This is a genomic window from Pseudonocardia ammonioxydans, from assembly GCF_900115005.1.
Classification (GTDB): domain Bacteria; phylum Actinomycetota; class Actinomycetes; order Mycobacteriales; family Pseudonocardiaceae; genus Pseudonocardia; species Pseudonocardia ammonioxydans.
Genome location: NZ_FOUY01000006.1, coordinates 57672 through 115342 on the forward strand (window position 1 = coordinate 57672; position 57671 = coordinate 115342).

Annotated in this window: 46 protein-coding genes and 1 tRNA gene (2 of these 47 cut by a window edge); 19 read left to right on the forward strand and 28 right to left on the reverse strand. The window is 74.3% G+C overall.

Annotated elements, in window-relative coordinates; all coding sequences use genetic code 11:
- From BM093_RS08025 to rpsA, 4 genes are all read right to left on the reverse strand, one after another.
- Window positions 1–351, reverse strand: the 5' portion of a protein-coding gene (locus BM093_RS08025) for an RNA polymerase sigma factor (protein ID WP_143105296.1). It extends 435 nt beyond the left edge of the window; 351 of the gene's 786 nt are visible here — the first part of the coding sequence; its start codon is at window positions 349–351; the stop codon falls past the left edge of the window.
- A gap of 214 nt (window positions 352–565) precedes the next feature.
- The gene (gene coaE / locus BM093_RS08030) at window positions 566–1708 is read right to left on the reverse strand and encodes a dephospho-CoA kinase (protein ID WP_093339653.1); all 1143 of its coding nucleotides are present in this window, start codon (window positions 1706–1708) and stop codon (window positions 566–568) included.
- Between the two features lie 87 nt (window positions 1709–1795).
- Window positions 1796–2548, reverse strand: coding sequence for a hypothetical protein (locus BM093_RS08035; protein WP_093339658.1), 753 nt, complete (start codon window positions 2546–2548; stop codon window positions 1796–1798).
- Between the two features lie 357 nt (window positions 2549–2905).
- Entirely contained in the window at window positions 2906–4396 is a 1491-nt protein-coding gene (gene rpsA, locus BM093_RS08040; RefSeq protein ID WP_093339663.1) for a 30S ribosomal protein S1, read from the reverse strand.
- Between the two features lie 315 nt (window positions 4397–4711).
- On the opposite strand from rpsA, the gene BM093_RS08045 reads away from it, so the two are divergent.
- Window positions 4712–5560 carry a class I SAM-dependent methyltransferase gene (locus BM093_RS08045; protein ID WP_093339667.1) on the forward strand — a complete coding sequence of 283 codons (849 nt, stop codon included), beginning with the start codon at window positions 4712–4714 and terminating at the stop codon, window positions 5558–5560.
- Window positions 5561–5574: 14 nt separating this feature from the next.
- On the opposite strand, the gene BM093_RS08050 is transcribed toward BM093_RS08045, so the two are convergent.
- On the reverse strand, window positions 5575–6198 hold the full coding sequence (locus BM093_RS08050; protein WP_218162702.1) for a carbonic anhydrase: 624 nt from the start codon (window positions 6196–6198) through the stop codon (window positions 5575–5577).
- 219 nt (window positions 6199–6417) lie between these two features.
- On the opposite strand from BM093_RS08050, the gene BM093_RS08055 reads away from it, so the two are divergent.
- The 5 genes from BM093_RS08055 (at window position 6418) to BM093_RS08075 (ending at window position 11306) form a co-directional block, all read left to right on the forward strand.
- On the forward strand, window positions 6418–6816 hold the full coding sequence (locus BM093_RS08055) for a PaaI family thioesterase (RefSeq protein ID WP_093340092.1): 399 nt from the start codon (window positions 6418–6420) through the stop codon (window positions 6814–6816).
- 250 nt (window positions 6817–7066) lie between these two features.
- Entirely contained in the window at window positions 7067–8362 is a 1296-nt protein-coding gene (locus BM093_RS08060; RefSeq protein WP_093339678.1) for a branched-chain amino acid ABC transporter permease, read from the forward strand.
- A gap of 10 nt (window positions 8363–8372) precedes the next feature.
- On the forward strand, window positions 8373–9368 hold the full coding sequence (locus tag BM093_RS08065; protein ID WP_093339681.1) for a branched-chain amino acid ABC transporter permease: 996 nt from the start codon (window positions 8373–8375) through the stop codon (window positions 9366–9368).
- Window positions 9358–10458, forward strand: coding sequence for an ABC transporter ATP-binding protein (locus tag BM093_RS08070; RefSeq protein ID WP_093339686.1), 1101 nt, complete (start codon window positions 9358–9360; stop codon window positions 10456–10458). Before BM093_RS08065 ends, BM093_RS08070 begins: the two co-directional genes overlap by 11 nt.
- Window positions 10455–11306, forward strand: coding sequence for an ABC transporter ATP-binding protein (locus tag BM093_RS08075; RefSeq protein ID WP_245773371.1), 852 nt, complete (start codon window positions 10455–10457; stop codon window positions 11304–11306). The genes BM093_RS08070 and BM093_RS08075 overlap by 4 nt, the downstream gene beginning before the upstream one ends.
- Window positions 11307–11382: 76 nt before the next feature.
- Here the strand turns inward: BM093_RS08075 and BM093_RS08080 are convergent, their stop codons facing one another.
- From BM093_RS08080 to BM093_RS08105, 6 genes are all read right to left on the reverse strand, one after another.
- Entirely contained in the window at window positions 11383–12711 is a 1329-nt protein-coding gene (locus tag BM093_RS08080) for an ABC transporter substrate-binding protein (RefSeq protein WP_093339690.1), read from the reverse strand.
- Window positions 12712–13924: 1213 nt separating this feature from the next.
- Entirely contained in the window at window positions 13925–14557 is a 633-nt protein-coding gene (locus BM093_RS08085) for an ANTAR domain-containing response regulator (protein WP_093339694.1), read from the reverse strand.
- Between the two features lie 496 nt (window positions 14558–15053).
- A tRNA-Leu gene (locus BM093_RS08090) sits at window positions 15054–15130 on the reverse strand.
- Window positions 15131–15204: 74 nt separating this feature from the next.
- Window positions 15205–15909: a metallophosphoesterase gene (locus tag BM093_RS08095; RefSeq protein ID WP_093339697.1), complete on the reverse strand. Its 705-nt coding sequence runs from the start codon at window positions 15907–15909 to the stop codon at window positions 15205–15207.
- On the reverse strand, window positions 15909–17138 hold the full coding sequence (locus BM093_RS08100; RefSeq protein WP_093339700.1) for a class I SAM-dependent RNA methyltransferase: 1230 nt from the start codon (window positions 17136–17138) through the stop codon (window positions 15909–15911). The genes BM093_RS08095 and BM093_RS08100 overlap by 1 nt, the downstream gene beginning before the upstream one ends.
- Entirely contained in the window at window positions 17135–19201 is a 2067-nt protein-coding gene (locus tag BM093_RS08105; protein ID WP_093339705.1) for an APC family permease, read from the reverse strand. The genes BM093_RS08100 and BM093_RS08105 overlap by 4 nt, the downstream gene beginning before the upstream one ends.
- 121 nt (window positions 19202–19322) lie before the next feature.
- Between BM093_RS08105 and BM093_RS08110 the strand changes: the two genes are divergently transcribed.
- Window positions 19323–19985: a potassium channel family protein gene (locus BM093_RS08110; RefSeq protein ID WP_093339710.1), complete on the forward strand. Its 663-nt coding sequence runs from the start codon at window positions 19323–19325 to the stop codon at window positions 19983–19985.
- Complete coding sequence (locus BM093_RS08115; protein WP_093339715.1) at window positions 19985–20644, forward strand: potassium channel family protein; 660 nt, start codon at window positions 19985–19987, stop codon at window positions 20642–20644. The genes BM093_RS08110 and BM093_RS08115 overlap by 1 nt, the downstream gene beginning before the upstream one ends.
- Before the next feature lie 32 nt (window positions 20645–20676).
- On the opposite strand, the gene BM093_RS08120 is transcribed toward BM093_RS08115, so the two are convergent.
- The 4 genes from BM093_RS08120 to dut form a co-directional block, all read right to left on the reverse strand.
- Window positions 20677–21402 (reverse strand): DUF3159 domain-containing protein, encoded by a 726-nt coding sequence (locus BM093_RS08120; protein WP_245773372.1) that lies wholly within the window; start codon window positions 21400–21402, stop codon window positions 20677–20679.
- Between the two features lie 130 nt (window positions 21403–21532).
- A complete protein-coding gene (locus tag BM093_RS08125) occupies window positions 21533–21910 on the reverse strand; it encodes an OB-fold nucleic acid binding domain-containing protein (RefSeq protein ID WP_093339720.1) in 378 nt (125 codons plus the stop codon).
- A gap of 275 nt (window positions 21911–22185) precedes the next feature.
- Window positions 22186–26844, reverse strand: a complete 4659-nt coding sequence (locus tag BM093_RS08130; RefSeq protein ID WP_143105297.1) for a DUF3710 domain-containing protein — start codon at window positions 26842–26844, stop codon at window positions 22186–22188.
- Entirely contained in the window at window positions 26844–27353 is a 510-nt protein-coding gene (gene dut, locus BM093_RS08135; protein ID WP_177238332.1) for a dUTP diphosphatase, read from the reverse strand. The genes BM093_RS08130 and dut overlap by 1 nt, the downstream gene beginning before the upstream one ends.
- 25 nt (window positions 27354–27378) lie before the next feature.
- Here dut and BM093_RS08140 point away from each other — a divergent pair, with 25 nt between their 5' ends.
- Window positions 27379–27879, forward strand: a complete 501-nt coding sequence (locus tag BM093_RS08140) for a DUF3093 domain-containing protein (protein WP_245773373.1) — start codon at window positions 27379–27381, stop codon at window positions 27877–27879.
- Window positions 27880–28002: 123 nt separating this feature from the next.
- Here BM093_RS08140 and BM093_RS08145 read toward each other — a convergent pair whose 3' ends face one another.
- Entirely contained in the window at window positions 28003–28305 is a 303-nt protein-coding gene (locus BM093_RS08145) for a DUF4193 domain-containing protein (protein WP_020626973.1), read from the reverse strand.
- 350 nt (window positions 28306–28655) lie between these two features.
- On the opposite strand from BM093_RS08145, the gene BM093_RS08150 reads away from it, so the two are divergent.
- Both BM093_RS08150 and cei read left to right on the forward strand, forming a co-directional pair.
- Complete coding sequence (locus BM093_RS08150; RefSeq protein WP_093339736.1) at window positions 28656–29768, forward strand: phosphotransferase family protein; 1113 nt, start codon at window positions 28656–28658, stop codon at window positions 29766–29768.
- The gene (cei, locus tag BM093_RS08155) at window positions 29768–30400 is read left to right on the forward strand and encodes an envelope integrity protein Cei (RefSeq protein ID WP_093339739.1); all 633 of its coding nucleotides are present in this window, start codon (window positions 29768–29770) and stop codon (window positions 30398–30400) included. The genes BM093_RS08150 and cei overlap by 1 nt, the downstream gene beginning before the upstream one ends.
- Window positions 30401–30425: 25 nt before the next feature.
- Here the strand turns inward: cei and BM093_RS08160 are convergent, their stop codons facing one another.
- On the reverse strand, window positions 30426–31289 hold the full coding sequence (locus tag BM093_RS08160; protein ID WP_245773374.1) for an inositol monophosphatase family protein: 864 nt from the start codon (window positions 31287–31289) through the stop codon (window positions 30426–30428).
- A 70-nt stretch (window positions 31290–31359) separates the two neighbouring features.
- Between BM093_RS08160 and BM093_RS37105 the strand changes: the two genes are divergently transcribed.
- Complete coding sequence (locus tag BM093_RS37105; RefSeq protein ID WP_245773375.1) at window positions 31360–32961, forward strand: RNA polymerase sigma factor; 1602 nt, start codon at window positions 31360–31362, stop codon at window positions 32959–32961.
- A gap of 107 nt (window positions 32962–33068) precedes the next feature.
- Here the strand turns inward: BM093_RS37105 and BM093_RS08170 are convergent, their stop codons facing one another.
- A complete protein-coding gene (locus BM093_RS08170; protein WP_093339743.1) occupies window positions 33069–33461 on the reverse strand; it encodes a DUF7715 family protein in 393 nt (130 codons plus the stop codon).
- Window positions 33462–33645: 184 nt separating this feature from the next.
- Here BM093_RS08170 and BM093_RS08175 point away from each other — a divergent pair, with 184 nt between their 5' ends.
- Window positions 33646–37401 (forward strand): ATP-binding cassette domain-containing protein, encoded by a 3756-nt coding sequence (locus BM093_RS08175; RefSeq protein WP_218162704.1) that lies wholly within the window; start codon window positions 33646–33648, stop codon window positions 37399–37401.
- Between the two features lie 9 nt (window positions 37402–37410).
- Here the strand turns inward: BM093_RS08175 and BM093_RS08180 are convergent, their stop codons facing one another.
- The 3 genes from BM093_RS08180 to BM093_RS08190 form a co-directional block, all read right to left on the reverse strand.
- Entirely contained in the window at window positions 37411–38337 is a 927-nt protein-coding gene (locus BM093_RS08180) for a cation diffusion facilitator family transporter (protein WP_093339750.1), read from the reverse strand.
- A 95-nt stretch (window positions 38338–38432) separates the two neighbouring features.
- Window positions 38433–40949 carry an ATP-dependent Clp protease ATP-binding subunit gene (locus BM093_RS08185; RefSeq protein ID WP_093340102.1) on the reverse strand — a complete coding sequence of 839 codons (2517 nt, stop codon included), beginning with the start codon at window positions 40947–40949 and terminating at the stop codon, window positions 38433–38435.
- A 74-nt stretch (window positions 40950–41023) separates the two neighbouring features.
- On the reverse strand, window positions 41024–41746 hold the full coding sequence (locus tag BM093_RS08190; RefSeq protein WP_093339752.1) for a hypothetical protein: 723 nt from the start codon (window positions 41744–41746) through the stop codon (window positions 41024–41026).
- Between the two features lie 601 nt (window positions 41747–42347).
- Between BM093_RS08190 and BM093_RS08195 the strand changes: the two genes are divergently transcribed.
- Window positions 42348–43790, forward strand: coding sequence for an amino acid permease (locus BM093_RS08195; protein WP_093340104.1), 1443 nt, complete (start codon window positions 42348–42350; stop codon window positions 43788–43790).
- A 22-nt stretch (window positions 43791–43812) separates the two neighbouring features.
- Here the strand turns inward: BM093_RS08195 and BM093_RS08200 are convergent, their stop codons facing one another.
- Window positions 43813–45129, reverse strand: coding sequence for an FAD-dependent monooxygenase (locus BM093_RS08200; RefSeq protein ID WP_093339757.1), 1317 nt, complete (start codon window positions 45127–45129; stop codon window positions 43813–43815).
- A gap of 127 nt (window positions 45130–45256) precedes the next feature.
- Window positions 45257–46540, reverse strand: a complete 1284-nt coding sequence (locus tag BM093_RS08205; RefSeq protein ID WP_245773376.1) for an FAD-dependent monooxygenase — start codon at window positions 46538–46540, stop codon at window positions 45257–45259.
- Window positions 46541–46728: 188 nt separating this feature from the next.
- Between BM093_RS08205 and BM093_RS08210 the strand changes: the two genes are divergently transcribed.
- On the forward strand, window positions 46729–48156 hold the full coding sequence (locus BM093_RS08210; RefSeq protein WP_093339762.1) for a lipopolysaccharide biosynthesis protein: 1428 nt from the start codon (window positions 46729–46731) through the stop codon (window positions 48154–48156).
- Between the two features lie 30 nt (window positions 48157–48186).
- On the opposite strand, the gene BM093_RS08215 is transcribed toward BM093_RS08210, so the two are convergent.
- On the reverse strand, window positions 48187–48510 hold the full coding sequence (locus tag BM093_RS08215; protein ID WP_177238333.1) for a DUF3040 domain-containing protein: 324 nt from the start codon (window positions 48508–48510) through the stop codon (window positions 48187–48189).
- Between the two features lie 129 nt (window positions 48511–48639).
- Between BM093_RS08215 and BM093_RS08220 the strand changes: the two genes are divergently transcribed.
- Window positions 48640–49092 (forward strand): MarR family winged helix-turn-helix transcriptional regulator, encoded by a 453-nt coding sequence (locus tag BM093_RS08220; protein WP_245773377.1) that lies wholly within the window; start codon window positions 48640–48642, stop codon window positions 49090–49092.
- Here BM093_RS08220 and BM093_RS08225 read toward each other — a convergent pair.
- Window positions 49064–49966: an ATP-grasp fold amidoligase family protein gene (locus BM093_RS08225; RefSeq protein ID WP_093339774.1), complete on the reverse strand. Its 903-nt coding sequence runs from the start codon at window positions 49964–49966 to the stop codon at window positions 49064–49066. The genes BM093_RS08220 and BM093_RS08225 overlap by 29 nt on opposite strands.
- A 249-nt stretch (window positions 49967–50215) precedes the next feature.
- Here BM093_RS08225 and BM093_RS08230 point away from each other — a divergent pair, with 249 nt between their 5' ends.
- Together BM093_RS08230 and BM093_RS08235 are read left to right on the forward strand one after the other, a co-directional pair.
- Window positions 50216–51217 carry a glycosyltransferase family 2 protein gene (locus tag BM093_RS08230; RefSeq protein ID WP_177238334.1) on the forward strand — a complete coding sequence of 334 codons (1002 nt, stop codon included), beginning with the start codon at window positions 50216–50218 and terminating at the stop codon, window positions 51215–51217.
- Window positions 51218–51270: 53 nt separating this feature from the next.
- Window positions 51271–52512, forward strand: coding sequence for an MFS transporter (locus tag BM093_RS08235; protein WP_093339780.1), 1242 nt, complete (start codon window positions 51271–51273; stop codon window positions 52510–52512).
- 73 nt (window positions 52513–52585) lie between these two features.
- On the opposite strand, the gene BM093_RS08240 is transcribed toward BM093_RS08235, so the two are convergent.
- A complete protein-coding gene (locus BM093_RS08240; protein ID WP_281248696.1) occupies window positions 52586–54055 on the reverse strand; it encodes an MFS transporter in 1470 nt (489 codons plus the stop codon).
- 128 nt (window positions 54056–54183) lie between these two features.
- Here BM093_RS08240 and BM093_RS08245 point away from each other — a divergent pair, with 128 nt between their 5' ends.
- Window positions 54184–55824, forward strand: coding sequence for an acetolactate synthase large subunit (locus tag BM093_RS08245; protein WP_093340110.1), 1641 nt, complete (start codon window positions 54184–54186; stop codon window positions 55822–55824).
- Between the two features lie 75 nt (window positions 55825–55899).
- On the opposite strand, the gene BM093_RS08250 is transcribed toward BM093_RS08245, so the two are convergent.
- Window positions 55900–57012 carry a hypothetical protein gene (locus tag BM093_RS08250; RefSeq protein ID WP_093339783.1) on the reverse strand — a complete coding sequence of 371 codons (1113 nt, stop codon included), beginning with the start codon at window positions 57010–57012 and terminating at the stop codon, window positions 55900–55902.
- Window positions 57009–57671, reverse strand: partial view of a hypothetical protein gene (locus BM093_RS08255; protein WP_177238335.1) — the 3' portion only. It continues 33 nt past the right edge of the window; 663 of the gene's 696 nt are visible here — the last part of the coding sequence; the start codon falls outside the window, past its right edge; it ends in the stop codon at window positions 57009–57011. The genes BM093_RS08250 and BM093_RS08255 overlap by 4 nt, the downstream gene beginning before the upstream one ends.

A 57671-nucleotide genomic window follows, 5' to 3' on the forward strand; every position in this document is an offset into this window, starting at 1 on the left:
GCGCCAGGCCCGGGAGTAGGCGTCCTGGACCGCGTCGTGCGCGTCCTGCGGGTGCAGCGTGATGGCGTAGAGCTGGGCGACCAGGCGCGGGTAGTGCGTCTCCAGGTGCGCACCGAAGTCGGCGCGCAGCTCGCCGTGCGGCAGCGTGCGGTGCTGGTGCACGAGCGCGCCACTGATCGGCGGCGGTTCCTCCGCCCAGCCGGTCCACGCGTCGGCACCGCCGGCCGGGACGTCATGCGCGCCCGGGCCGTCACCCGTGTACGAGCCGTACCCGTACTCGTCCGGATGGGGGGTCCCCGGCACGCGATCGGACCCGGCGTAGTCGCCGTCCGCTCCGTATCGCTGCGCCACCGTGCTCAACCCCGTGTCCTCTCGTCGCCGTACCCGGGTCCGGTCTCCGATCGGGCCGGCTGGCGGCGCGATCGGCGGAAACCCGCCCGTACCTCGGCGGAACGGGAGCGCCGGCGCTCTCTCCCCGCCTGATCGACCAACGAGCGAGAACCGTTACAGAAACGGTGGGATCTTCACGCGGGTGCCACGGTCCATGTCACACGGCCGCTCCGGTTCACCCGTTCGGGTCTGCTTGCCATGCGGCCGTGTGCGCAACGTAGCGGCGCGCATCCGGATCTTCGCTGTACAGGGCCGCCGCGGCCCGCTTCCGTTCGGCGTAGCCGTCCCGCGCCCGCTCGTCCGTGCGGAGCCGTTCACGGAGGCCGAGGGCGTGCTCCCAGGCCGGCGAGCCGTGGACCCGGACGACGACGACCGCGGGCCGGCCCGGGTCGGCGGACCGGTGCACCCGCAGGGTGCCGGCCCCGTCCGGCAGCGGGTCCGCGCCCGGCGGGACCGGATCGGCGGGAAAGCCCGCGGCGGCGAGCAGGGCGCCCGTCCGCTCCGCGTCGGCCTGCGACGCCACGCCCAGCTGCAGGTCGAGCACGTCCCGGGCGACGAGCCCGGGCACCGCGGTGGCCCCCACGTGCTCGACGCCGCGGGCCAGCCCGCCGGTCGCGGTCGCGACCCGGTCGGCGAGCCGGCGCGCCTGCGCCACCCAGCCCGGGTCCGGCTCCACCAGGCGGGGCGGGCCGTCCGGTGCGGGCCGGCCGAGGCGCAGGTTCTCCTCGAACGGGACGAGCCGCTCGTCCCACAGGGCGTCGACCCGGCGACGGGTACCGTCCTCGTCGCCGGAGTTGTCCAGCCACACGTCCGCGGCGGCGCGGCGCTGCTCGTCGGTGGCCTGGGCGGCGATCCGGGCCCGCGCGTCCTGCTCGGCCATCCCCCGGGCCGAGACCAGGCGGCGGACCCGTTCCTCGGCGTCCACCCCCACCACGACGACCAGCGGGAACGCGGGCGCCATCCCGCCCTCGACGAGCAGCGGCACGTCCTGCACGACGATGCTGTCCGGGCCGGCGGCGGCGACGAGCTCGTCCGAGCGTGCCCGCACCAGCGGGTGGACGATGCCGTCGAGCGTGCGCCGGGCGTCCGGGTCCCCGAAGACGATCGACGCCAGCCCCGGACGGTCGAGCTCACCGTCCGGGCCCACCACACCGGCACCGAACGCCTCGACGACCGCGGTGAGCCCCTCGCTGCCGGCCGCGACGACCTCGCGGGCGATCCGGTCGGAGTCGACCAGCACCGCCCCCCGCTCGACGAGACGGCGCGCGACGGTGGACTTGCCCGCCCCGATTCCTCCGGTCAACCCTGTCCGCAGCACATGATCACCGTAGCCGCGACCGGCCCGTCCGTGGGCTCCCGGTCGGCGGGCACCCGGTCAGCGGGCACCCGGTCGGCGGGCCGTCGGTCAGGTGGTTCCCGCCGGGGTGCCGGCCGCGCGGCCCGCCTGCGGCGCCGGTGCCCCGGCCTCCGGGGTGCCGGCCGGCGCGGCCGGCGCCGCGGTCGGCCGCGCCGCGGGCGGCTGGGTCGGGGCCAGTGCCGGGAGGATCCGCTGCGCCAGGTCCGGCAGCGTCTCGGCGGCCGGGCGGCTCTGGCCGGGCGCGGCGACCGGCAGGACGAACGTCAGCGTGTCGACGCCGTAGACCATGGCCAGCGTCGTCTCGTCCGGCCGCTCGATCAGCACGCCGGGCACGGTGCCGACGGTGATGTCGCGCGAGCCGATCGCGTTCGACCGTTCGGCGTTGGTGTTGAGCTGCCACTGCCGGTTCGCCGACGCGGTGTCGCCGTAGCGACCGATGTTGAGGTGGTAGAGCTCCGGGCCGCTGTTGCGGGCGCCGGCTCCGAACGCGTTCTGCTGCCCACCGGCGCGGTAAGTGCACGCGGTCCGCTCGGTGCGGTTCACCGACGGCGCCGGCACCCCGCGCACCGTCTGCACCGACACCGACCCGAGTGCCTGCCCGAACAGCGCCCCCGCCTGCTCGGGGTCCATCAGCTGCGCGCAGTCGGTCGGCAGGGCGATCGGGATCGGCTCCGCGCCGCCGCCGTCGTTCCCGGACTCGTCGGCCGCGAAGGTCGGCACGGCGATCCCGGCATCACCGGAGGCGACACCGCATCCGGAGAGGACACCCGCACCGAGTGCGACCCCGGCGAGCAGGGCCACCCGGCGACGGCGCGCACGGGAGGGAGAGGAGGACGTCTGGGGCGGGAACGTGCCGGATCGCGTCCGGCGGACGGAGCGGCCGACCATGTCCACCAATCTAGGCGGAGAGGAAGATCGACTCCTCCGGCGCGTCCGGAGCGTTATGGACCGGTGCCGAAACGTGATCTCGACCCGGCGCGTCCCCACCGACACGCCGTGCAACGGCGAGCGCCGTCCACCGGCCGTTCACCCGGCCGTACCGACCACTCGGCGACGAAATGCGCCGAGCCCCGGCGACCGTGACGGTCACCGGGGCTCGGTGCGACTGCGGCGTCAGGGCGACGCCGGGTCCGGTCCGCGCGGGACCGGGTGGGCTGCTCAGGCCCCGCCGGAGAGCTTCTCGCGCAGGGCGGCGAGCTGCTCGTCGCTGGCCAGCGAGCCACCCGACTCCGACGACGAGGACTGCCCGCCACCGGAGCGCTCCTCACCACCGCCGGAGGAGTAGTTGGCCGGCGCGACGTCGTCGCCACCCTCCGCCTCGGCCTCGGCGGCCTTGCGGAGCTGCGCCATGTGCTGCTCGTAGCGGGCGTGCGCCTCGGCGTACTGCTTCTCCCAGGCCGCGCGGGCCTCGTCGTAGCCTTCCTTCCAGTCGCCGGTGTCGACGTCGAAGCCCTCGGGGTAGATGTAGTTCCCCTGGTCGTCGTACTCGGCGGCCATGCCGTACCGGGTCGGGTCGAACTCGGTCTCGGGCGTCATGCCCTCGTTCGCCTGCTTCAGCGAGAGGGAGATGCGGCGCCGGTCGAGGTCGATGTCGATGACCTTGACCATGGCGTCGTCGCCGACCTGCACGACCTGCTCCGGCACCTCGACGTGGCGCTCGGCCAGCTCGGAGATGTGCACCAGGCCCTCGATGCCCTCCTCGACGCGGACGAACGCGCCGAACGGCACCAGCTTGGTGACCTTGCCCGGCACGATCTGGCCGATCGCGTGGGTCCGGGCGTAGAGCCGCCACGGGTCCTCCTGGGTCGCCTTCAGCGACAGGGAGACACGCTCGCGGTCGAGGTCCACGTCGAGCACCTCGACGGTGACCTCCTGGCCGACCTCGACGACCTCGCTCGGGTGGTCGATGTGCTTCCACGAGAGCTCGGAGACGTGCACCAGGCCGTCGACCCCGCCCAGGTCGACGAACGCACCGAAGTTGACCACCGACGAGACGACGCCCTTGCGGACCTGCCCGCGCTGCAGCTGGTTGAGGAACTCGCTGCGGACCTCGGACTGGGTCTGCTCCAGCCAGGCGCGGCGGGACAGGACCACGTTGTTGCGGTTCTTGTCCAGCTCGATGATCTTGGCCTCGATCTTGCGACCGACGTAGGGCTGCAGGTCGCGCACGCGGCGCATCTCGACCAGCGACGCCGGCAGGAAGCCCCGGAGCCCGATGTCCAGGATGAGGCCGCCCTTGACGACCTCGATGACGGTGCCCTCGACCGGCTCGTCGGCCTCCTTGAGGGCCTCGATCGTGCCCCAGGCGCGCTCGTACTGGGCGCGCTTCTTGGACAGGATCAGACGGCCTTCCTTGTCCTCCTTCTGGAGGACGAGGGCCTCGACGAACTCGCCGACCTCGACGACCTCTGCGGGGTCGACGTCGTGCTTGATCGACAGCTCCCGCGAGGGGATGACGCCCTCGGTCTTGTAGCCGATGTCGAGCAGGACCTCGTCACGGTCGACCTTGACGATGGTGCCCTCGACGATGTCGCCATCGTTGAAGTACTTGATCGTCAGGTCGATGGCGGCGAGGAATTCCTCCTCCGACCCGATGTCGTTGATAGCGACCTGCGGCGTGGTCGGGGCGGCGGTGGTGTCGGTGGACATGTAGTGGGGTGCTCCGATGGATTTTCTGGCGTGGTCGGCTCGGTGCCGCGCTGCTGCAGCAACGCTCACCGGTTCTGGTGCGTGTAGCTGTGACGTTGTAGCAGTCACCCTCAAGCGTCGATCGCGTGGTCCCTGCTCCGGTGCGGCGGCGGGGCCGCGAACCGGCGCAGGAGTGGCGCCGGGCAGTCGCCGACACGTTGACCACGATGCGCGAATCATGCTACGCGGCCACGAATCACCGGGGCAATGCGGGTCCGGTAATCGTCGTGGTCGCCCGCACTGGGACGATCGGGACGACATGACGATCGGGACGACATGAGCAGCCGCGACGAGTACTTCTCCGCCGAGGCCGCCGTCGGCACCGCCGGGGTGGCCCGGCGCCGCGTCGGCAGTGCCGAGTCCGAAGCCGCGGGTCGCCGCTGGTGGGACGCCGACGCCGACGACTACCTCGCCGAGCACGGCTCCGACATCGGTGACGCCGACTTCGTGTGGTGCCCGGAGAATCTGCACGAGGACGAGGCGGAGCTGCTGGGGCCGGCCGCGTCCCTGCCCGGCAGGCGGATCCTCGAGATCGGCGCCGGCTCGGCACCATGCAGCCGCTGGCTGGCCCGGCGGGGAGCGCACCCGGTGGCCCTCGACGTCTCCGGCGGGATGCTCCGGCACGCCGCCGCGCTGAACGAGCGGGTCGGGACGGCCGTGCCGCTGGTGCAGGCCGGCGCCGAGCACCTGCCGTTCGCCGACGGCGTGTTCGACCTCGCCTGCTCGGCGTTCGGGGCGATCCCGTTCGTGGCCGATCCCGGGCGCGTGATGCGCGAGGTGCACCGGGTGCTGCGCCCCGGCGGCCGCTGGGTGTTCGCGGTGAACCACCCGATGCGCTGGATCTTCCCGGACGACCCCGGCCCCGCGGGACTGACCGTCACCCAGTCCTACTTCGACCGCACGCCCTACCTGGAGGTCGACGGCGACGGCCGGGCCACCTACGTCGAGCACCACCGCACTCTCGGCGACCGGGTCCGCGACGTCGTCGCCGCCGGGCTGGTGCTGGAGGACCTCGTCGAGCCGGAGTGGCCGGAGGGGCACGACCGGGTCTGGGGGCAGTGGTCCCCGCTGCGCGGCGAGCTGTTCCCCGGCACGGCGATCTTCGTGACCCGCCGGCCGGGGTGAGCCGCCGGGCCGGGTCACACCTCGACGACGGCCCCGGTCTCCAGCTCGTAGCGCGCGCCGATGATCGTCAGACGGTTGTTGCACACCGCGCCGGACAGGGACGGGTCGGCCGTCAGCTGGGCCACCACCCGCCGGACGTTGGCGTCCACGGCGGCGGCCACCGCGGCGGTGTCGTCCGCGACCCCGCCGGCTCCACCGTCGTCGGCGCCCAGGCACACCGGGACGATGTCGTCGACCAGCTCCCCCAGGGTCCGCGGCTGCGGCGCGGGCGCTCCCCCGGCCACCGACACCGCGGCCTTCACCGCGCCGCACTGCGAGTGGCCGAGCACGACCAGCAGCGGGATGCCGAGCGCCCCGGCGCCGAACGCGAGGGTGCCGCGCACGGCGTCGTCCACGACCTGCCCGGCCGTCCGGACGACGAACAGGTCCCCCAGCCCGAGGTCGAACACCAGCTCCGAGGGCACCCGGGAGTCCGAGCACGAGAGGATCATGGCGTCGGGGGTCTGCCCGGCGACCGCGGCCGCCCGTTCCTCCGCGGAACGCCGGGGGTCACGGCGCTCGTCCCGTCGCCAACGCCCGTTGCCCTCGAGCATCGCCGACCACGCCTGGGCTGCGGTGGGCCTGTCGTCGTTCGCCATCGACCTCTCATTCCGTTCGGGAACCGTTCGGGAAGCGGCACCGTCGGTCCGGGGACCGTGCTGCCGGAGAATGTGCAGTCGCAACATCGTCCTCCGGCCGGGGTCCGGCAACTCGTGGGGCCCCGAATGTGTCCGGCGCCGCTCCCGGGGCCGTCCGGGGTCCCCGTGCGCAGGGCCTAGGATCGACCCGTGCCGATCGATCCCGCCTCGCTCCCCGAGATGCAGCCCGAGCACGCCGCGGAACAACTCGCGACCCGGATGGGCATCGAGATCCTCAAGGCGGACCTCGACGAGGTCGTCGCGCGGATGCCGGTCGAGGGCAACCGCCAGCCGTACGGGCTGCTGCACGGCGGCGCCAACGCGGTCCTCGCCGAGACCGTGGGGTCGACCCTCTCGGCACTGCACTCGATGCCCGAGCGGTTCCCGGTCGGGCTGGAGCTGGCCTGCACCCACCACCGGTCGGCCACATCCGGGTTCGTCACCGGGACCGCGCGCCCGCTCCACGTCGGACGGTCCACCTCGACCTCGGAGATCGTCCTCGTCGACGACGACGGCCGCCGCGTCTGCACCGCGAAGCTGACCTGCCTGCACCGCGACACACGACCGCACGTGTCCTGATCGTCGCCCCGGGACACCACCGGGTTACGTCTCGGCCACGGCCGCGTCCGAGACGTTCGTACCAGTCCGCTCCTCGGTTACGTTCGCCACGATCACCCACCCGGGTGGTCGCCGGACGGCCCCACGAGGACGGACAACGTTGTCTCCACCCCGCATCCCGCCCCACGGGAGAGCCCAACGCGCGGGGGGCCGCGCGGGCGTCCCGCGACGGTCCCCGATCCCGGCCGCGGTCCGCTGGCTGATCGGACTGATGATCGCGCTGCTCGGCACGGTCATGCTGTCCGGCACCGCGCTCGCCGCCGCACCCGCACCCACCGCGCCGGCCCCGGCCACCGCGTCGGCCGCCCCGGCGCAGGAACAGGACGGCATCGACGTCAGCGGGACCCTCCGCAACCAGGCGGGTGACCCGCTGCCCGCCGTCACGATCGTCGCGGAGCGCGACGGCACCCCGGTCGCCGAGGCCACCTCACAGGCCGACGGCCGCTGGCAGCTCAGCGTCCCGGCGGCCGGCAGCTACACGTTCCGGCTCGACGAGAGCACGCTCCCGCCCGGCACCGAGGTGCTGCAGGGCGAGACCACCCGCGAGGTCAGCGACGGGTCGCTGAACACTGTGGTCTTCCGGTTCGGCGAGGAGGTCGAGGGCAGCGGCGGCGCCGGGTTCGTGACCGTCCTGCGGCTGCTGGTCGACGGCATCCGGTTCGGCCTGGTCATCGGCATCTCGGCGATCGGCCTGTCACTGATCTTCGGGACGACCGGGCTCACCAACTTCGCGCACGGCGAGATGGTCACCATCGGCGCCGTCGTCGCCTGGTACATCAACGTCGCCGGGGGCGTCCAGCTGATCCCCGCGACGATCATGGCGATGGTCGTCGGGGCCCTGCTCGGCGCCGCCAACGAGCTCGGCATCTGGCGCCGGCTACGCCGGCGCGGGGCCGGGCTCATCGCCCAGCTCGTCGTCTCGATCGGCCTCTCGATCGCGCTCCGCTACCTCGTGCTGATCTTCTTCGGCGGACGCTCCGAGTCGTTCACCGACTACACCGCCCAGACCGTGCGCGACTACGGCCCGATCGCGCTCACCGACAAGGACCTCTCCGCGATCGTCATCGCGATCGTGGTGCTGGTCGCCGTCGCGCTGCTGCTGCAGAAGACCCGGATCGGCAAGGCCATGCGCGCCGTCGCCGACAACCGGGACCTGGCCGCATCCTCGGGCATCAACGTCGACCGGGTGATCCTGTTCGTCTGGATGCTCGGCGGCGCGCTCGCCACCCTCGGCGGCGTGCTGTTCGCGCTCTCCGAGCTCTCCAGCACCGTGCAGTACGAGATGGGCTTCCGGCTGCTGCTGCTGATGTTCGCCGGCGTCATCCTCGGCGGGCTCGGCACCGCGTACGGCGCGTTGCTGGGCTGCCTGATCGTCGGCATCCTCGTCCAGCTCTCGACGCTCGTGCTGCCCCTGGACCTCAAGTACCTGGGCGGCCTGGCGGTGCTGATCGTGATCCTGGTGTTCCGTCCGCAGGGCCTGCTCGGGTCCAGGGCCCGGATCGGCTGAGGGGAACCCCATGATCGACTTCGGACAGCTCCTGACGGTCGGGATCTCCCAGCTGATCGGCCCGTCGGCCATCTTCTTCGCGCTGCTGGCGCTCGGCCTGAACATCCACTTCGGCTACACCGGACTGCTCAACTTCGGACAGATCGGGTTCGCCCTGGTCGGGGCGTACGGCATGGGCATCTCGGTGGCCAACTACGGCGCCCCGCTCTGGCTCGGCGTCCTGATCGGCATGGCCTGCGGGGTGGTCATGGCGCTGGTGCTGGGCATCCCGACCCTGCGGCTGCGCGCCGACTACCTGGCGATCGTCACCATCGCGGCGTCGGAGATCCTGCGCCTGGTCACCCGGTCGACCTCGCAGACCGAGTTCACCGGCGGCACCCAGGGCCTCACCGGCTTCGGCGACTCGTTCGCCGCGCTGAACCCGTTCACCCAGCCGTCCTACACGATCCTCGGACTCGAGATCCGCGGGCCGGACCTGTGGGCGATTCTCATGGGCTGGACCGTCGTCGCGCTGTGCGTGCTGCTCACCTGGCTGCTCGTGCGCAGCCCGTGGGGCCGGGTCATCAAGGCGATCCGCGAGGACGAGGACGCGGCCCGCGCGCTGGGCAAGAACGTGTTCGCCTACAAGATGCAGGCGCTCGCGCTCGGCGGCGTGTTCGGCGCCCTCGGCGGGATCGTGCTCGCGCTGGCGACCCAGTCGCTGACGCCGGACTTCTACTCGCCGCCGCAGACGTTCTTCGCCTACGCCGCGCTCATCCTCGGCGGTGCGGGCCGGGTGCTCGGGCCGGTGATCGGTGCGATGCTGTTCTGGTTCCTGCTCTCGGTCGCCGACGCGTTCCTGCGTCAGGCCACCGCGGGTGAGAACCCGCTGCTGCCCTTCATCTCGTCCCAGGACGTCGGCGCGATCCGGTTCGTGCTCGTCGGACTGTTCCTGGGCCTCATGATGGTGTTCCGACCACAGGGCATCTTCGGACGCCGGAGGGAGGTGCTCGGCGATGGCCGCTGACCAGAGCAACGACGCCGGACGTGCCGATGACACCGACACCGAGAACACCGACACCGCGGTCACCCGCGACGTCGCCGGCGGCGAGGACGCACCGGCCCCGGCCGGCCGGACGGACCTCCGCCGCGCGCTGGCCGGCGTCCCCCCGGAACCGGGCGCGGCCAAGCCGGACCCGGTGCTCACCGTCGACGGCGTCACCCGCACCTTCGGCGGCCTCCGCGCCGTCGACGTGGCGCACGTGGAGTTCCAGCGCGGCGCCATCACCGGCCTGATCGGGCCCAACGGGGCCGGCAAGACCACCCTGTTCAACCTGCTCACCGGCTTCGACAAGGCCGACAGCGGCTCGTGGGTCCACGAGGGTGAACCGTTGCAGTCGCTGCCGCCGCACCGGGTGGCCCGCCGCGGCGTCGTCCGCACCTTCCAGCTCACCAAGGCCCTGGCCGGCATGACGGTCATGGAGAACATGAAGCTGGGGGCCACCGGGCAGCGCGGCGAGAGCTTCTTCGGGGCGCTGTTCACCGGGTGGGGCGCGCAGGAACGCGAGATCACCGAGCGGGCGCGGACCCTGCTGTCCCGGTTCAACCTGGACGCCAAGGCCGGCGACCTCGCGGGGTCGCTGTCCGGCGGGCAGCGGAAGCTGCTGGAGATGGCCCGGGCACTGATGATGAACCCGAAGGTCGTCATGCTCGACGAGCCGATGGCCGGGGTGAACCCGGCGCTCACGCAGAGCCTGCTGGGCCACGTGAAGTCGTTGCGCGACGAGGGCATGACGGTGGTGTTCGTCGAGCACGACATGGACGTCATCCGCGACATCAGCGACTGGGTGGTCGTGATGGCGCAGGGGCAGGTGATCGCCGAGGGGCCGCCGGAGGAGCTGTCGTCCAACCAGGCCGTCGTCGACGCCTACCTGGGTGCGCACCACGACCAGGTGCTCGAGTTCGACGACGAGGGCAACCCGGTCGGCGAGACCGCCGAGCTGGTCGCCGAGATGGAGGCCGAGGAGATCGGGGCGGATGCCCCGGCTCCCGAGACCCCGGCCTCCGATGCCTCGACGCCCGATGCCCCGACCTCCGATGAGGAGAAGCGCGCATGAGCGAGACCGCGGGACCGGGCCCCCACACTCCGGACCACACCGCTCCGGATCACACCGCTCCGGAGAACGACGCCGAGCAGGCGGCCACCCCGGAGGTGCACCGCGAGCTCGCCGAGGGCGCACTGCTGCGCGTCGACTCGCTCGTCGCGGGCTACGTGCCGGGCGTCGACATCCTCAACGGCAGCGACTTCTTCCTGCGCGACGGGGAGATCGTCGGCATCATCGGCCCGAACGGGGCCGGCAAGTCGACGCTGCTCAAGGCCATGTTCGGGCTGATCCCGGTACGCAGCGGGACCGTCCGGCTGCGCGACTCCGACATCACCGGCGCCAAGGCGCACGCGCTGGTCACCAAGGGGCTCGGCTACGTGCCCCAGCGGGACAACGTGTTCCCCTCCCTCTCGATCGAGGAGAACATGGAGATGGGGGTGTTCCTGCGGCCGCGGTCGTTCGCGGCGCGGTTCGCCGAGGTCGCGGACCTGTTCCCGATGCTGGGGCAGCGCCGCAGGACCAAGGCCGGATCGCTGTCCGGCGGCGAGCGGCAGATGGTCGCGATGGGACGGGCGCTGATGATGCAGCCCTCGGTGCTGCTGCTCGACGAGCCGTCGGCCGGCCTGTCACCGATGCTGCAGGACGAGGTGTTCGTGCGCTGCAAGCGGATCAACGCCGCCGGGGTCTCGGTCATCATGGTCGAGCAGAACGCCCGCCGGTGCCTGCAGATCTGCGACCGCGGGTACGTCCTCGACCAGGGCCGGTCCGCCTACACCGCCGGCGGGCGGGAGCTCCTGAACGACCCCAAGGTCATCGAGCTCTACCTCGGCACGCTGGCCGGGAGCAGCGAGAAGAAGTAGCACGCCGGCACGACGACGGGGACACGACGACGGGGGCGGGCCGAGATGGCCCGCCCCCGTCGTGTCGGAGCGCCGGTCAGCCCTGGGCACCCACGCGGATGTAGGTGACGTCGTCGCTGATGGTGTTCTCCGGGGTGAAGGTCTGCACCCCGTAGGAACCGGAGCCCGGCTCACCGGCGTCGGTGAAGTCGAGCGTGCCGGTGGCGCCGTCGTAGTCGACGTCACCGCCGCGGTCCAGGATCGCCTTGCAGCCGGCGTAGTCGGTGCACTTCTCGCCGTCCTTGGTGATCGCGTTGATCCCGGTGGCGATGTCCGCACCGTTGGTCGACTTCACCGACTCGGCCGCCAGCGCCGAGATGATCACCGCGTCGTAGGACTCGGCGGCGTAGTTGAAGTCGGTCAGCGCCGGATCCTGCTGCATCAGCCGGTCCCGGAACGCGCCCGAGAGCTCGGTCAGCGGCAGGGTGCCCTTCATGCCGCCCAGCAGCCCCGGCGGCAGGCCCTCGCCGAGGGCGTTGCCCATGTTGCCGTCGGTGCCGTAGATCGCCTTCTGCGACGGGCCGATCTGCACCTCGTTCATCCGGGTCAGGATCCGCTTCGACTCGTCGAATCCGATGACCGCGATCGCGTCCGGATTGAACTGCGCGACCTGGTCGATCTCCGGGTTGAACGACGCCGCGTTCGGGTCGTAGATGATCTTGGTGATCTGGTCCTGCGGAATGCCCGCGTTCACCAGGTTCGTCTCGGCACTGTCGGCCAGACCGGCGCCGTACGGGTCGTTGCGGGCCATGATCGCCACTCGCTGACCGCCGTCCGAGGTGATCAGCTGGGCCAGCGCCTGACCCTGCAGGACGTCCGGCGGGGCCGTGCGGAAGTACATGCCGGCGTCCTGCCAGCACGTGAACTCGTCGGAGGTGTTCGCCGGCGAGAACTGGACCACCCCGGCACCGGTGATCTTGTCGATGACCAGCTTGGACACACCGGACGCCGCCGCACCCACGATGACCTGGGTGCCGGCCGCGAGCTGGCGGTCGACCGTCTGGTTGGCGACGTCGGTGGTGTCGTCACCGGAATCGCCGCGCAGGTGCTCGATCGGGTTGCCCAGGACGCCGCCCGCGCCGTTGATCTCCTCCACCGCCACGTCCACACCGGCGAACTCCGGCGGCCCGAGGAAGGCCAGGCTGCCGGTCTCGGGAAGCAGGGAGCCGATCTTCAGCGGCGCGGTGCTGGGACTGCCGGTCGCCTGTGCCTGCGGCGGCGTGCACTCCGAGCCGGCTGCGGACGGCGCTTCGTTCCCTCCACCGGCTTCCGCACCGGACCCGGCGTCCCCGCCGCCACCGCATCCGGCCAGAACCAACGACGCCACCCCGGCGAGGGCGGCGATTCGCCACGTTGATCGCGTCATACAAGATCCCCTTCGACCGCCCCCCGCCGTCGAAGTGGCGCGGGAGGATGGCGGAAAACTAGTACGCACGCACCAGGAAATGGGAGCCGATCACCGCTCGTGACACGAATGTGATGATTCGCCGTGGACGGGTCACGTTCCGGCCTTTTCGGGTGTCGCCGGTGTGACCCGCCGTGACGGTCCCGTTTCTCGGTGAATCGTCGGAGCCGACAATCGGAATCGTTCCGAAACCGTTGGGGTGTAACGCGGAACGGTCCGCCCACGAGACGGCCGGACGATGTGCCGACCGGCGCGCTCCCGCTCTCTCCGGGGCGGCGCCGGGCCGATCACCGCCGCCGGGGCGTCGATCAGCACGCTCACACGCGGCTCCGGACTCACACGGCTCACCGCCGGCGGGCGGGTCGACCAGCACGCACATTCCCGGCTCCGGGCTCACGCGGCTCACCGCCGGCCGCCGAGTCGATCAGCGCGCTCATGCCCGGCTCCGGGCAGAAGCGCGCGACCCACGCCCGACAGACGAGTCGATCAGCACGATCGCGCCCGGCTCCGGGCGGAAGCGTGCGCCTCACCGCCGACACACGAGTCGATCAACGCGGTCCCGCCCGAGAGCGGGCGGAAGCGTGCGCCTCGCGACCGGCACACGAGTCGATCAGCACGACGATGCCCGCGCGAGGGCGGAAGCGCGCCACTCACCCCCGACAGGCCGGTCGATCAGCACGGCCCTGCCCGGAGCACGCGGCGGAAGCGTGCCCCCACCCCGACGGGCCAGTCGATCAGCACGGTTCCGCCTGGAGCACGGCGGAAGCGTGCCATTCACCCTCGACGGACTGAGTTGATCAGCACGGTCCCGCCCGAGGCGCGGCGGAAGCGTGCCGCTCACATCGCCGCGCGAGTCGATCACCACGGCGACGCCCCCGACAGGGCAGAACCGCGCCGCTCACCGCCGACGGGCCAGTCGATCAGCACCGTCCCGCCGCGTCGAGGGCGACGAGGTGCTGGTCGGCGCGCGCCGCGGCGTCGATCAGCACGATCGCGCCCGGCCTCGCGCCCGGCCCGGCGCACGGGGGCACGCCGTACCCGCCTGCGGGTGGTCGGGGCCCGGGCGGCTCATCTGCTCGTCGCCGCGGGCGGACGACCCCGGACACAGCGACGGCCCCGCCCGGGGGCGGGGCCGTGCGCGCTGCACCGGGGCCCGGGTACCCGGGCCGGCGGATCAGGAGGACTTACCGGCGGGCAGTCCCTCGACGACGGCCTCGGCGACCGCCTTCATCGTGGTCCGGCGGTCCATCGCGGTGCGCTGGATCCAGCGGAACGCCTCGGGCTCGGACATCTTCTGGTGGGTCATCAGCAGGCCCTTGGCCCGGTCGACCACCTTGCGGGTCTCGAACCGCTCGTTGAGCGTGGCGACCTCGTCCTCGAGAGCCTTCTTCTCCGAGAACCGGGACACCGCGAGCTCGATGGCCGGGACCAGCTCGTGCCGGGCGAACGGCTTGACCAGGTAGGCCATGGCGCCGGCGTCACGGGCGCGCTCGATGAGGTCGCGCTGGCTGAACGCGGTCAGCATGACGACCGGGGCGATCTTCTCCTCGACGATCGTGGCCGCCGCCTCGATGCCGTCCTTCTTCGGCATCTTGACGTCCATGATCACCAGGTCCGGGGTCAGCTCGCGGGCCTGGGTGATGGCGGCCTCGCCGTCGCCGGCCTCGCCGGCGATCTCGTAGCCCTCGTCCGAGAGCATCTCGGCGAGGTCCATCCGGATCAGCGCCTCATCCTCGACGACCAGCACCCGCCAGCCGGGCTGCGGGCCGTCCTCGGCCGGCGTGTCTGCGGGAACGGTGTCGGTCACCGGGGATCTCCTTAGCGACGAAGCGGTAGTGCGACCGGAACCCGAGGCTACCGCCGATGGGGCCGCACGACCGAGCGACTTCGGCCCTTCGTGTGCGGAAACACGGTCGACGGGACACGCAACCCCTCCGGACGGACGGGTTGCCCCGGACGGCGATGTCGTCGGTCACGGCACGACCGGCGCACCCCCTCCACCACGACGCAGTGTCGTCACGACCCGCGGCCCCGATGCGCCGTTCGAGTGGACCGCCGAGGCGGCGGCGCGCGAGCAGCCGACAGTGTCAGGGGTCGCACGTACGTTCGACGCATGACCACGAGCGCAGACCGGGCCACCCACACGGCGGTCGCGACGCCCGGCCCGCACGCCGGGTCCCGCCCGCGTCCGGATACAGGGAGACCACCGCCGGACCGGGCATGCCGGGCCGGAGTCCCGTCATGACGGCGCGGTCGACGTGCCCGGAAACGGCCACACCGGACTGCGGCGGAATCTGCGGAAATGGTGCCCCTGGTGGGACTCGAACCCACACTGTATGCATTTTGAGTGCACTGGCTCTGCCGATTGGCCTACAGGGGCTTACACCACTCAGCGTACTGAGGACCTGTACCCACCTTAGCCGGATCGGTGTCCCGCCCGGTACCCGGCCTCGATCATCCCGGCCAGGTCACGAACCGGCTGCGCGGCGCCCCGTCGCCGAGCACGTGCACCACGCCACCCGGTACCGAGTCCGCGAGCACGAACTCCTCCCCCGGCTCCTCCGGGAACCGGATCCCCGGCGCCACCGAGGGTGCGACGACCAGCGGGTGCCCGCCGACGGTCGTCGTGATCGGACGGTGCACGTGCCCGCACACGACCAGCGTCGGGTCCGCACGAGCCGCCAGCAGCGCCTCGAAGGGTGCGGGGTCCGCGAGCCGGATGCCGTCCATGAACGGGTGCCCGACCGGCACCGGCGGATGGTGCAGTGCCACCAGCAGCGGCGCCGGGTCCCGTGCCGCGTCGGCGAGCAGGTCCAGCCCGGCCGCCGACAGCGCCCCGTGCGGGGCACCGGCGACCAGCGAGTCGAGCAGCACGACGGTCGCTCCGCCCACCCGGTGCACCCGGTCGGAGACCGGCCCGAACGCGGCGCCCATGGCCGCACGGTCGTCGTGGTTGCCCGGGACCGGCCACACGTCCAGCCCCGCGAGCAGGTCGGCGGCGTCGGCGTACTCCTGCGGGGTGCCGTGCTCGGTGAGGTCCCCGGTGACCAGCACCAGGTCCGCGCCCAGCGCCCGCGCCCCGGCGACGGCCCGTTCGGCCCGTCCGGCGTTGCCGGGCACACCGAGGTGCAGGTCGGAGAGCTGCACGACGGTGAGCATCAGTCGGCCCGCTCCAGCAACGCCACGGCCTCCATGTGGTGGGTCATCGGGAACGCGTCGAACGCCCGCAGTCCCGCGACCCGGTACCCGGCCCCGGCGAACAGCGCGAGGTCCCGGCCGAGCGCGGCGGGGTCGCAGGCGACGTGCACGATCCGCTGCGGACGCCGGGCCGCGAGCGCCTGCACGGCCGCCCGGCCGAGCCCGGTCCGCGGCGGGTCGGTGACGACGACGTCCGGGTCCGGCCGGAGCCGGGAGATCTCCCGCTCCGCACGCCCCCGGACGAACGAGACCTGCGGCAGGTCGGCGAGCGCGGCGGCACCGTCGGCGACCGCGGACGGCGCCGACTCCACGACGAGCACCGTCCCGTCCGGCCCGACCTGGTCGGCCAGCACCGACCCGAGCAGGCCGACACCGCCGTACAGGTCCCAGGCCACCCCGCCGGTCCGGGCGCCGGACCAGTCCCGGACCACCCCGGCGAGGGTGTCGGCGAGTGCCGGGTGCACCTGCCAGAACGTGCCCGCCGACAGCTCCCAGGTCCGTCCCGCGGCATGGGCGGTCGCACCGGCGTCGATCCGGGCGGCCCCGTCCCCGTCCACGGTCACGTCCACCTCGGACTCCGGCCGGAACCGCCGCTCCAGCACCGGCTCGAGCGCGCCGCCCGGCACCAGCGGGCAGTCACCGATCTCGCACACGTCGTGGCTGCGGTGGGCACGCAGGCCGGGCACCCCGGCGTCGTCGACGGCCAGCCGCACCCGGGTCCGCCAGCCGAGCGGGCCGCCGGGCAGCTCCTCGACCACGACCTCGTCGAAGGACACCGTGGCCGACTCCGCGGCCGCCGCCGCCAGCCGGGCGAGCTGTTCGCGCAGCACCGCCGTCTTCAGCTCCCGCTGCGCCGCCGGCGTCGCGTGCTGGAAGTCGCAGCCGCCGCACCCGCCGGGGCCCGCCCACGAGCAGGGCGGCTCCACCCGGTCCGGCGAGGGCTCCAGCACGGCCACGGCGTCGGCCCGGCAGAACGACCCGCCCGGGTCGTCGGTGACGACCGCCCGGACCCGCTCGCCGGGCAGCGCGTGCCGGACGAACACCACCCGTCCCCGGTCGTCCGGCGTCGGCTCACCCGAGCCGGGGGCGTCGTCGACCACCCGGGCCACGCAGTGCCCGCCGTGCGCCACCGGCCCGACGGTGAACTCGAGCATCCGGTCGGTCCAGTCGATCGTCTGCGCCGGACTCATCTCTCCCCCTTCGTGCCCCGGGCCGCGCCCGTGGCCGTCTTCCCGGCGCCGCCGGTCCGCTCCCCGGACGGCCGCTCCTGGTGCGGGTAGCCGCGCCGGGTGGCGCCGGGGGCGTCCAGCGGCGAGAGCGCCCGCATCCGCGACGACGACGGCAGCTGCCACGGCACGCTCGTCACCATCACCCCCGGCTGGAACAGCAGCCGTGTCTTGAGCCGCAACGCGCTCTGGTTGTGCAGCACCTGCTCCCACCAGTGTCCGACGACGTACTCGGGGATGTAGACGGTCACGACGTTGCGCGGCGAGTCCGAGCGGATCCGCTTCACATAGTCCAGCACGGGCCGGGTGATCTCCCGGTACGGGGACTCCACGACCTTGAGCGGGACCGGGAGCCGGCGCCGGTGCCACTGGTCGACGAGCTTCTTGGTGTCGGAGTCGTCGACGTTGACCGTGACGGCCTCCAGGATGTCCGGGCGGGTGGCCCGGGCGTAGGCCAGCGCGCGCAGCGTCGGCTTGTGCAGGGTCGAGACGAGCACGACGGCGTGGTTGCGCGAGGGCAGCACGTCGTCGGTCTCGTCCGCGACCAGCGCCGCGGCGACCCGCTCGTAGTGCAGGTGGATCCCGCGCATGAGCACGAAGAACCCGCCCATCGCCACGATCGCGATCCACGCGCCCAGGGTGAACTTCGTGATCAGCACGGTGACCAGCACGAGGCCGGTCATGCAGGCACCGAACGCGTTGATCGCCTGCGAGCGGCGGATCCGCAGACGTTGCCGGGCCTCGGGACCGAGCTCCAGTTCCCGGTTCCAGTGCCGCACCATGCCGATCTGGGACAGCGTGAACGACACGAACACGCCCACCGTGTAGAGCGGGATCAGCCGCGTGACCTCGGCGCGGAACCCGACGACCAGCGCGATCGCGAACAGCGCCAGCAGCACGATGCCGTTGGAGAACGCCAGCCGGTCGCCGCGGGTGTGCAGCTGGCGGGGCAGGAACCGGTCCTGGGACAGGATCGAGCCGAGCACCGGGAACCCGTTGAACGCGGTGTTCGCGGCCAGGACCAGGATCAGCGCCGTCATGACGACGACGAAGAAGTAGCCCGGCCGGAAGTCGGCGAAGACGGCATCGGCCAGCTGCGCGATCAGTGTCTGCTGGCGGTAGCCGGCCGGGGCGTCGGGGAACTGCCGGGCCGGGTGCTCGGCGATCTGGACGTGGGTCAGCTGGGCCAGCGCGATCAGGCCCATGAACAGCGTCACCGACATCACGCCGAGCAGCAGCAGCGTCGTCGCCGCGTTGCGCGACTTGGGCTTGCGGAACGCCGGCACGCCGTTGGAGATCGACTCGACCCCGGTGAGCGCGGCCGCGCCCTGGGTGAACGACCGCAGCACCAGCAGCACCAGGGCGAGCCCGGTGAACGCGTCGCCCTCGGCGACGAGGTGCAGGTCGGCGCTGGCTGCCCGGATGTCGTCGCCCAGGATCAGGATCCGGGTCAGCCCCCAGATGATCATCGTGGCGACGCCGAGGACGAACGCGTAGACCGGGATCGCGAACGCCGTACCGGACTCGCGGATCCCGCGCAGGTTGACCGCCGTCAGCACGACGATCGCCGACACCGCGAACAGCACCTTGTGCTCGGCGACGAACGGCACCAGCGCCCCGATGTTCGCCGCCGCCGCGGACATCGAGACCGCGACGGTGAGCGTGTAGTCGACCATCAGGGCGCTGGCGACCGTCAGGCCCGCGTTCTTGCCCAGGTTGACCGTCGCGACCTCGTAGTCGCCGCCGCCCGAGGGGTAGGCGTGCACGTTCTGCCGGTAGCTCGCGACGACCGTCAGCAGCACGACGACGACCGCGAGCCCGATCCACGGCGACAACGCGTACGAGGCGACCCCGGCCACCGACAGGGTCAGGAAGATCTCCTCCGGGGCGTAGGCGACCGACGACATGGCGTCCGAGGCGAACACCGGGAGGGCGATGCGTTTCGGGAGGAGCGTGCTGGTCAGGCGGTCGCTGCGCTGCGGTCGTCCGACCACGAGCCGCTTGAGTGCGACGGCGAGCTTGGACACGTGAGCAGCCTATGCCCCGGGGTTGCACGGCGACGCGCTAGCGTGCGGACCCGACGCCGTCGGACACCGCATCGCGTCACGCCCCGAGCAGCCTCCTCCGCCGGAAGGATCCCGTTCCGCCATGCACGTCGTGATCATGGGATGTGGCCGGGTGGGCGCCTCCCTGGCCTCGGGCCTGGAGCGGCTCGGGCACGGGGTCGCGGTGATCGACCGCGACCCGCAGGCCTTCCGCCGGCTCGGGCCGGACTTCCGCGGCCGGCAGGTGGTCGGGTTCGGCTTCCACCGCAGCGTCCTCGACGAGGCGGGCCTGGACTCCGCGGACGCCTTCGCCGCCGTCTCCTCCGGGGACAACTCGAACATCATCGCGGCCCGGGTGGCCCGGGAGAGCTACGGCGTGGAGAAGGTCGTCGCCCGGATCTACGACGCGAAACGGGCCGCCGTCTACGAGCGCCTCGGCATCCCGACCGTGGCGACGGTGCCGTGGACGACCGACCGGCTGCTGCGGATGCTGCTGCCCGACGGCGTCGCGACGGCCTGGCGGGAACCGACCGGCACCGTGGCCGTCCTGCCGCTGCCGCTGCACGAGGACTGGGTCGGTCGCCCGCTGCGGGACCTGGAGGAGGCGACGCGCTCGCGTGTCGCGTTCGTCGTCCGGTTCGGGACGGGTGTGCTCCCGACGAAGGACACCACCGTGCAGGTCGAGGACACCGTCTACGTGGCGGCGCTGTCCGGGACCGTCAGCGACGTCACGGCGGCCGCCGCGGCGCCGCCCGAGGAGGACTGATGCGGGTCGCGATCGCGGGTGCGGGCGCGGTCGGGCGCTCGATCGCCCTGGAGCTGGTCGAGTCCGAGCACCACGTGCTGCTGATCGAACGCGAGCTCACCCAGCTCGACCCGAACGCCGTCCCGGACGCCGAGTGGGTGCACGCCGACGCCTGCGAGCTGTCCTCGCTGGAGGACGCCGGCATCGAGGGCTGCGACGTCGTCATCGCCGCCACCGGCGACGACAAGGTCAACCTGGTGGTGTCGCTGCTGGCGAAGACCGAGTTCGGGGTGCGACGGGTGGTGGCGCGGGTGAACGACCCGCGCAACGAGTGGCTGTTCGGGGAGAACTGGGGTGTCGACGTCGCCGTGTCCACCCCGCGGCTGCTGGCCGCGCTGGTGGAGGAGGCCGTCGCCGTCGGCGATCTGGTGCGGCTGCTGACCCTGCGCCAGGGGCAGGCCAACCTGGTCGAGGTGACGCTGCCCGACGACACCCCGCTCGCGGGGCGCCCGGTGCGGTCGCTGACCCTGCCGCCGGACTCGGCGCTGGTGACGATCCTGCGCGGCGGCCGGGTGATCGTCCCGCAGCAGGACGACCCGCTCGAGCCCGGCGACGAGCTGCTGTTCGTCGCGACCGCCGCGGTCGAGCAGGAGATCCGGGAGGCATTGGCAGGCTCGTGAGTGGTTTTCGCGGTCAGGACCGCGAAAACCACTCACGGGCGCGGAGCGCGGCGCACGATGAGGACGGTGGCCAGCAGGGCCAGCCCGAGCAGCGGGTAGCCCATCGCGAGCCGGGCGACACCCAGCCAGGTCTCGGCGTTGGCGTCGTAGAGCAGGCCCTGGACGACGACACGGGCGGCGAACACGAACGCCCAGATCCCGGTGGCGAGGGTGTAGGCCCGCAGCAGCGCCGGGTCGTTGCGCCATTCCATGCCGCGCGAGTTGATGCCGTGCCAGATCACGCCGGCCAGCGGCCATCGCACGACCATCGACACCAGCGCGGCCAGCCCGAGGAAGGCGCTGTAGAGCAGGCCGGGCAGGTAGAAGCCGCGGGCCTCGCCGGTCTGCCGCGCGACCAGCGCGCAGACCCCGACACCGATCAGCCCGGAGATCGCCGGCTGGATCGGGTCCTTCCGCACCAGCCGCCACACCAGCACCGCGACGCCCGCGACCAGCGCGGCGATCAGACCGGCCCGCAGCCCGCCGATCAGGTTGACCACGACGAACACCGCCACCGGCACCGACGAGGCGATGATCCCGGGCACGCCGCCCATCTGCTCCATGAGCGTGGGCATCCGGTCCGGTTCGCCGTCACGGACCGGGCCCCCGATGGGGCCGGTCTCGTCCTCCGGCGCACCGGGCGCGTCGACCCGTGGGAGCCGGGTGGTCGGTGCGTCCCGGTGGCCGGTCCGGTCGTCGATGTGGTGGGAGTCGCTCAAGCCGTTCCGATCGCTCGGGGGATCTGCGGGGTCGGTGACATCGTCGTCGGTGACATCGTTGTCCGTGGCATGGTCGTCCGTGGCATCGTCGTCGAGGAACTCGTCGTCCGTGGCGCGGACGGCCGCGGCCTCACTGCGCCTGGCAGATCTCGTAGTACGGGTTGTAGAGCACCTTCCGGCCGTCACGGACGGAGATCCGCCCGCGCACCCGCATGGTGCGCCCGGCCTCGATGCCGGGGATGCGGCGCCGGCCCATCCAGACCAGCGTGACGCGGTCGGTGCCGTCGAACAGCTCCGCCTTCAGCGACGCGTCGGCGGTCTCCGGACCGAGCTCGACGCTGCGGATCCGGCCGAGCATCGTGACCTCCTCGCCGCAGGCGCAGTCGCGAGCCGGCCGGGCGCCGGTCTCCTCGACGTCCTCGGCGAGATCACGTGCGTCGAGCTCGTCGACGTCGCTCGTGAGTGTGCGGAGCATCCGGCGGAACGCTCCGCCATCCATGCTGCCCATGTCTCTCCTCGGCCCGCGCGGTCCCGGACCTTCCGGGGCCCCGCACTCGTGTGGCGACCCGACGGATGTCGCGTTATCGCTCCGCCAGGGTAACGCGCGCACGGCACGCGTTGTGCCCTCACCAGGGGATTCTCCCCGAACCGTCGACCGCGCCGACCGGTCGTCCGGGCGCGCCCGGTGGTCGGACGGCCGGGGCGGTGTCGTTGCGCCCGGTGTCGTTGCGTCCGGCGTCGTTGCTCCCGGCGCCCGTTGCTCGCGGCGCCGGGAGCCGTGGCTCAGTCACGCCGGTGCCGGCCCAGGTCGGGGGCGCCGGGGTCCCCGCCGCGGCGGCCGGACGACCACTGACCGGTCAGCCCCGATCCGCCCGCGGCGCGCCCGGGCTCGGCGAAGGGCACCTCGTCCCGGTCGTCCCGGTCGTCCGGCTCGTCGTCGCGATCGTCGCGGCCACGTCCCCGGCCGCCCGGCTCGCGTCCGGCCGCCGCGGCCCGGCTGGCCCGGTAGTCGGCCAGGCCGGTGACGCCGTTGCGGGAGCCGTCCTCCGGGTCATCCGCCGGGTCATCCTCCGGACCGTTCCCGGAGCCGCCGGAGGAGCCGAGGGAGGCGCTGCGCAACAGGTCCTGCAGGGCGCTGCGGGCCTCGTCCGCCGACGACGGGATCGCGGGCGCCGCGGCCTCCCGGCCGTACCCGTCGTCCCCGGGGTGACCGTCCTGTGGGGTGTCGGCCGCACCGGCGGGTCCGGGCTCGTCGGCGTACCCGCGCCGCCCGGCACGCCCGTACCCGGACCCACCGGAGTGCCGGGACCCGCCCCCGCGGCCGGGCTCCTCCGCGGAGCCGGGTCCGTCCGGGGACGCGCCCTCGCCGCCACGCTGCGCCTCCCGAGCAGACCGCGCCGTGGCCCGGTGGCCGGACCGGCCGGCGTAGCCGGGTTCGTTGCCGTAGCCGGACTCGTTGCCGTAACCGGACTCGTCGCCGTGGCCGGGCTCGGGCGGGTACTCGCCCTCCCCCGCCCATCCGGCCTCCCGGCGGCGGCCCGCCCGGCGACGGCCCCCGGCCGCACCGGTGCCCCCGTACCGCCCGGACGCCCCGGTGTCGCGGGAGCCTTCCCGCTGGTCCGTGGGCGAGCGGAACAGGTCACCGTCGTCCGGCTCGGACACGGACGGGCCGGGCTCCGGGTCGGCGGCGCGGCGCGGGCCGCCGACCGGCGCGTCGAGCGCCGCGGAGGCGAGGAGGTCCGCGACCGACGTGCCACTCGCGGATCCATGCCGACCGGCCCGGCGGCTCGCAGCGATCTCCGTGGAGAGCCACTCGTCGTCGCCGGACGGGGGCGGTGCCTGCTCGGCCGCGGGCCGCGCGCGGCGCTGCCGGCGCGACGGTGCGGCGGCCGCACCCTGCTCCGGGGCCGCACCCTGCTCCGGGGCCGCACGCCGTTCCGCGGCCGCGGGCTCCGGAGCTGCGGGTGGCTCCGGCTCCGGCTCCCGGTCGAGGGTGGCCTCCATCAGCGGGATGTCCAAGAGCGGGATGTCCTCGATCGCGGTCGGAGACCGGGGGTCGTCCCCCGCGGCCGGCGCGGTGCGCGTCCCGTCCGGGTCGGTCGTGCCGTGCCGGTCGTCGGTGTCGGCGCCGGACCGCCGGGCCGGGGCGCGCCGCCGGCCCCGGGTGCCGGAGTCGCGTCCGGACCGGTCGGTGGTGCCGGAACCGCTCGGTGCGGAAGGCCCGTCGGTGTCGGCGTCGGCGTCGGACAGCACGTCGCGGTCCGCGGGGTCGATGCCCCACCGGTCCGCCCCGCCCATGCCGAGCGGGTCGGCCGTGTCGGCACCCAGCGAACCCGACGCGCCGATGCCCAGTGGGTCGACCGTGTCCGCTTCCAGCGGATCCGACGAGCCGACGCCGAGCGCGTCGGCACCCTGCGGGCCCGCCGGGCCGACACCGAGCGGGTCGGCCGCCGTGCGGGCCGGCCGGTCCGCCCCGGCGAGGTCCCGCCGGTCGTCGTCGGCGCCGTGCCCGGCCAGCAGGTCCGCGGCGTCGATCCGGCCCGGGCGGTCGGCCGCCCGGCGCCGGGTGCGCCGGCCGGTGCCCGTCGCGGCGGAACCGGCGTCGCCGGATCCGAAGCCGGCGTCGTCGCTCCGGGACGTCCGGGCGAGGGCGGCGTCGTGGGCCGGACGGTCGTCGTGGGCCGGCCGGTCAGCGCGGGACAGCCGGTCCTCGCGCGGCGCCCGGGCAGCCGCGTCACCACGGGCACGCCGGGCGGACCCGGTGCGGGGACGACGGCCGGGCTCCGCGCGGGGACCCCGTCCGCTCCGCTCGGCGCGGTCGTGGACGTCGCCGGGATCGGCCTCGGACCCCGCGAGCAGGTCGGAGACCGACAGCGAGGCCACCGCCGGGTCGCGGCGTTCGGCGGGCTCCGGAGCGGGCTCCGCTGCCCATCCGTCCTCCGGTCCCGCGGCGGAGCCGGACGGAGCCGGCGGCCGGGCCGCGAGCGGGTGACCGCCGGTACCGGCGCCGGGTGCCGGCCGCGGCACGGATGCCGGGTCCCGACGGGACGGGCGGGGAGCCGCGCCCTCGAGCCCGTTCGCCTCCGGGCCGTCGTACCGGTCGCCCGCGGGCTCAGGACGGGCGTCGCCCGTACGGACCGGACGGTCCGGCCGCCCACGGCGCCGGCTGTAGCGGCCGCCCGGGGCCGCGTCGGGCTGGTCGACCGGCGGGATCGGCGGTGCGGCGGCGATCGCGGTGCGTTCGGCCGGTTCCTCCGCCGGGACGGGCCGGGCGAGCGCGGTCCGCTCGGCCGCGGCCTCCGCCGGGACGGGGCGGGCCAGTGCCGTCCGCTCGGCCGCGTTCTCGGCCGGCGCCGGGCCGGCCGCCGGAGCGGGACGCCGGGTCGGCGGGAGTGCGCGGGTCGCGGGGTCGGCCCCGGTGTCGTCCGGGTGCCCGGGCGGAGTCGGCGCGGGGCCGGCAGCCGGGGTCCGGCGTGCGGGGGCCGGGGGCCGGGCGCCGTCGCGCGGGGCCGGGCCCGCACCGGTCGCCGCGGCCGGGGTCGCGCCGGTGGCCGATCCGGTGCCCGCGGCCGGGATCACACCGGTGGCCGGGGTCCGGGGCGCACCCGGCGCCGGCGTGGCACCCGTCGCGGGGGTACGGGGCGCACCCGGCGCCGGTGTGGCACCCGTCGCGGGGGCCCGGGGGGCGGCCGGCACCGGCGCGGCACCGGTCGCGGACGCGCGTGCGCCACCCGCCACCGGTGCCGGTGTGGCACCGGTCGCGGGGGCCTTCGACGCACCGGTCCTCGAGCCGCCCGCGTCCGCGCCCGGGGTCGCACCGCCGGTACCGGCGGCGGACTCGTCGGCCGGGCGCGGCACCGACACGGTGATGCTCGGCTTCTGCGGCGCGACCTCGGGCTGCTTCTCGCGCAGGTGCTCGGGCAGCGTGAGCGGCAGCACCGTCCGCGGCGGGTAGGGCGACTTCCCGCGGACGACGATGATCCCGCGCAGCGCGCGGCGCAGCTCGACGTCGAGCGCGTCCACGGTCTCCAACGACGCCGTCGCGACGCCGTAGACCATCCACCGCGGTCCGTCGCAGCCGACGAACACCGACGCGGCGTTCTCGGTACGGGCGTGCAGCTCACGCCCCCAGTCCCCGCGGATGCTGCGGACCCGGGCACCACCGTTGCGCAGCGACTTCTCGATCTCCGCGGACAGGTCGTTCCACAGACCCGACGACCGCGGCGCGGCCAGCGCGCTCACCGCGATCCGGCCCTCCGGCAGCAGCAGATGGACCGCCTGCGGATGCTCGGCACCGGCCGGCTCGAGCGACATCTCGGCGCCGTAGGGCACCGGGACCTGGATCGCACCGAGGTCGACGCGGGCGAGCGCGTCGGTCATCGAGGGGTCGAGCTCCTCGACGTCGGCCGGGCCCAGCGGTCGCCCACCGCTGCCGGGCGGCGGGACGGAGAGCGGGGCGTCGCCGACGCCGTACTCGTCCTCGTCGTAGTCCTCACCGTCGTCGAATCCGTCGTCGTCGTGGCCGTCGTCGAATCCGTCGTCGTGGCCGTCGCGCTCGTCGGCCCGGCCCCAGCCGGGCTCGTCCGGGTCCCCGCCGTCGAAGCCCTGCGGCGTGTGGTCCCGCGCGTAGGCCGGCTCGTCGCTCCCACCGCGGTGGCTGAGCAGCGGGGGTTCCTCCTCGTCCCACCGTCCGTCCGGTGCCACCCGACCGTCGCGGTCGTCGCCGGTGGGGAACCGGCCGGACGCACCCGGGGCCGGCCGGGCGCCGGTCGCGCGGACGGCCGTCGTCGCGCCGGAGTCACCGGTGCGCCCGGGACCGGCCGGGGCGGAACCGGCCGGGCCCGCGCCGTTCGCCGCACTGCCGGCCGGTGCCCCGCCGGGGGGTCCGTTGCCTACCGGTCCGGCACCGCCGTGCGGGACACCGTTGCCGTCGGCGCGGGCAGCGCCGTTACGGCCCGTCCCGTTGCGGGCGGCCCCCTTCGACGACGCGCCGTTGCGGGCGACACCGCTGCGGGCAGCACCGCTATGGGAAGCACCGTTGTGGGAGGCACCGTTGCGGCCCGAGCCGGTGCGGGCGGCCCCGTTCGGTGACGCGCCGTTGCGCCCCGCACCATCTCGACCCGTCGCGTTCCGGCCGGAGCCGTTGCGGGCAGCACCGTTGCGGACAACACCGTGGACCGACGTGTCGCCGGAGGCACCGCCGTCCGGAACCGATCCGTTCGCGGGCCTGCCGTTGGCCGCCCTGCCCGCGGGAGCACCGCCGTTGCGGACCGGGCCGGACCGGACGTCGGGGCCGGCCAGGTGATCGGGGTGGTCGTCGTAGTCGTCGTAGAGGTCGTTCTCGCCGTAGCCCGGATAGCCGGGATAGGTCCCGCTACCGGTGTCCTCGACCCCGTGTTCGGGCTGGATGTCGAACATCCGCCCCCGTGCGCGTCCGGGCATCAGTCGCTGCCTTCCCCGAGCGCGGCGTTCCCGCCGGTCGAGCCGTGGCCCGCGGCGCCGCGTACGGACTCCGGCAGTGCGGGCACCTCGACGAACCGGGCCGTCTCGACCCGCTGCACCACCAGCTGGGCGATCCGGTCCCCCCGTCGCAGCTCCACCGGCTCGGCGGGGTCCAGGTTGACGAGGCAGACCTTGATCTCACCGCGGTAGCCGGCGTCCACCGTGCCGGGCGCGTTCACGATCGAGAGACCGCAACGGGCGGCGAGGCCGGACCGTGGATGCACGAATCCGGCGTGGCCCTCGGGAAGGGCGATCGCGACGCCGGTGCCGACCAAGGCGCGTTCACCGGGGGCGAGCCGCACGTCCTCGGTGGTCACCAGGTCGGCCCCGGCGTCACCGGGGCGGGCGTAGGCGGGCAGTGGGATGCCGGGGTCGAGCCGGGTCAGCAGTACGTCGACGGACGGTGCGACCAGCGGCTCGTCCGGGGGAGCGGGGGCGGAACCGGGCACGGCGGGCGACGCTACCCTGGAACCCGTGAGCGATCGGCTTCCGGAGCGGGACTCTGCGACGTCCGGCCCCACTGCGTTCGACGAGCGGTTGTCCGTCCCGGTGTGGTGGTACCTGCTGGCCCTCGGGCTGGGCGTACTCATGGGCGCCCAGATCCACATGGGTTACCCGGGCCTGCGGTCCTGGATCGGCTATGCCGTGATGGTCCCGCTGTGCGTCGGTGTCCTGTGGTGGATGGGCCGCAGCCGCACCACCGTGCGCAACGGGACCCTGGTCTCGAACGGGCGGGAGCTGCCGCTGTCCGCGGTCGGTGTGACCGACATCGTGCAGAAGAAGGACAAGCAGCAGGCCATGGGTCCCGACCTGGACCCGAGTGCCTACGTCCTGCACCGGGTCTGGGTCGGCCCGCTGGTCCGGGTGGAGATCACCGACCCGGCCTCGGCCGAGCCGTACTGGGTGCTGAGCAGCCGCCGCCCGGAGGCGCTGCGCACCGCCATCGCCGAGCAGGCACCGCACCCCACCGGCTGAGCCGGCGACGGCGCATCCGGTCACGACACCGGCACCGGCACCCACGACGACACGAGCACCCACGACACGGACGGGCCCCGGCGGAATCCGCCGGGGCCCGTCCGTGTCGTGCAGCCGGTCGTGTCAGGCCGCGCAGTCGCGGCAGAGGAACTGTCCTCCGGACGAGCTCGCCAGCCGGCTGCGGTGGTGCACCAGGAAGCAGCTGGCGCAGGTGAACTCGTCCGCCTGCTTCGGCAGGACGTTCACCGTCAGCTCCTCGCCCGACAGATCGGCGCCCGGGAGCTCGTAGCTCTCCGCGGTGTCGGTCTCCTCGACGTCGACGACCGCGGACTGCGCCTCGTTCCGGCGCTGCTTGAGCTCGTCGAGCGAGTCCTCGGCCATCTCGTCGGCCTCGTTGCGACGCGGAGCGTCGTAGTCGGTCGCCATGGGTCTCACCCTTGCCATTCACGTCGTGCTGCTCGTCCCGGCCGGCGAGCAGCAGTTCCTTCGCATCTATCGGTCGTCACGTGCCGCTGAGGAACGTCGCGGCGACCAGGTTTGTGCCCGGCCGCGGAAGTGACACCGGTCTCACTCCGCCGACGGTTCGGCGGTGATCGACCCGGACTCGTCCGGATGATCGACCCCGGGCGCCGCCCGGAGGGACCGGTCCGCAACCGGCGGCGGGCAGGGTAGCCCAGGGTCCGCCAGGTCGCGCAGGGAGTCCCCCGGTGGCGGGTCCGAGCGGGTGGGGTGTCACAACGCGGAGGCGGCGGTCGGCCGGACTAGGGTCGGGCGGCGTGACGACGAGTGCCCGCACGCCCACCCCCGGCGCGGACCCCACGGCGGTCGGCCGCTGGCTGGCGAGGGTCCTGGACGACGAGCGGTGGACCGACGCCGAGGTGACGTCCATCGGCGCCGGCCGGTCGAACCTGACCTACCGCGTCTCCTCCCCCGCCGGGGCCGTCGTGCTGCGCCGCCCGCCGGTCGGCTCGGTCGCGGCGACCGCGCACGACATGGGCCGCGAGCAGCGGGTGATCTCCGCGCTGGGTCCGACGGCGGTGCCGGTACCGGCGGTGCTCGCCACCTACGCCGGCCCCGAGGGGGACGCGGGCGGAGCGGACGGCCCCACCGACGCGCCCTGTTTCGTGATGGAGCTCGTCGACGGTGTCGTGCCGCTGGGCGAGCTGCCCGACGGGTGGGCGACCGGTGAGCGGGAGCGGCGGGCCGCCGGGGAGGCGCTGGTGCAGGTGCTCGCCGCGCTGCACGCCGTCGACCCGCAGGAGGTCGGGCTGGGTGACTTCGGTCGCCCGGAGGGCTTCATGGAGCGCCAGATCCGGCGCTGGGGCAAGCAGTGGGCCGCGGCCCGCGACGGCGACGACCCGATCCCGGTCGCCGCCGAGGACGAGAGCGAGCTCACGCGCCTGAGCGAGCGACTCGCCGCGGACGTCCCGCCCGCGCAGCGGCACACGATCGTGCACGGCGACTACCGGCTCGACAACTGTGTGTTCGACGTCTCCGACCCGGGCCGGATCGCCGCCGTCCTGGACTGGGAGATGTCGACGCTCGGCGACCCGCTCGCCGACCTGGGACTGCTGCTCGTCTACTGGCAGCAGGACGGCGACGACCCCGTCTGGTCCCAGGCGCAGCCGCTGTCCTCCCCGACCGCGCTGCCCGGCTTCCCCACGCGCCGCGAGCTGGTCACCGCCTACGCCGACCGCACGGGCCTGGACGTCACCCCGCTGCCCTGGTACGTCGCGTTCGGCGCGTTCAAGCTGGCGGTGGTCCTCGCCGGCATCCTGGCGCGGGTCCGGGCCGGGGCCGTACCGGCGGAGATGGCCGAGGGCCTCGACGGCTCCGTCGGACCGCTGGTCGCGCTCGGCCACCACATGCTGGACGGAGGGTCCTTCTGATGCGCGTGCGGTTCCCCCGCACCGGGCGGCCCTACGAGCGCCGCCGCACCCGCCCCATCGTGATCACCTCGGCGGCACTGGCGGTGCTCGCCGTCGTCACCTGGACGGTCGTGCTGGGCACCGCGTCGGACGGCCCGTCGTCGACGAACTGCTCCGATCCCGCCACCGGTTCCCTGGCCGGTTCCGAGATCGCCCGCACCGACCTCGACGGCGTCGACGCGGCGGCGCCGAGCGACGCCCGTTTCCAGGTGCTCAACGCCGGCGGCCAGCGTGGCCAGGCGAACCTGGTGTCGGCCCAGCTCAAGGACCTCGAGTTCAACGAGGCGAACACCCCCGGCAACGATCCGGCGTTCCCCGACGGCGATCTGGACTGCATCGGGCAGATCCGCTTCGGGCCGGACGGCGAGGCCGCCGCGGCGACCCTGTCGCTGGCCCTGCCGTGCGTCGAGGTTATCCGCGACGACCGCCCGGGCTCGGTCGTGGACGTCGTCGTCGGGGCGGCGTTCACCGACGTCGCTCCGGGCCGCTCGGCCCGCGACGCGCTGGACCAGCTGGCGTCCCCCGGCAACGAGGGCAACGCCCAGGCCGACCCGGCCCTGCTGGCCCAGGCCCGCGAGAGCGTGTGCACCTGAGGACGGGGCCGCCCCCTCCCCCGCACTACACCTCGGCGGCCCCGCTGCGCCGTGCCAGCGCGGCCAGCTCGCCGGCGATGCCCGGTGCCGCGGCGAACGTCACGTCGTGGCCCAGCCCACCGTCCGGCCCGGCCTGCGCCCCGGCGGGGCCGGCCACCCCGGACAGGCCGTCCACCCCGGGCGGGACCGCGACGTGCACCACCGCGCCCGCCTCGCGGGCGATCAGCGTGCCGGCCGCCCAGTCCCACCAGCTGCAGCCGTGCTCCAGGTAGCCGTCCAGCCAGCCCGCGGCGACCGCGCACAGATCCAGCGCCGCGGCACCGGCGCGACGGACGTCACGCACCTGCGGCAGCATCTCGGCGACCAGGCGGGCCTGGCGCGCGCGACGCTCCGCCCGGTAGGCGAACCCGGTCCCGACCAGCGACTGGCTCAGGTCCGTCGTCGTCGCGACGGCCAGCGGCCGTCCGTCGCAGGTCGCGCCGTCGCCGCGCCCGGCCGACCACAGCCGCCCCGCCGCCGGTTCGGCGATCGCCCCGGCGACGGTCTCGCCGTCCGCCACGGCGGCGATCGAGATCGCGTACCAGGGCAGGCCGTAGAGGTAGTTCACCGTGCCGTCGATCGGGTCGACGACCCAGCGTGCCGTGGCGGCGTCGCCGGAGCCCTCCTCGCCGTAGACCGGCTCGCCCGGCCGCAGCGCGGCGAGCCGGGCCCGGACGAACTTCTCGACCGAGGCGTCCGACTCGGTGACGACGTCGGTCGGCGAGCTCTTGGTCGAGACCCCACCGTCGCGCGGCGCGGGCAGGCCGCGCAGGTGCTCGGCGGCCTCGGCCGCGACCTGCTCGGCGACGGCGCGCAGGGTGGCGGGATCGCTGCTCTCGTGCGGGGTCACACGGCCCATCGTGACCATGTCGGCGGCCCTCCGGACGCGCGGGGTGGCCTGAGGTGCGCCCCCTTCGCCGGTGCGCAGTTACAATGGAACGTGCACTCCGCCTCCGGGACGCGCGGCGACCGCGAACCGACACCGGCGACCGAGGTGGTGCCAGGACAGAACATGCCGACATTCCGGCCGTTTCGCGGCCTCGTCTCCCTCGACGAGCAGACCGCGTAACGACTCCAGCGCACGTAGCGAGAGGGCCCAGGTGGCAGCCGCAGACTCCGCAGCACGCAGCGACTCGACCGTCGAGCCGACGTCGGGGACCGCATCCCGCAGCCGCCGTACGTCCGCGTCCGGCGCGGTCACGTCGTCGACGACCGGCACCGCCAAGAAGCCGGCCGCACGCACTCGTAAGACCGGTACCGCCACGAAGGCCGCTCCGAAGAAGCCGGCCCCGAAGAAGGCCTCGACCAAGAAGGCCGACGGCGAGGACGCCGAGGTCGAGGACAGCGACGTCGTCCTCGACGAGGGCGACCTCGACGCCGGTGACATCGAGGCGGACCTGGTCGAGGCGGCCGCGGACATCGACGCGGACGAGGTGACCGAGGCCGCCGACGAGGACGACGACGAGGACGAGGACACCAACACCGGCAAGAACCGGGTCGCGCCGACGACCCGGGCGTCGCAGCAGAAGTCGGCCGACTTCGTCTGGGACGAGGAGGAGTCCGAGGCGCTGCGCCAGGCGCGCAAGGACGCCGAGCTCACCGCCTCCGCGGACTCGGTGCGCGCCTACCTCAAGCAGATCGGCAAGGTCGCGCTGCTCAACGCCGAGGAGGAGGTCGAGCTCGCCAAGCGGATCGAGGCCGGCCTCTACGGCGCCGAGCGGATCCGCAAGGTGTTCGAGGCGAACGAGAAGGTCTCTCCGCAGCTGCGGCGCGACCTGCGCTGGATCGTCCGGGACGGCGAGCGCGCCAAGAATCACCTGCTGGAGGCCAACCTCCGCCTGGTCGTGTCGCTGGCCAAGCGCTACACCGGCCGCGGCATGGCGTTCCTGGACCTGATCCAGGAGGGCAACCTGGGCCTGATCCGCGCGGTCGAGAAGTTCGACTACACCAAGGGCTACAAGTTCTCCACCTACGCCACCTGGTGGATCCGGCAGGCGATCACCCGCGCGATGGCCGACCAGGCCCGCACCATCCGGATCCCGGTGCACATGGTCGAGGTCATCAACAAGCTCGGCCGCATCCAGCGCGAGCTGCTCCAGGACCTGGGCCGCGAGCCCACCCCGGAGGAGCTGGCCAAGGAGATGGACATCACCCCGGAGAAGGTGCTGGAGATCCAGCAGTACGCCCGGGAGCCCATCTCGCTGGACCAGACCATCGGTGACGAGGGCGACTCCCAGCTCGGTGACTTCATCGAGGACTCCGAGGCCGTCGTGGCCGTGGACGCGGTGAGCTTCACCCTGCTGCAGGACCAGCTCCAGTCGGTGCTCGCGACGCTGTCCGAGCGCGAGGCGGGCGTCGTGCGGCTGCGGTTCGGCCTCACCGACGGGCAGCCGCGCACCCTCGACGAGATCGGCCAGGTCTACGGCGTGACCCGCGAGCGGATCCGCCAGATCGAGTCGAAGACGATGTCGAAGCTGCGTCACCCGTCGCGGTCGCAGGTCCTGCGCGACTACCTCGACTGATCCCGGTTCGTCTCCCGACGGCCCCCACCGCTCCCGGTGGGGGCCGTCGTCGTACCGGGGTGGACGGTCGCCCCGGCGCACTGCCGCTGCGCCCACCGTGTCGGTGATCACTGCGCTGCCGGGAGGGTGCGGACCACGAGCTCGTCGAGCCGGCGCTCGACCACCGCGCCGACCGGCCAGTCGGCCACGAGCGCCGCGAGGTCGTCGGCCTCGTCGGTCGAGCAGCAGGCGCACGGGTCCCAGCCCTGCTGCTCGAGGCTGGACCGGATCGCCTCGACGTAGTCCGGGCGCGACAGCGGGACCTCCGCGACCATCGCCGTCGTGGTGACGCGGTGCGAGTTCAGCCCGCCGAACCCGCGCCCGCACCCGCAGCCGCCGTCCGGATCGGCCTGGTCCCGCGAGCACACCTCGGTGAGCCGCACCAGCTCGCCCTCGATGCACCAGTGGAAGTCGTTCGACCGCGTGCCCTGCGTCCGGGCCGTGGCCACCAGCACCTTCATGGTCGTCCCCTCTCGTCGGGAGGAGAGTGACAGGCACCACCGACAGTCTCGCGCCGATGATCACCGCGGCGGGCCACGGCGGGAAAACCGCGCGATTCCCGTCGGGGGTCGCGGCTAGCGTCGAGCGCGGAGTCGCGCCGGAGATCCCGGTTCCCGCGGCTCCGGTCTGTCGGGGGTGTCGAGCGTGCGCGCGCTGTCGTGGCGACGGCTGGGTGGTCCGGCGTCGGCCGTCGCGGTGACGGCGGCGGTGGTCGCCGCGGTGGCGGAGGCCGTCGCGGCGACCGTCGTCGGCCGGGTCGCGGCGGAGCCGGCCGTCGTCCTGGTCACGGTGCTGGCCGCGCTGCTGCTGGGCGCCGCGGTGCTCGACACGGTCGGCCGGGTGCTGTTCGCCGGGGTCGTGAGCCGAGCCGAGGGTGGGCTGCGGGCCGACCTGGTCGACGCGGCCCTCGCCCAGCCGCTCCCCCGTCTCGAGGACCAGGCGGTCGGGGAGCTGCTCGACCGGGTCGACGACGACGCCCGCCAGCTGGCCCAGTTGTTCCGCCGGATCGGCTGGGAGACCGGCCGCGCGCTGCTGCGCTCGGTGCTGGCCTGGCTCGTCGCGGGGCTCGTGTTCTGGCCGGCCTGGATCGCGTTCCCCCTGGTCGCCGGCCTGATCGTGCTGGTCGCCCGGCCCCTGACCCCGGTCGTGGCCCGGGCGAAGGTCGCCGAGGAGGCCGCGTGGTCGGACCACTCGGCGCAGCTGGAGGAGGCGATCGCCGGGCAGGACGACGTGCGCACCTCGCTCGGACAACCGCACGTGGTCGCGGGGTTCGCGGCCCGCGCCGCCGAGGTCCTGCGGCGGGTGCGCACCGTCTGCCGCGCGGCGACGAAGGTCGGCCTGCGCACGGGGTTCGTCGCGCACGCCGTGCTGGGCGCGGTCGCGCTCGGCGGTGTGTGGCTCGTGGCCGGGGACCCGGGCGGGATCGCCGCACTGGTCTCGCTGTGGATCCTGGTGACCGCGTTCGTCTCGCAGGTGGACGCGATCGTCGACCGGATGCCCGACATCCAGGCGGGGCTCGGTGCGCTCACCCGCGTCCGGTCGCTGCTGCACGCCGAGCGTGAACCGGCGGGCGGGGCGCCGCTGCCACCCGGCCCGGCCGGGGTGGAGCTGCGCGGCCTGAGTGCCGGGTACGACGGCGGGTTCCGGCTGGCCGGGATCGACCTGGTGGTGCCGGCCGGGACGACGTGCGCGCTGCTGGGCCGGACCGGGTCGGGCAAGTCGACGGTGACGAAGGTGCTGTCCCGGGCGGTCGAGCCGCCCCGCGGGCAGGTGTTCGTCGGCGGGCAGGACGTGTGCGCCACCGGGATCGACGACCTGCGCCGGGGTATCGGGGTCGTCACCCAGCGCACCGAGGTCCTCGCCGCCACCCTCGCCGAGAACGTGACCCTGTTCGACCCCGCGGTCACGCGGTCCGCGGTCGAGGTCGCCGTGTCCGCCCTGGACCTGGACGGCTGGGTCGCCGCGCTGCCCGACGGGCTCGACACCCGGCTCGGCACCGGCGGGGTGACGCTGTCGGCCGGGGAGCAGCAGCTGGTCGCGTTCGCCCGGCTGCTGGTGCGCGACGTCGCCGTCGTCGTGCTGGACGAGGCGACCGCGCGGATGGACCCGCGCACCGAGGAGCGGGTGACCCGCGCGTCCCGGGCGCTGCTGGCGGGGCGGACCGGGATCGTGGTGGCGCACCGGCTGTCGACGGTCCGGCGGGCCGACGCGGTCGCCGTCCTGGAGGACGGCCGCCTGGTCCAGCACGGCGACCGGGCGCGGCTGGCCGGCGAGCCGGGCCGCTACGCCGAGCTGCTCGAGGCCGACGGTGACGATCCGGCCGACCGGGGACCGACCGGCAGCGGGCCGGGTGACGGCCGACCGGGCAACCGGCGACCGGACGACCGCCGGCCGAGCGACGGGCGGCCGAGCGACGGCGTGCCGGGCCACGACGGACCGACCGCCACGACCGGACCGGACTGCGGCGCCGGGGCGGCCCCCGGCCCATCCCCACCGGCCCCCGCCACGGCCGCCGCACCCGGTACCGGCCCGCCGGCCCGGTCCGCCACGGCCACCCTGGCCCCGGCCGAGCGTGCCGAGACGGTGCATCCCGTCCCGACGGGTACGGCGGCACCGGCCGCCACGGCCGCGGTGCCGCCCGCAGCGACGGACAGGGTGCCGGACACGGTCGCCCGCCGGACCCGCCGGACCCAGGAGGCGGTCCCGGCACCGGTACCCGCACTCTGGCGCACCGTGCTGCGGCTGGCTCTCGCGCACAAGCGCTGGGGCCTGGCCGGCGGGTTCATGTTCACCCTCGCCACGCTCGCCGGCGCCAGCGGCGTCGTGACCGGGTGGCTGTGGGGCCACGTCGCGGGAGCGCTGCAGGACGGGGCGACCCCGTGGGGCCCGGCCGTCGCCCTCACCGCGATCCTGCTGCTGTTCCCGTTGTGGATCGCGGTCGCGTTCCGCACCTACCCGCTCTGGTGGTCCGCGGTGACCCTGCGGACGCGGCTCGCGGTGCTGCGCGGCCAGACGATGCAGCACCGCGGCGTGCGGGCACCGGCCGGCGAGGTCGTGGCCCGCGCGCTCGACTCGGACCGGATGACGCTCTACGTCGACCGCTGGGTCGACGTGGCGAACGCGGGGATCGTCGTCGTGGTGGCCGGCCTCGTCGCGGGCGACGTGCGGGTCGCCGCGGTCGTCGGGGCCTTCCTGCTGCTGTGCGCGGGGGTCGCGGCCGTCGGGGCACCGTTCGCGGGTCGGGCCGGGCGGGTCGCCGCCGATGCCCGCGCCCGGTTCGGCACCGCGCTCGGCTCCGCGCTGGACGCGGTGCGGACCCTCAAGCTGGCCGCGGCCACCGGGGCCGTGCGCGCCCACCTCGCCGACGTCGACGCGCGGCGGGTGCACGCCACGGTCCGCGAGTACCGGATCCGGACGCTGCTGGACGGCGTCCCGGGGCTGCTCGTGCAGGTCGCGGTCGTGCTGACCTGGTCGCTGTACCTCACCGGGTCCTGGGACCTCGCGACGGCGCTGCTGGTGTCGACCACGCTGACCGGGGCCGGGTTCCTCGGCCAGGTGTGCGCGGCCGCGGTCACCGAGGCGCCCATCGCGCGGCGCTGGCTGCGCGCGGTCGCGCCGTTCGCCGGGGCCGCGGACCTCACCCGCCTCCCGCCGGGGGTCGACCTGGTCGCCGGGACCGCGCCCGCGCCGCGTCCGGCACCGCGCGAGCCGCTGGACCGGCTGAGCCTGCAACGGCTGACCGCCGTGCACGACGACGGCACCGTCGGGGTGTGCGACATCGACCTCGAGGTCGACGCCGGTTCCCTGGTCCTGGTCACCGGCCGGGTCGGCGCCGGCAAGTCCAGCCTGCTCGCCGCGCTCGCCGGACTGCTCCGGCACGAGGGTGCCGTCCGCTGGAACGGGCGGGTCGTCCACGATGCACAACGGTTCCTGCGTCCCGGGCAGGTCGCCTACGTCGGGCAGGTCCCGCGGGTGCTGTCCGGCACGGTCGGCGAGAACATCACGCTCGGCCACCGGCACCCGGCCGGCGTCGTCGACCGCGCCGTCGACGACGCCCGCCTCGGACCCGACCTGGCCGCCGCGGGTGGGGCGGACGCCGTCGTCGGGCACCGGGGCATCCGGCTCTCCGGCGGGCAGGTGCAGCGGCTGGCGATGGCCCGCGCCCTCGCCACCGGCGCGGAGCTGGTCGTCGCCGACGACGTGTCCTCGGCGCTCGACGTGCGCACCGAGATCGAGCTCTGGGCGGCGCTGCGGCGCCGGGGCAGCACCGTCGTCGGTGCCAGCACGAAACGGGCCGCGCTGGCCCGGGCCGACCGGGTCGTCGTGCTGGAGCACGGCCGCGTCGCCGCCGAGGGTCCCTGGTCGGAGCTGGCGCCCCGCTGGTCACACCTGGCCGGGTGATCGCCGGCGTCAGCCGCAGTGACTCTCGTGGGCCACGTGCGCGTCGTGCTCGACCTGCAGGGTCGAGTGGTCCAGCCCGAACCGCTCGCGCAACACGTCCGAGGCCCGGTCGAGCACCGACCCGTCGCCGCAGTGCGCCGAGACCTCCTCGTCGACCACCAGGTGCGCGGACATCGCCGGGGTCCGGTCGTTGATCGCCCACAGGTGCAGGTCGTGCACCTCGGTCACCCCGGGCACCTCCAGCAGGGCGTCCCGCACCTCCCCCGCGTCGATGCCGTCCGGGGCGCCCTCGAGCAGGACGTGGGCGGCCTCCCGCAGCAGCCCGACGGCCCGCGGCAGGATCAGCGCGACGATGAACAGCGACGCGACGGTGTCGGCGTACGGCCAGCCCGTCGTCATGAGCACGACGGCGGCGACCAGCACGCCGACCGACCCGAGCGCGTCGCCGAGCACGTGCAGCATCGCGCCGCGCAGGTTCATGTTGCCGCGGTCGCCCCCGGCCAGCACGGCCAGCGAGACCAGGTTCCCGACCAGCCCGAGAACGCCGACGACCAGCAGCGGCACGCCCGGGATCTCGACCGGCTCGAACAGCCGCTGGACGGCCTCCACCGCCACCCAGACGACGACGGCGACCAGGGTCAACGCGTTCAGCGCCGCCACGAGCACCTCGGCCCGGCCCATCCCGTAGGTCCGCCGGTCGGTCGCCGGGCGGGTCGCGAGGATCGAGGCGATCAGGGCCGCCACCAGGGCACCGGCGTCGGTGAGCAGGTGCCCGAGGTCGGCGAGCAAGGCCAGCGAGCCGGTCAGCAGGGCCCCGAGCGCGCCGATGACCGCGGTCGCCGCGGTGACGCCGAGCGCGACGGCCAGCCGGCGCCGGTCGGTCGCCGCGCCGGCGTGCCCGTGCCCACCCTGTCCGTGACCGTGTCCGTGCCCCATGCCACCCACCCTATACATGCACGTATTCGCATGTCGAAACGGATGGGCCTCCGGAGCCCGTGAGTGGTTATCGCGGTCGGAGCCGCGAAAAGCACTCACGGGCCGAATACCAGCTCGCCGTCGCGGGCGTCGACGCGCACCGTGTGCCCCGGACCGATCCGCCCGTCGAGCAGCATCGACGAGAGCGGGTTGTCGAGCTCGCGCCGGATCGTGCGGCGCAGCGGCCGGGCCCCGAAGTCCGGCTGGTGGCCGTGCTCGGAGAGCAGCACCACCGCGTCGTCGGTGATCTCGAGCCCGATGTCCTTGCGGGCCAGCCGCTCCCGCGTGTCCTCCAGCAGCAGCCGGGTGATCTCGGCGAGCTGGTCGGTGTCGAGCCTGCGGAACACGATCGTCTCGTCGATCCGGTTGAGGAACTCGGGCCGGAACACCTCGCGCAGCCGGGGCATCAGCCGGTCGCGCAGGATCTCGTCCTCGCGCTCGGCCGCCGAGGCCTCCTGGGACGCCGCCGACCCGAAGCCCAGCGTCATCCCGTGCCCGGTGATCAGCTCCGACCCGACGTTGGACGTCATGATGATCACGGTGTGCCGGAAGTCCACGGTGCGGCCCTGGCCGTCGGTGAGCCGGCCGTCGTCGAGCACCTGCAGCAGCGTGTTGAACACGTCCGGGTGTGCCTTCTCGATCTCGTCGAGCAGCAGCACCGAGTACGGCCGCCGGCGCACCGCCTCGGTCAGCTCACCGGACTCGCCGTAGCCGACGTAGCCGGGCGGGGCACCGACCATCCGGGCGACGGTGTGCTTCTCCCCGTACTCGCTCATGTCGAGGCGGACCATCCGGTCCTCCTCACCGAACAGCGACACCGCGAGCGCCCGGGCGAGCTCGGTCTTGCCGACACCGGTGGGCCCGAGGAACAGGAAGCTGCCGACCGGGCGGTCCTCGTCGCCGAGTCCGGAGCGGGAGCGGCGGATCGCCTCGGCGACGGCGGTGACCGCGGCGTCCTGCCCGACGACGCGGTGGTGCAGCTCGTCCTCCAGCTTGAGCAGCCGGTCCCGCTCGGCCTCGGTGAGCTGGGTGGCCGGGATGCCGGTGGCCCGCGAGACCACCTCGGCGATCTCGTCGACACCGACCACCGGGGCCTTCCCGTTCGGGTCGGTGGGGTCGGCGGCGAGCTGGTCACGGGCCTCGGTGATCTCGTCGCGCAGCTGCGAGGCCTTCTCGTAGTCCTCGTGCGCGACGGCCTGGTCCTTGTCCCGGGTGAGCTGCTCGACCCGCTGCTCGATCTCCCGCCGGTCCACGGTGGGCGTGCGGGTGCGCAGCCGTACCCGGGCCCCCGCCTGGTCCAGCAGGTCGATCGCCTTGTCCGGCAGGAACCGGTCGGTGACGTAGCGGTCGGACAGCTCGACCGCCGCCCGCAGCGCCTCCGGGGCGTAGGTGACCTGGTGGTGAGCCTCGTAGCGGTCGGCCAGCCCGCGCAGGATCGCGACCGTGTCCTCGACCGAGGGCTCGGGCACCAGCACCGGCTGGAACCGGCGCGCCAGCGCGGCGTCGGACTCGATGTGGCGGCGGTACTCGTCCAGCGTGGTCGCGCCGATCACGTGCAGCTCACCGCGGGACAGCGGCGGCTTGAGCAGGTTGCCGGCGTCCATCGAGCCGCCGCCACCACCGTCGCCCCCGCCGCCGGCACCGACCATGGTGTGCAGCTCGTCGATGAAGACGATCAGGTCCTTGGAGTGCTCGCGGATCTCCTCGATCAGCGTCTTCATGCGCTCCTCGAAGTCACCGCGGTAGCGCGTGCCCGCGACGACGCCGGCCAGGTCGAGCTGGACGACGCGGCGCCCGCGCAGGGTGTCGGGCACCTCGCCGTCGGCGATGCGCTGGGCGATGCCCTCGACGACGGCGGTCTTGCCGACGCCCGCCTCACCGATCAGCACCGGGTTGTTCTTGGTCCGCCGCGACAGCACCTCGATCGTCTGCTCGATCTCGTCGTCGCGGCCGATGACCGGGTCCAGCCGGCCGCCGCGGGCGGCGACGGTGAGGTCCTGGCCGTACTGGTCCAGGGTCGGCGTCGACGAGTCGGCCTGCTCGGCGCCGGGCCCGGCGGTGGGGGCGGCGCCGCCGGGCTGCGGTGCGCCGCTCCCTCCGGAGGTCATCGAGCCGGGGCTGAAGCGGGAGCGGGCCAGCAGCCGACCGGCGGCGGACTCCTCGTTCGCGGCGAGGGCCAGCAGCAGGTGCTCCGGTCCGATGTAGGACGAGCCGATCGAGCGGGAGATCTGGTGCGCGTCCAGCAGTGCTCGCTTCGCCGACGGGGTCAGGGCCGGGGGCCGGGGGTCGGTCGCGTCGCTCTTCGGCAGGCGCTCGTCGAGGGTCCGCGCGATGACGTCGGGGTCGCCACCGGCCCGGCTGATCCACTGCCGGGTGGTCTCGCTGCGGGCACAGGCCAGCAGGATGTGCGTGGCGTCCAGGTCGGTGTCACCGCGCTCCATCGCCTCCTGCGCCGCCCGGGCCATGATCTCCCGGGCGCCCGCGCTCATCAGGCGGGTCAGGTCGATCCGGTGCACCGGGCCGCGCGGATCGCCGGGGCCGCGCGGGTCCCCCGGGCCGAAGAAGCCGGTCATCATTCACCTCTCGTCGGGGACGGCCGATCCGGAGCCTTCCCCGTGGGAGCGCACGTCAAACCGGGTCGGGCCGATCAACCCGCGCCGTCGGCGTGCGCGCCGGCGCCGCTGGGGGTGCCGTCGGCCAGCACATCGCCGGCGGGTGTCCCGCCGGCCGGGATCTCGACCGCGAGCACGGCGTCGGCGACGTCGCGGCAGACCGCCCAGCCGTACCCGGCCCCGCGCTCGGCCGGGTAGCTCGTCAGCACCGCGAGGGACCGTTCCCGCCAGGCCAGCACGCAGTTGAGGTTCCACCCGCCGTCGCCGTGCAGCGTCCAGCCGTTCTTCTCCGCCACCGCCCCCGGCAGTCCGGTGTGGATCCCGGACCGGCCGTCCGGGGTGATCGAGGCGAGGTCGGTGAGCAGCTCGGCGCCGCCGGTCCAGTCCGGGGCCCGGTCGCGCACGCACCCCAGGATGCGGGCGGCGTCGACCGCGGTGACCCGGGTGAACGACCACCATCCCGGGCGCGAGGTCTCGACGTCGACCTCGCACACGTCCTCCAGCCGGGCGATGGAGGCGTCCCGGCCGAGCCCGCGGTACAGGCGTTCGGCGGCGGCGTCGTCACTGGTGCGGACGGCCGCGGTGATGTCGGCCCGCTCCGCGGCGGTCACCGGGCGCCCGGCCTCGGCCGCGGCCCGCAGGGTGTCCGCCGCGAGCCAGGCCTTGATCGTCGACTCGGCCTCGGTGCGGGCGGTGTCGGCGTTCGCCGAGCCGGTCCACCGGTCCGCAGCCGTGTCGAGCAGCGCCCAGGACAGCACCAGGCCGTCCTCGCCCGCCCGCCGACCGGCACCGTCCCGGGCGGGTGGGCGAACACGTCGCGGGGCTCCGGGCCGGCCGGGGCCGCCGGGATCATCGTGGCGACCAGCTCGTCGAGGGTCCCCGGCAGGACGGACCGGGCGGTCTCCCCCGCCAGGGCGGACGGGGCGGTGTCCCCCGTCAGGGCGGACGGGGCGGGGGCCTCCCCGCGGGCCGGGGAGGCCCCCGGCGCGGCGGCGCCCTGCAGCGCGCCCGACTCCGGACCGGCCGGGGCCGCACCGAGCACGGCAGGCAGCGCCACGACCACCGCCGCGGCCAGCACCCCGGCGCAGCGACGCAGGCGCTCGGCCACCGCTCTCCCGTCCCGGGAGCGGCCGGCGGCGACACCGCCCGGGGGTACCGGCTCCCACCACGTCGTCCGCCCCGGGCCCGTTCGTACCGGCCCCGCGGACGGTCCGCCCGGCCACCGGGGCGGCGAAACCGGACGCACCGGAAGGATACGGGCACCGAGGGGTCCCGTGCGCGTTCGGCGCGGCCGAGCGGCATACGGTCACGCAACGGTCGGACGATCTCGGGGGTGATGGCGTGGCGTGGACACGCACGATGCCGGTGGAACGGATCCTGGCGCGCAGCCGGTCGGACGCGGACGACTCCGGGTCACCGCTGAAACGCACGCTGCGTGCCCGTGACATGGTCGGCTTCGGTGTCGGCATCATCATCGGCACCGGGATCTTCACCCTCGCCGGGGTCGAGGCGAAGGAGCACGCCGGCCCCGCCGTGACCCTGTCGTTCCTGATCGGCGCGGTCGTCGCCGGTCTGGCCGCGGTCTGCTACGCCGAGCTGGCGTCGTCGGTCCCGACCGCGGGCTCGGCCTACACCTACGCGTTCACCACCCTCGGCGAGGTCTTCGCCTGGATCATCGGCTGGGACCTGCTGCTGGAGTTCGGGCTCGGGCTCGCGGTCGTCTCCCGCAGCTGGTCGGGCTACCTGGCCGAGCTGTTCGGGCTGCCGACGGCCTGGTTCGGCGAGGACGCCACGGTCAACATCGGCGCCGTGGCGATCATCGCGATCCTCACCGTGGTCGCGGTCGCCGGGATCCGCGAATCGTCCCGGCTGACCAACCTGCTCGTGCTGGTCAAGCTGGCGGTGTGCCTGCTGATCGTGGCCGTCGGCGTGTTCTACGTGAACCCGGACAACCTGACGCCGTTCGTCCCGCCGGCCCAGCCGCCGGAGGGCGGGGGCAGCGTGTTCACCCAGCCGGTCGTGTCCGGGGTGTTCGGGCTGGAGCCGACCGTCTACGGCGTCGGCGGCATGCTCACCGCGGCCGCGATCGTGTTCTTCGCCTACACCGGGTTCGAGGCGCTGGCGAACCTCGGCGAGGAGGTCCGGCGCCCGGACCGCGACCTGAAGATCGGTCTGCTCGGCGCGCTCGGTGTGTGCGCGCTGCTCTACATCGCCGTCTCGCTGGTACTCACCGGCATGGTCCCCTTCACCGAGCTCGACACGGGGGCCCCGCTCGCGGTCGCCTTCGCCGACGTCGGCCTGCCCTGGATCGGCATGCTGATCTCGATCGGCGCAGTCACCGGGCTGACCTCGGTGATGATGGTCGAGCTGGTCACGATCGGCCGGATCGGCTTCGCCATGGGCCGCGACGGGCTGCTGCCGCGGGCGATCGGCACCGCGCACCCGCGCTGGGGCACCCCGCACCGCATGACGATCATCGGCGGTGTGGTCTGCGCGCTCATCGCGGCGTTCACCCCGATCACCGCGCTGGCCGACATGGTCTCGATCGGCGCGCTCTCGGCGATGATCATCGTCGCGGTCGCCGTGCCGGTGCTGCGCCGGACCCGACCGGATCTGAAGCGCCCGTTCACGGTCCCCTTCTCACCGGTGATCCCGGCGATCACCGCCCTGGCCTGCCTCTACATGATGCTGAACCTGAACCTCGACACCTGGATCCGGTTCGTCGGCTGGCTGGCGATCGGCATGCTGGTCTACGTGTTCTACGGCCGCAAGCACTCGTTCCTGGCCCGCGAGAGCGCCTGAGCGCCGGCCGCACGCACCGGACTCAGCGCCTGCCGGGGCCGATCTCGCCCCGGCGCAGTGCCCGTCGGACCCGCCGGGCCTGGGTGAGTCGCTGGCGGACCTTGCGGACCGGCTCGGCCTGGGTGGCCCCGTGCAGGCGGCGGTGGAGCCGGCCCTGGTCGTGGCGGCGGTTCAGCAGCGACCAGGCGAACGCGACCGGTTCGGTGCCGTCGAGGCGGCCGGGCCGGGACTCGAACCACTCCATGCTCCCGCGGGCCATGCGCTGCACACCCGCCATCGCCGCCCGGCGCTGCGCGTCGTAGCCGGCCAGCGCGGCGTCCACGTCGATCCCGCCGTCCGGGTCACCGCCCGTCGAGGCACCGCCCGTCGAGGCACCGCCTGCCGGGACACCGCTGCCCGTGCCCCCGATGCCCGTGCCGCCGGGGTAGAGGTGGTCGGCGAGCGCGATCGCGTCCTCGACGGCGAGCACGGTGCCGGAGCCGATCGCGAAGTGCGTGGTGTGCGCGGCGTCCCCGGCCAGCACGACGTGGCCGTCGCGCCAGGACAGGTTCCGCACCTCCCGGAACCGCTGCCACGGCGCGCCGCTCATCCCCGGCGGCGCAATGAGCCGGTGCCCGTCGAGCGTGCGGGCGAACACCCGCTCCAGCATCCGCATGGCCTCGTCCGGGTCCATCCGGTCCAGTCCGAGCCCGGTCCAGGTCTCCGGGCTGCACTCGACGATGCAGGTGCTCACGCAGTCCGCGGCCGGGTAGGCGTGGAACCAGATCCAGCCGGCGTCGGTCCGCTCGAAGGTGAAGGTGAACTGGCGGAACGGCTTGGCCGTGCCGAACCAGACGTAGAGGTTGCGGCCGTGGCTGATCCGGGTGCCGAAGGCCTCGGCCCGGGCGGTGCGGATCGCCGAGCCCACCCCGTCGGCCGCGACGACGACGTCGGCGTCGGCCGTGACCGGGTCGGCGGCGAGGTCGCCGTCCGGGGCGACCTCGGTCTCGTGCAGCACCGTCACCCCGAGCTCACGGGCCCGGTCGGTCAGCACCTCGAGCAGCCGGGCGCGACCGATCGAGTAGCCGTAGCGGCCGCCGAGGTGGACCCGCTTCGGGCCGACCGTCACCACCTGGGAGTCCCAGACGTGCGCGGCCGCCCGCACCCGCTCCGCGCCCACCGGGTCGGTCCGGTAGAGGTCGTCGAGGATGTCCTCACCGAGCGTGACCGCGAAACCGGCCGCGGTGCCCGGCGGCCTGCGTTCGGCCAGGACGACCTCGTCGCGGCCACCGGAGCGCAGCCGGGCCAGCAGCGAGAAGTACAGGCCCGCGGGCCCCCCACCGACGCAGACAATCCTCACGAACGTCCCCCAGCACGGTCGTCGCCTTCATTGCTGCACGCAATGTAGGACGTCGGCGGAATCGCCGTGCCGCGGTGCCGCGTACGGTCGGCGAGCCTTCGTCAGGCTGCGTTCAGTGGCACGAGGGTCACGCTCCGTCACCCTCCGGGCGGCCGGTTGCCGCCCGCCGCGCCGCGCGGCGCACCCGGCGTGCGGTGGTCAGCCCACGGCGGACCTGGCGCAACGCCGGGATCTGGGTCGCGCGGTGCAGCTGGTAGTGGATCCGGCCGAGATCGCCGCGCCGGTCGGCCAGCGACCAGGCGAAGTCGACGGGGTCCTCGACCCGGTCGAGCTGCCGGCCCGCCTGCTCGAACCAGTGCATGTTCCGCCGGGCCATGTCCTGCACCGGGGTCACCTGCGCGCGGCGGCGCGCGTCGTAGGCCGCCAGGGCCGCGCCCCGCCCGTCCGGGTCGTTCAGGTCGACCACGTCGACCCTCGCCCCACCGCCCGTTGCAGCACCGCCCGTCGCGCCACCTCCCCGGCCCGGCCCGTAGAGCGCGTCGGCCAGTGCCATCGAGTCCTGCATCGCCAGTACCGTGCCGGAGCCGATGCCGAAGTGCGTGGTGTGCGCGGCGTCCCCGGCGAGCACGACCTCGCCGTCGCGCCAGGTGCGGTTGCGCACCTCCTTGAACCGCAGCCACGGCTGCTCGCCCAGCCCGCCCGGCGGTTCGACGATCCGCCGGCCGGCCAACGTCCGCCCGAAGACCGACTCGACCAGGCGCACGGTGTCCGCGGGGGGCGCGCCGTCCAGGCCCAGCCCGGCCCACGTCTCGGGTTCGCACTCGACGATGCAGGTGCTCAACCCGTTCGACGACGGGTAGAGGTGGATCCAGACCCAGCCGGCGTCGGTGCGCTGGAAGTCCCAGACGAAGGTGTCCGAGTCGCTCTCGGCACCGAGCCAGACGTAGCGGTTGGCGCCCTCGTCGATCGTGGTGCCGAAATGCTCGGCGCGCGCCTCCCGCACCGAGCTGGCGATGCCGTCGGCCGCGACGATCACGTCCGCGTCGACCTCGTCCCGGCCGGCGGTCGTGCCGTACTCGATCCGGACGCCGAGCTGCTGGGCCCGCCGCGCCAGCACGTCGAGCAGCTCCACCCGGGCGATGCTGTAGCCGTACTTGCCGCCGACGTGGGCCGCCGGGTGGTCCGCGACCCGGATCTCCTGGGCGCTCCACAACCGCGCGGCGTCGCGCAACGCGGGCCCACCGGCCGGGTCGTACCGGAAGGCCTCGTCGAGCAGGTCCTCGCCGAAGGTCACCGCGAACCCGTGGGTCCGCCCCGCCGGGTTGCGCTCGTGGACCACGATCTCGTCCCGGCCGCCGGACCGGATCGCCGCCAGGACGGCGAAGTAGAGGCCGGACGGGCCCCCTCCCACGCAGGCGATGCGCAACGTGTCCCCTCCCGGAAACGTCGGACCAGCGGTGCGCGGTCACGGTAGCGCAGCAGCCACCCGCGCCCGCAGGCGCTTCGCGCAGCCGCTCCGGACGCCGAACGCCCCCCGGCGGCCCGGCGCGGCCGGTCTCGTAGCGTGGGAGTCGTGCACACGGCGAACGCGACCTCCCGATGAGCGTCGGCGCGCTCGTGTCCGGCCGGGTCCGGTCGATGCGCCGGGAGATGGCCAACCCGCTGTACCGCAACGCGTACGCGCTGATGCTCAACACCGTCGTCAACTCGGTGTTCGGGCTGCTGTACTGGGTCTTCGCCGCACGGGTGTTCAGCACCGAGGACGTCGGGCGGGGCAACGCCCTGGTCAACCTGATGCTGATGATCTCGGTGCTGACCTCGCTGAACTTCGGTCAGGCGATCATCCGGTTCCTGCCGACGGCCGGTCGGGACTCCCGTTCGCTGGTCCGGCTCGCCTACGGCGTCTCGGCCGCGGCCGCGGTGGTCGGGGCGGCCGCGGTGATGGCGTGGTGTCACTGGGCCTACGCCCCGGGCGACCCGCTGCACGTCTCGTTCGGCTTCGGCGCCTGGTTCGTGGTGTCCACCGCCGCGTGGTCGATCTTCAACCTGCAGGACCAGGTGCTGACCGGGCTGCGGTCGGCGCTGTGGGTGGCGCTGGAGAACGGTGTCTACGGCGTCGTGAAACTGGTGCTGCTGGTCGCGGTGTCGTTCACCTCGATCTCCGACGGCGTCTTCACCTCCTGGTCGGCCCCGGTGATCGCGCTGCTGGTGCCGTTCACTCTGCTGATCTCGCGGCGGCTGCTCCCCCGGCACAGCGCCGAGTCCGCGACCGTGGAGGGCGCCGGCGCACCGGGCCGGCGCACGCTGACCCGCTACATGGCGGGCGACTACCTGGGCCAGGTCTTCAACCAGGCCATGTCGTCGTTCCTGCCGGTGCTGGTGGTCATGGTGATCAGCCAGTCGGCGAGCGCGTACCTGCTGCCCGCACAGACGGTGTTCCAGGCGATGACCATGCTGTCGGTCGCCATCACCTCCGCGCTGGTCGTGGAGGGGTCACGGCAGCCGGAGCGGGCCCACCTGTTCGCCCGCGCGGTGCTGCGGCGGATCTGCGTGATCGTCCTGCCGGCCGCGCTGCTGATCGCGCTGGCGGCCCCGCTGCTGCTGTGGTTCTACGGGCCCGACTACGTCGAGAACTCGACGTTGCTGCTGCAGCTGCTGATGATCTCGATGATCCCGCGGATCGTGGTCACGCTGTGGATGACCAAGTCGCGGCTGGCCAACCGGACCTTCGGGCTCGCGGTGCAGCAGCTCGTCCACGCGATCATCGTGCTGGGCGGGGTGCCGCTGCTCGCCCCCACCCTCGGCGTGGACGCCGTCGGCTGGGCCTGGCTGGCGGGCGAGGTGCTGCTGGCGCTGGCCTTCGCCCCCTCGGTCGTCCGCTGGCTGCGCCGCCCGCCCCCGCCCCAGGACGCCGGGCCGGGCCCCGGTGGTGGTGACGACGACGGTGCGGACAGCGCCGACGACACCACGGGGCCGATCGGCGGCCCGGACGAGCGCACCCACGAGATCCCCCGCGTCCGGGACTGACCGGAAGCCGGGCCGGACGGGGCCGGTCGCTCAGGGCGGCGGGAGACCGGAGGGGCCCGGCGTCTCGCCGGAGCGCGGGTTCGTGGCGCCGTAGGGCTGGACCGGGTAGCGCCAGGCCACCCACACGAGCCCGGTGCCGGCCACGGCGGCCAGTGCACCGGCGGGGCTGCCCAGCGCGAGCAGCAGGAACCCGGCGACGGCGGCGACGACGAGCGCGACCCGGGCCCCGGGGATCCGGCGGGCGGCGGGCATCCGCTGCTGGTCACGCCGGAAGCGGGCGACGAACCCGGGGTCGTCCGCCGAGAGCCGACGCTCGAGGTCCTCCAGCACGCGGTGATCGCGGTCGTTCGGCACGACGCACCTCCTCCCTCGCAGGCACACCGCATTTGTATCGCATTACGATACAAATCGCACGGCGCGGCCCCACCGCCCGGGCCGGTGACGCAGACTGGACGGGTGCCCCGGCAGGACGATCCGAAACCCTTGACGAAACAGGACTTCGAAGCGCTGGCCCGCTTCCGGTTCGGGATCCGGCGCTACCTGCGCTTCAGCGAGGTGATCGTGCGCCGGCACGGGCTGACCCCACAGCAGTACCAGCTGCTGCTCGCGCTCAAGGGGTTCCCCGCCCGCGACTGGGCGAGCGTCGGGGAGCTGGCCGACCGGCTGCAGCTGCGCCACCACAGCACCGTCGAGCTGGTCAACCGGGCCCAGACCCAGGAGCTGGTGCAGCGCACCCCCGACCCGGAGGACGCCCGGGCCGTGCGGGTCGGGCTCACCGCGCACGGCGAGCAGGTCCTCGGCAGGCTCAGCGCCCTGCACCGCGACGAGCTGGACCGGATGGGCGGGGTGCTCGCACCACCGGTGTGGGAGGGCCCCGGCCCGGCCGGGAACGGCCGGGCGGACGGGGTCAGCGGAGGGTCCGCTCCCGGTCGATGAAGCGCTCCGGGATCGGGGTGCCGTGGCGCCAGAGCTCGCCCAGCGCGCGGTCGAAGGCGCGCGGGCGCAGCCGGACCAGGCCCCCGCCCGGGTTGTGCGTGATCTCGCCGAAGTAGACGTGGCCGTCGACGTCGTAGAGGTCGACCCGGGCGAAGGTGAAGTCCTTGCCCAGCGTCCGCGCGATCTCGAGCATCCGGTCGTAGGAGGCCGGCCGCTCCGGCAGCGCGTCGGCCTGCCCGAACCGGCCGGAGATCCGGAACGGCACCCAGTCCGGGTGCAGCATCGTCGAGGTGTGCGCGACGAACCGGTCCTGGTCGACGACGACCATCGTCGGCTCGCCGTGGAACACGAAGAACTTGTAGTCCGCGGGCGGCTTGCTGCCGTCGCCCAGGTACTCCTCGACGACCGCGCGCGGGGTGAGCCCCTCGTAGGGCCGCTCCCGCCAGCCGTGGGTGAAGAAGTCGGTGCGCAGCCAGCGGGCGACCGTCGAACGGATCCGCGCGTGGTCCGCGGCGGCCGGGTGCGGGACCAGGATCGTCATGTCGCAGCCGTGCGTGCCCTTGACGACGTAGGGGCCCTGCGGGGTCTCGAGGTCGAGCTCCTCGGCCCGCTCGACGACCTGGATCAGCGGAATGAGGTGCTCGGCCCCGATCCGGTCGGCGACGTGCTCGCGCACCCGGTACTTGTCCGCCGTGACGTGCACCAGCTCGGACTGCTCGCCGAGGTTCTTCCGCGCCAGGAGCTGGGCGTAGGTCCGCGGATTCCGGAACGTCGTGAACTCACCCTGGAACAACAGGTGATGCAGCATCGCGAACGCGCGATGAGGCAGGAATCGGAGCCGTCGGGACAGCATCACCCGGGCGTCGAACGACATTCCCGGAGAATAGTGCAGCGCCCTTCCCGACCCCCGGTCGCATCTCCGGACCGAGCACGGAACGCAACATCGTCGTGACCCACAGGTACCGAGGCCCCCGCAACCCTTCGAATCCGGAGCGGTTCCGGTTCACCGGCGACGATCACACGGTCGGGGCAGCGCCGGCGTCCGACCGTCCGGCGTCACCCTCTCCGGAACCGATCGCACTCCGCGCGCACACCCGGAAGGGGGCTTGATAGCGTGCCGCTCGTGCGGAACAGCAGCGTTCTCGTGACGGTGATCACGCCGGCCTACAACGTGGGGCCGTGGATCGGCGAGGCCATCGACTCCGTCCTCGCACAGACCGAGACCCGTTTCGAGTACGTGGTCGTCGACGACGGTTCCACCGACGACACGGCCGAGGTCGTGCGTTCCCGGGCCGAACGCGATTCCCGGATCCGGCTGATCCAGGTCGAGAACGGCGGATCGGGTGCCGCGCGCAACCGCGCGCTCGCGGAGAGCGCCGCGCCGTTCGTGGCGTTCCTCGACGGCGACGACCGCTGGCACCCGCAGTTCCTGCGGCACATGCTCGAGACCCTGCACACCGCCCCGCCCGGGGTCGGGATGGCCTACTGCCACACCCGGGTCATGCTCGAGAGCGGGCAGGTCGTGGCGCTGCGCTGGCAGCCGTCGGGCCGGATCGACCTCGACCGCCAGCTCGTCGAGAACAACCCGCCGCACAACGGCAGCTCGCTGATGATCCGCCGGGCCTGCTTCGACCAGGTCGGCGGTTTCGACTCGTCGCTGCCCTCGGCCGTCGACTTCGAGATGTGGCTGCGGATCGCGGCCGGTTCGCACTACCCGTTGATGTGGGGCACCCGCCGCTACCTGCTCGACATGCGGCTGATGCGGACCGGGTCGATCAGCTCGAACCGCCGTCGCCGCTTCGAGTGCCTGGACAAGGTGATCGCCGAGTACGCGCCGGCGATGCGCCGCCAGCATCCGGGCATGGCCTACATCCGGCCCGCGGTGTTCGCCTACCGCGACGGCCTGGACGACTTCGGGGACCGCTGGGCGCTGCTCGCGCGCGAGGCGGGCACCCGCGAGCTCGCGCGCGACTCGTGGGGTCGTTCGCTGCTGGGCTGGAGCGGCGCGGGCCGCGAGCGGCGCGCCCAGCTGCGCTCCCTGCGCGACACCGCCCGCAGCGGTGCCTACAAGGGGATGTCCGGCGCCCTGCGCACCGCCGGACGGCTGCACTCCCTGCGCGGCTGACGCCCGGTCACGGCCCGCGCCCGGACACCGGCCGTGGGGCATCATGGAGATCCGTGACGGAACGTACGACGCTGCCGGGCCGGACCGAACGGCGGGCGCGGTCCGGCGTCGGCCTGGTGTTCCTCACCAACGGGCTCGTCTACGCCAACCTGCTCCCCCGGTTCCCGCAGATCAAGGACGACCTCGGGCTGAGCAACGCCCAGCTCGGCGTCGCCGTGGCGGCGATGCCGTTCGGCGCGCTGCTCGCCGGCCTGACCGCGGGCGCACTGATCGCCCGGTTCCGCTCCTCGCGGGTCGCCTCGTTCGGCATGGCGGCGATCGCGGCCGGCGTGGTGCTGGTCGCGTTCGCACCGTCGTGGGGGCTCTTCGCCGCCGCGATGTTCCTGGTCGGGGCCGCGGACGCGGTCGTCGACGTCGCGCAGAACGCGCACGGCCTGCGCGTGCAGCGCCGCTACGGCCGCTCGATCCTCAACTCGTTCCACGCGCTGTGGTCGGTCGGCGCGGTCGCCGGCGGCATCATGGGCTCCGCGGCGGCCGGGATCGCGATGCCGCTCGCGCTGCACCTCGGCCTGTCCTCGCTGCTGTCGGTGCTGATCGCGGTGTCGGTCCACCCGCTGCTGCTGCCCGGACCGGAGGGCACCGAACGGGACGGGGACACCGAACGGGTCAGGGACACCGAACGGGCCGGGGACGACGCCGACCGGCCCGCACCGCGGCGCCCCTGGGCCGGGCTCGGACTGCGGACGGTCCTGCTCCTGGGCGTGTTCGGCGTGATCGCGAACTCCGGGACGGTCGTCGAGGACTCCGGCGCCACCTGGGCCGCGGTGTACCTGCAGGGGCTCGGTGCGGCCGCGGCCGTGGCCGGTCTGGGGTTCGTCGCCCTGCAGGGCTGCCAGTTCGTCGGCCGGCTGGTGGGCGACCGGATGGTCGACCGGTTCGGCCAGCGTGCGGTGGCACGGGCCGGCGGTGCGCTGGTGCTCGTCGGGATGGGCTCGGCGTTGGCGTTCCCGAGCGTGCCGACCACCGTGGCCGGGTTCGGCGCGGCCGGATTCGGCGTGGCGACGCTGGTCCCGGCGGCGATGACGGCCGCGGACCGGCTCCCGGGCCTGGCCCCCGGCACGGGCCTGACGGTCGTCACCTGGCTGATGCGGGTCGGGTTCCTGGCCTCGCCGCCGGTGGTCGGGGTGATCGCGGACGCGACCGAACTGCGGGTCGGGCTGCTGGTCGTGCCGCTCGCCGGGCTGGTCGTGCTGCTGGTCGCCGGTGTGCTGGCGCCCCGGCCCCGGCGCGGGTGAAAAGCCGCCCGCACCGCACCGCACCGCACCGGTCCGGACGGCGGGGCCGGCCGGGCCGCCGACGTGTCCGCCGTCAGTCCCCGCCAGTCGGCCCGGTCGTCCCCACCGGAGGGCCCTCACCGGCCGGCATCCGGGGCCGCCGGCGGGCCGCCACCAGGTCGACGATCCCGAGGACCAGGGCGAGCCCGACCAGTCCGACCGTGATGACCAGGCCGTGGGTGATCGCGGAGGCCCAGTCCCCGGTCGCGGTCAGGCGCCCGAAGAAGACCGCGCCGACCGCGGACAGCCCGATCGCGGTGCCGATCCGCTGGCCGGTCTGCAGCACGCCGCCCGCGGTGCCGCCGGAGCTGGGCGGGATCTCGGAGAGCGCGATCGTCTGGTTCGGCGCGATGACCAGTCCGCCCCCGGCCCCGGCGAGCAGCAGCGGCCCCGCGATGGCGAGCCCGGTCATCGGGCTGCCCGCGGTCACCCCGAGGACGGCGTCGGTGGCCACCAGCCCGGCGAGCACGACCGCGAGCCCGGTGACGACCATCGGCTGCCCGAACCGCGACACCAGCCGACCGCCGAGCGCGGAGGTGACCGCGGAGCCGATCGCGAACGGCGTCAGCACGAGACCGGTCTGCAGCGGGGTGTAGCCCAGGCCGTTCTGCAGGTAGAGCGTGAGCACGAAGAAGATCGAGGTGAACCCGGCGAAGTAGGTCATGCCGAGGGTGGCTCCGACGGCGTAGCTGCGGGTCCGCAGCAACGTGAAGTCGATCAGCGGGTGGCCGTGGGTCCGCTTGGCGCGCCGCTCCCAGGCCACGAAGCCGGCCAGGGCGGCCACCGAGACGGCGAGCAGCCACCACGGGGCCGCCGCCGGGTCCCGCTCGGCGAGCACCAGGGGCAGCATCAGGCCGACCACCCCGGTGCCGAGCAGCAGCGTCCCCACCAGGTCCAGCGGGCGCCGTCCGGCCGTCCGCACGCCGTCGGGCGGCAGCAGCCGCGCCGCGCACACCAGGGCGGGCACCCCGATCGGGATGTTCACGAAGAACACCCACCGCCAGCCGCCTGCGTCCCCGGCCCAGGCCAGCAGCAGGCCGCCGAGCAGCGGACCGATCGCGGTCGAGATGCCGACGACGGCGCCGAACAGCCCGAACGCAGTGCCCCGCTCCGGGCCCTGGAACAGGTCCTGGATGAACCCGACGACCTGCGGGGAGAGCAGCCCCGCCGCCACGCCCTGCAGCAGCCGCACCACGACCAGCACCTCGGCCGTCGGGGCGAGCCCGGCCGCGGCGCTGGTCAGGACGAACAGGCCCAGGCCGAGCAGGAACATCCGGCGACGGCCGCGGTCGTCGCCGAGCCGGCCGGCCGCGACGAGGACCAGGCCGAACGTGAGCGCATAGCCCGACACCACCCACGACACCTGCGCGGCCGAGGCGTCGAGCCCGGACTGCATCGACGGCAGCGCGACGTTGACGATGCTGACGTCGAGCAGGCTCATGAAGCCGGCGATCAGGCAGACGGACAGCGCCCGCCAGCGGCGCGGGTCGGGTTCGGTGCTCACGGGACTCCATTTCCGGTCCTCACGGCGGGCTGCGCAACTCGGGGCCCGGGGTTCTCCGGGCGGGGGTGGGCAGTGTCCACTGGGATCATGATGACGGTTGTGTGCGCGTACGGGTCGGGGGCGACCACGTGAGGGGCGCCCAGGCACTGGTCGGGTCGCTGGTCGGGGCCGGCGTCGACGTCTGCTTCATGAACCCCGGGACCTCCGAGATGCACTTCGTGCAGGCGCTCGACGACGTGCCGGAGATGCGCGGCGTGCTCACCCTGTTCGAGGGGGTCGCGACGGGCGCCGCCGACGCCTACGCCCGGATCGCCGGGCGTCCCGCGGCGGTGCTGCTGCACCTGGGGCCGGGTCTGGGCAACGGGCTGGCGAACCTGCACAACGCCCGGCGGGCCGGCACTCCCCTGCTCTGCGTGGTGGGCGCGCACGCGACCGACCACGTGCGTCACGACGCGCCGCTGGAGTCCGACATCACCGCCGTCGCGCGGACGGTGTCGGGGTGGGTGCACACCTCGGGCGACGTGCGGGACGTGGCCGACGACGCGATGCGGGCGGTCGCCGCTACCTCCGAACGCGGTGGTCAGGTCGCGACCCTGGTGCTGCCCGCCGACGTCTCCTGGTCCGAGGGCGGCGCACCCGCCCCGCCGCGCCGGTCGGCCGCGCCCGAGCCGCCGGACGCCTCGCGGGTCGCGGCCGCGGCGTCCGCGGTCGGTGCTCCCGGCGCGGTGCTCCTGCTCGGCGGGCCGGCGCTGACCGAGCGCGGGATGGCCGCGGCCGGGCGGATCGCCGCGGCGACCGGCACCCGGCTACTGGTCGAGACGTTCCCGCGACGCTGGGACACCGGCGCCGGACGCCCGCGGGCCGACAAGCTCGGCTACTTCGCCGAGCAGGCGCTGGCCCAGCTCGACGGGGCGTCCTCGCTGGTCACGGCCGGGGCGCGGGCACCGGTGTCGTTCTTCGGCTACCCCGGGGTCCCCGGGGACCTGGTGCCCGACGGGTGTCCGGTCGTCCCGCTGGCCGACGGCTCGTCGGACGCGGCCGCCGCACTGGAGGAGCTCGCTGCCGCGGTGGCCTCGGGCGACGGAGCCCGGGGCGCCTCGGGTGCCGGGGCCTCCGACGCCGACGGCGCCGACCCGCGCGTCTCGGGCGCGGGCACCGCGGCCGTCGACGCCGTCCTCGCGCCGCACGACGCCCCCGAGCCGGAGCCCGGCCCGCTGGACGTCCGCTCGCTGTGCGCCGCGGTCGCCGCGGCCCTGCCCGAGAACGCGATCGTGGTCGACGAGTCGGTGACCGCCGCGGCGGCGCTGGCCCCGGCCCTGCAGACCGCGGCCCCGCACACCCAGCTCGCGCTGACCGGCGGCGCGATCGGGCAGGGCCCGCCCGCGGCGGTGGGCGCGGCGGTCGCCGCCCCGGAGCGTCCGGTGGTGGCGGTGCAGGCCGAGGGCAGCGCGCTCTACACCGTCCAGGCGCTGTGGACCCAGGCCCGCGAGCAGCTCGACGTGACCACGGTGCTGATCAACAACTCGGCGTACTCGATCCTGCGGGTCGAGCTGGCCCGCACCGGGGCCGGGGAGGCCGCCCGCTCCGGGCGGGCCGGACGGATGCTGGACCTGTCCGACCCGACACCGGACTTCGTGTCGCTGGCGTCCGGCCTCGGCGTGCCGGCGCGGCGGGTCACGACGACCGAGGACCTGCTCGACGCGCTCCGATGGGCCCGGGACGAGCCGGGCCCGCACCTGATCGAGGCGATCGTCCCCGCGCTGGGGTGACGATCGGCGGGCCCCGGCCCGTCCGGGCATCGTTACCCACCCCGGCCCCGCGCGTCCTCGCGCGGGGCCGGTGACTCACAACGACAGCAGGCGGTCGAAGAACTCCCGGTACCGACCGAGCGCCTGCCGGAGGTCCTCGGTGGACGCGTCCTGGCGGGAGAACTGCTGCTCCAGGTCGTCGCGCTGGTGGCGGAACAGGGCCTCCAGCTCGTCGAGCACCTCACCGACCAGCTCGTTCGCGCCGTGGACCGCCCGCCGCGGCTCGTCCACGAACTCTCCCTTGAGGACGGTCCAGCGCTCCTGGAAGTCCCGGGCCCGGTCCGGGGTGATCAGCGACGACCCGGTGCCGGGCGCGCCTGCGCCCGGGGGTGTCCCGGAGCCGGGTGCGCCCGCTCCCCCGGCACTGGTGGCCGGGGCGCCGGCCGCCGGCATGCCGGCCGGTGGGGTGGTGCCCGTCGCCGTGGCCGGGTCGGCGGCGCCGGTGGCCGGATCGGCGGCCCGGCCCGGCGGTGCGGTCCCCGGCCCGGCCGCAGCCGGGTCGGGCGCACGGCCCGTACCCGTGGGGCCCGGGCCGGTCGTGGGACCGGCGTCGGCCGGTGCGGTCCCGGATGCCCCGGCATACCCGGCCGTCCCCGCGGCGACCCCGGACGCCGCGCCGGGCGGCATGCCGCCACCCGGCGCGGCGTCCGCCGGGGCGGCACCGCCATGACCGGACGCCGGTGCCCCGGGCGGGTACGCCTGCCCACCGGCTGCCGGAGCGGGCGGCGCCTGCCCACCGGGCGGACCGGCCTGCGCCTGTCCACCGGGCGGACCGGCCTGCGCCTGTGCGCCGTGCGGCAGGTCAGGGGGTGCCTGCCCAGCGGGCGGCGCGTCAAGGGGCGCCTGCCCACCGGGCGGCGGGTCGGACGCCGGCTGCCCACCGGGTGGCGCACCGGGCTGCACCCGGGGGCCCGGCGGCGGCGCGTCCCGACGGGGCGGTGCGGCGGCGTGCCGCGGCTCGCCCTCGCCACGCGGGTCCCGGTCCGGGTGCCCCGCGATGCCGGCGTCACGCTCGGCGTCGGCCGGGGCGTCGTCGCGGTCCCAGCCCGCGTCGGTCTCCGCGTCGCTGCGCCCCGCGAGCCGGTCCTTGATCTCGCCGGCCAGCCGCGCGGCGCGGCTCTCCTGCCGACGGCCCGGACGGTCGCTCATGCCCTCGTCTCCCGTCGTCCCTCGTCCTGCTGCGGCGGTGCCGTCTGCGCCGGGGGCTCCGAACGATCCGGCCTTTGGCCGTCACGGGAGCCGTTGCCCGAGCCGTCGCGGGAGCCGTCATCACCGGAGCCGTGGCCGTGCCGCCCGTCCCCCGGTTCCAGCAGGGCCTCGATCAGGGCCCGGTAGCTGGTCACGGCGTGCCGCAGATCCTCGGTGCCCGCTCTCCCTGCCGCATGCTCGCGCGAGATCGTGCGGGCCTCGCGGTAGCGCTGGGTGACGACCGGGTACGCGACGGACAGGTCCTGCGCCTGCTGGTCGAAGTCCTCGATCGGGTAGCCACGCGCGGACATGACGTCCCCGACGAGCCGGTCGGCGTCCCGCACGGCCGTTCCCGGGTCGTCGACGAAGCTCTGCTGGACCTGGGCCCACCGCTGCCGGTACCCCTCCCGTTCCCGCGGCTGCAGGTCACGCAGCTTCAGCGAGCGGTGCCGCTTCCGGCGCTGTTCCAGCTCCTTCTCCGCGTCACGCGGGTCGTCGGCCCCGCTCACCGCCCGGTCGTACTCGGGCCCGAACTGCTCACGCAGCCCCGTCGAACGTCGTCGTCTGCGCAGCACCGCCGCCGCGGTCACGGCGAGCGCCAGGACGACGATCACCACCAC

What these genes read in the sequence shown, in the direction of transcription:
- BM093_RS08130 (WP_143105297.1), bottom strand. Translation starts at nt 26,844, where the DNA reads ATGCCCGGACGCGCACGGGGGCGGATGTTCGACATCCAGCCCGAACAC.
- BM093_RS08225 (WP_093339774.1), bottom strand. Translation starts at nt 49,966, where the DNA reads ATGTCGTTCGACGCCCGGGTGATGCTGTCCCGACGGCTCCGATTCCTG.
- BM093_RS08195 (WP_093340104.1), top strand. Translation starts at nt 42,348, where the DNA reads ATGCCGGTGGAACGGATCCTGGCGCGCAGCCGGTCGGACGCGGACGAC.
- BM093_RS08075 (WP_245773371.1), top strand. Translation starts at nt 10,455, where the DNA reads ATGAGCGAGACCGCGGGACCGGGCCCCCACACTCCGGACCACACCGCT.
- BM093_RS08250 (WP_093339783.1), bottom strand. Translation starts at nt 57,012, where the DNA reads ATGAGCGACCGTCCGGGCCGTCGGCAGGAGAGCCGCGCCGCGCGGCTG.
- BM093_RS08070 (WP_093339686.1), top strand. Translation starts at nt 9,358, where the DNA reads ATGGCCGCTGACCAGAGCAACGACGCCGGACGTGCCGATGACACCGAC.
- BM093_RS08180 (WP_093339750.1), bottom strand. Translation starts at nt 38,337, where the DNA reads ATGGGGCACGGACACGGTCACGGACAGGGTGGGCACGGGCACGCCGGC.
- BM093_RS08110 (WP_093339710.1), top strand. Translation starts at nt 19,323, where the DNA reads ATGCACGTCGTGATCATGGGATGTGGCCGGGTGGGCGCCTCCCTGGCC.
- BM093_RS08045 (WP_093339667.1), top strand. Translation starts at nt 4,712, where the DNA reads ATGAGCAGCCGCGACGAGTACTTCTCCGCCGAGGCCGCCGTCGGCACC.
- BM093_RS08170 (WP_093339743.1), bottom strand. Translation starts at nt 33,461, where the DNA reads ATGAAGGTGCTGGTGGCCACGGCCCGGACGCAGGGCACGCGGTCGAAC.
- BM093_RS08210 (WP_093339762.1), top strand. Translation starts at nt 46,729, where the DNA reads ATGAGCGTCGGCGCGCTCGTGTCCGGCCGGGTCCGGTCGATGCGCCGG.
- cei (WP_093339739.1), top strand. Translation starts at nt 29,768, where the DNA reads ATGCGCGTGCGGTTCCCCCGCACCGGGCGGCCCTACGAGCGCCGCCGC.
- BM093_RS08125 (WP_093339720.1), bottom strand. Translation starts at nt 21,910, where the DNA reads ATGGGCAGCATGGATGGCGGAGCGTTCCGCCGGATGCTCCGCACACTC.
- BM093_RS08050 (WP_218162702.1), bottom strand. Translation starts at nt 6,198, where the DNA reads ATGGCGAACGACGACAGGCCCACCGCAGCCCAGGCGTGGTCGGCGATG.
- rpsA (WP_093339663.1), bottom strand. Translation starts at nt 4,396, where the DNA reads ATGTCCACCGACACCACCGCCGCCCCGACCACGCCGCAGGTCGCTATC.
- BM093_RS08095 (WP_093339697.1), bottom strand. Translation starts at nt 15,909, where the DNA reads ATGCTCACCGTCGTGCAGCTCTCCGACCTGCACCTCGGTGTGCCCGGC.
- BM093_RS08080 (WP_093339690.1), bottom strand. Translation starts at nt 12,711, where the DNA reads ATGACGCGATCAACGTGGCGAATCGCCGCCCTCGCCGGGGTGGCGTCG.
- BM093_RS08100 (WP_093339700.1), bottom strand. Translation starts at nt 17,138, where the DNA reads ATGAGTCCGGCGCAGACGATCGACTGGACCGACCGGATGCTCGAGTTC.
- BM093_RS08185 (WP_093340102.1), bottom strand. Translation starts at nt 40,949, where the DNA reads ATGACCGGCTTCTTCGGCCCGGGGGACCCGCGCGGCCCCGGCGATCCG.
- BM093_RS08055 (WP_093340092.1), top strand. Translation starts at nt 6,418, where the DNA reads ATGCAGCCCGAGCACGCCGCGGAACAACTCGCGACCCGGATGGGCATC.
- BM093_RS08060 (WP_093339678.1), top strand. Translation starts at nt 7,067, where the DNA reads ATGATCGCGCTGCTCGGCACGGTCATGCTGTCCGGCACCGCGCTCGCC.
- BM093_RS08065 (WP_093339681.1), top strand. Translation starts at nt 8,373, where the DNA reads ATGATCGACTTCGGACAGCTCCTGACGGTCGGGATCTCCCAGCTGATC.
- BM093_RS08115 (WP_093339715.1), top strand. Translation starts at nt 19,985, where the DNA reads ATGCGGGTCGCGATCGCGGGTGCGGGCGCGGTCGGGCGCTCGATCGCC.
- BM093_RS08145 (WP_020626973.1), bottom strand. Translation starts at nt 28,305, where the DNA reads ATGGCGACCGACTACGACGCTCCGCGTCGCAACGAGGCCGACGAGATG.